This window comes from Thalassospira alkalitolerans (assembly GCF_002115745.1).
GTDB lineage: Bacteria > Pseudomonadota > Alphaproteobacteria > Rhodospirillales > Thalassospiraceae > Thalassospira > Thalassospira alkalitolerans.
The window spans coordinates 1-57,671 of sequence record NZ_JFKB01000003.1 but is presented as its reverse complement, the minus strand read 5'-3'; the positions used below and the strand labels follow the sequence as shown (position 1 = coordinate 57,671).

Annotated in this window: 56 protein-coding genes and 1 tRNA gene; 28 read left to right on the top strand and 29 right to left on the bottom strand. The window is 52.0% G+C overall.

Annotated features, from left to right (window positions below; all coding sequences use genetic code 11):
- Positions 1 to 57 precede the first annotated feature (57 nt).
- A complete protein-coding gene (locus TALK_RS05370) occupies positions 58 to 918 on the bottom strand; it encodes a prephenate dehydratase (RefSeq protein WP_085616675.1) in 861 nt (286 codons plus the stop codon).
- Between the two features lie 165 nt (positions 919 to 1,083).
- Positions 1,084 to 1,824 (bottom strand): 3-deoxy-manno-octulosonate cytidylyltransferase, encoded by a 741-nt coding sequence (locus tag TALK_RS05365; RefSeq protein WP_085616673.1) that lies wholly within the window; start codon positions 1,822 to 1,824, stop codon positions 1,084 to 1,086.
- A gap of 340 nt (positions 1,825 to 2,164) precedes the next feature.
- Here TALK_RS05365 and TALK_RS05360 point away from each other — a divergent pair, with 340 nt between their 5' ends.
- From TALK_RS05360 to TALK_RS05350, 3 genes are all read left to right on the top strand, one after another.
- On the top strand, positions 2,165 to 2,794 hold the full coding sequence (locus TALK_RS05360; RefSeq protein ID WP_085616671.1) for a c-type cytochrome: 630 nt from the start codon (positions 2,165 to 2,167) through the stop codon (positions 2,792 to 2,794).
- 151 nt (positions 2,795 to 2,945) lie between these two features.
- The gene (gene hisN, locus TALK_RS05355) at positions 2,946 to 3,731 is read left to right on the top strand and encodes a histidinol-phosphatase (protein WP_085616669.1); all 786 of its coding nucleotides are present in this window, start codon (positions 2,946 to 2,948) and stop codon (positions 3,729 to 3,731) included.
- 45 nt (positions 3,732 to 3,776) lie between these two features.
- Positions 3,777 to 5,063 carry a cation:proton antiporter gene (locus TALK_RS05350; protein ID WP_245829693.1) on the top strand — a complete coding sequence of 429 codons (1,287 nt, stop codon included), beginning with the start codon at positions 3,777 to 3,779 and terminating at the stop codon, positions 5,061 to 5,063.
- Positions 5,064 to 5,272: 209 nt separating this feature from the next.
- On the opposite strand, the gene TALK_RS05345 is transcribed toward TALK_RS05350, so the two are convergent.
- Genes TALK_RS05345 through TALK_RS05335 form a run of 3 tightly spaced genes read right to left on the bottom strand, consistent with a single transcriptional unit; the run spans position 5,273 to position 7,441 of the window.
- Entirely contained in the window at positions 5,273 to 5,938 is a 666-nt protein-coding gene (locus tag TALK_RS05345) for a LysE family translocator (protein WP_085616668.1), read from the bottom strand.
- Positions 5,938 to 6,438, bottom strand: coding sequence for a DinB family protein (locus tag TALK_RS05340; RefSeq protein WP_085616666.1), 501 nt, complete (start codon positions 6,436 to 6,438; stop codon positions 5,938 to 5,940). The genes TALK_RS05345 and TALK_RS05340 overlap by 1 nt, the downstream gene beginning before the upstream one ends.
- A 49-nt stretch (positions 6,439 to 6,487) precedes the next feature.
- The gene (locus TALK_RS05335; RefSeq protein WP_245829691.1) at positions 6,488 to 7,441 is read right to left on the bottom strand and encodes a DMT family transporter; all 954 of its coding nucleotides are present in this window, start codon (positions 7,439 to 7,441) and stop codon (positions 6,488 to 6,490) included.
- 120 nt (positions 7,442 to 7,561) lie between these two features.
- Here TALK_RS05335 and TALK_RS22070 point away from each other — a divergent pair, with 120 nt between their 5' ends.
- Positions 7,562 to 8,422 (top strand): ribosomal eL19 family protein, encoded by an 861-nt coding sequence (locus TALK_RS22070; RefSeq protein WP_169714953.1) that lies wholly within the window; start codon positions 7,562 to 7,564, stop codon positions 8,420 to 8,422.
- Between the two features lie 58 nt (positions 8,423 to 8,480).
- Here the strand turns inward: TALK_RS22070 and TALK_RS05325 are convergent, their stop codons facing one another.
- Positions 8,481 to 10,559: a potassium/proton antiporter gene (locus tag TALK_RS05325; RefSeq protein ID WP_085616664.1), complete on the bottom strand. Its 2,079-nt coding sequence runs from the start codon at positions 10,557 to 10,559 to the stop codon at positions 8,481 to 8,483.
- 392 nt (positions 10,560 to 10,951) lie between these two features.
- Positions 10,952 to 11,416 (bottom strand): Lrp/AsnC family transcriptional regulator, encoded by a 465-nt coding sequence (locus TALK_RS05320; protein ID WP_085616662.1) that lies wholly within the window; start codon positions 11,414 to 11,416, stop codon positions 10,952 to 10,954.
- A 159-nt stretch (positions 11,417 to 11,575) separates the two neighbouring features.
- Between TALK_RS05320 and TALK_RS05315 the strand changes: the two genes are divergently transcribed.
- The 5 genes from TALK_RS05315 (at position 11,576) to TALK_RS05295 (ending at position 16,616) form a co-directional block, all read left to right on the top strand.
- Positions 11,576 to 12,619 (top strand): DMT family transporter, encoded by a 1,044-nt coding sequence (locus tag TALK_RS05315; RefSeq protein ID WP_245829689.1) that lies wholly within the window; start codon positions 11,576 to 11,578, stop codon positions 12,617 to 12,619.
- Entirely contained in the window at positions 12,612 to 13,574 is a 963-nt protein-coding gene (locus TALK_RS05310; protein ID WP_085616658.1) for a DMT family transporter, read from the top strand. The genes TALK_RS05315 and TALK_RS05310 overlap by 8 nt, the downstream gene beginning before the upstream one ends.
- A gap of 18 nt (positions 13,575 to 13,592) precedes the next feature.
- Positions 13,593 to 14,588 (top strand): DMT family transporter, encoded by a 996-nt coding sequence (locus tag TALK_RS05305; RefSeq protein WP_085616656.1) that lies wholly within the window; start codon positions 13,593 to 13,595, stop codon positions 14,586 to 14,588.
- 62 nt (positions 14,589 to 14,650) lie between these two features.
- Positions 14,651 to 15,412 (top strand): SDR family NAD(P)-dependent oxidoreductase, encoded by a 762-nt coding sequence (locus TALK_RS05300; protein ID WP_085616655.1) that lies wholly within the window; start codon positions 14,651 to 14,653, stop codon positions 15,410 to 15,412.
- A gap of 256 nt (positions 15,413 to 15,668) precedes the next feature.
- Complete coding sequence (locus TALK_RS05295) at positions 15,669 to 16,616, top strand: type 2 periplasmic-binding domain-containing protein (RefSeq protein WP_085616653.1); 948 nt, start codon at positions 15,669 to 15,671, stop codon at positions 16,614 to 16,616.
- A gap of 2 nt (positions 16,617 to 16,618) precedes the next feature.
- Here the strand turns inward: TALK_RS05295 and TALK_RS05290 are convergent, their stop codons facing one another.
- From TALK_RS05290 to TALK_RS05280, 3 genes are all read right to left on the bottom strand, one after another.
- Positions 16,619 to 16,906, bottom strand: coding sequence for a 4a-hydroxytetrahydrobiopterin dehydratase (locus tag TALK_RS05290; RefSeq protein ID WP_085616651.1), 288 nt, complete (start codon positions 16,904 to 16,906; stop codon positions 16,619 to 16,621).
- A gap of 77 nt (positions 16,907 to 16,983) precedes the next feature.
- A complete protein-coding gene (locus TALK_RS05285; protein WP_085616649.1) occupies positions 16,984 to 17,622 on the bottom strand; it encodes a uracil-DNA glycosylase family protein in 639 nt (212 codons plus the stop codon).
- Between the two features lie 48 nt (positions 17,623 to 17,670).
- Positions 17,671 to 18,336, bottom strand: coding sequence for a glutathione S-transferase family protein (locus TALK_RS05280; protein WP_085616647.1), 666 nt, complete (start codon positions 18,334 to 18,336; stop codon positions 17,671 to 17,673).
- Between the two features lie 179 nt (positions 18,337 to 18,515).
- Here TALK_RS05280 and TALK_RS05275 point away from each other — a divergent pair, with 179 nt between their 5' ends.
- The 3 genes from TALK_RS05275 (at position 18,516) to TALK_RS05265 (ending at position 21,537) form a co-directional block, all read left to right on the top strand.
- Positions 18,516 to 19,460 carry an alpha/beta hydrolase gene (locus tag TALK_RS05275; protein WP_169714952.1) on the top strand — a complete coding sequence of 315 codons (945 nt, stop codon included), beginning with the start codon at positions 18,516 to 18,518 and terminating at the stop codon, positions 19,458 to 19,460.
- 234 nt (positions 19,461 to 19,694) lie between these two features.
- Positions 19,695 to 21,095, top strand: a complete 1,401-nt coding sequence (locus TALK_RS05270) for a leucyl aminopeptidase family protein (RefSeq protein ID WP_085617098.1) — start codon at positions 19,695 to 19,697, stop codon at positions 21,093 to 21,095.
- A 94-nt stretch (positions 21,096 to 21,189) separates the two neighbouring features.
- Positions 21,190 to 21,537 carry a MarR family transcriptional regulator gene (locus tag TALK_RS05265; RefSeq protein WP_085616645.1) on the top strand — a complete coding sequence of 116 codons (348 nt, stop codon included), beginning with the start codon at positions 21,190 to 21,192 and terminating at the stop codon, positions 21,535 to 21,537.
- A 289-nt stretch (positions 21,538 to 21,826) separates the two neighbouring features.
- Here the strand turns inward: TALK_RS05265 and TALK_RS05260 are convergent, their stop codons facing one another.
- The 7 genes from TALK_RS05260 to TALK_RS05225 all read right to left on the bottom strand — a co-directional run bounded on the left by TALK_RS05260 (position 21,827) and on the right by TALK_RS05225 (position 30,747).
- Positions 21,827 to 22,504 carry a LysE family translocator gene (locus TALK_RS05260; protein ID WP_085616643.1) on the bottom strand — a complete coding sequence of 226 codons (678 nt, stop codon included), beginning with the start codon at positions 22,502 to 22,504 and terminating at the stop codon, positions 21,827 to 21,829.
- A gap of 503 nt (positions 22,505 to 23,007) precedes the next feature.
- Positions 23,008 to 23,700, bottom strand: a complete 693-nt coding sequence (locus TALK_RS05250) for a hypothetical protein (protein WP_085617096.1) — start codon at positions 23,698 to 23,700, stop codon at positions 23,008 to 23,010.
- A gap of 82 nt (positions 23,701 to 23,782) precedes the next feature.
- Complete coding sequence (locus TALK_RS05245; protein ID WP_085616639.1) at positions 23,783 to 25,417, bottom strand: ABC transporter ATP-binding protein; 1,635 nt, start codon at positions 25,415 to 25,417, stop codon at positions 23,783 to 23,785.
- Between the two features lie 10 nt (positions 25,418 to 25,427).
- Positions 25,428 to 26,459, bottom strand: coding sequence for an ABC transporter permease (locus TALK_RS05240; RefSeq protein WP_085616637.1), 1,032 nt, complete (start codon positions 26,457 to 26,459; stop codon positions 25,428 to 25,430).
- Positions 26,460 to 26,461: 2 nt separating this feature from the next.
- Complete coding sequence (locus TALK_RS05235) at positions 26,462 to 27,580, bottom strand: microcin C ABC transporter permease YejB (RefSeq protein ID WP_085616635.1); 1,119 nt, start codon at positions 27,578 to 27,580, stop codon at positions 26,462 to 26,464.
- 3 nt (positions 27,581 to 27,583) lie between these two features.
- Positions 27,584 to 29,488, bottom strand: a complete 1,905-nt coding sequence (locus tag TALK_RS05230; RefSeq protein WP_245829687.1) for an extracellular solute-binding protein — start codon at positions 29,486 to 29,488, stop codon at positions 27,584 to 27,586.
- Positions 29,489 to 29,805: 317 nt separating this feature from the next.
- A complete protein-coding gene (locus TALK_RS05225) occupies positions 29,806 to 30,747 on the bottom strand; it encodes a LysR substrate-binding domain-containing protein (RefSeq protein ID WP_085616633.1) in 942 nt (313 codons plus the stop codon).
- A gap of 162 nt (positions 30,748 to 30,909) precedes the next feature.
- On the opposite strand from TALK_RS05225, the gene TALK_RS05220 reads away from it, so the two are divergent.
- On the top strand, positions 30,910 to 31,119 hold the full coding sequence (locus TALK_RS05220; RefSeq protein WP_085616631.1) for a DUF1127 domain-containing protein: 210 nt from the start codon (positions 30,910 to 30,912) through the stop codon (positions 31,117 to 31,119).
- A 292-nt stretch (positions 31,120 to 31,411) separates the two neighbouring features.
- On the opposite strand, the gene TALK_RS05215 is transcribed toward TALK_RS05220, so the two are convergent.
- The 3 genes from TALK_RS05215 to TALK_RS05200 all read right to left on the bottom strand — a co-directional run bounded on the left by TALK_RS05215 (position 31,412) and on the right by TALK_RS05200 (position 35,067).
- Positions 31,412 to 32,677 (bottom strand): class I SAM-dependent methyltransferase, encoded by a 1,266-nt coding sequence (locus TALK_RS05215; RefSeq protein ID WP_085616629.1) that lies wholly within the window; start codon positions 32,675 to 32,677, stop codon positions 31,412 to 31,414.
- A gap of 920 nt (positions 32,678 to 33,597) precedes the next feature.
- Positions 33,598 to 34,581: an NADPH:quinone oxidoreductase family protein gene (locus TALK_RS05205; protein WP_085616625.1), complete on the bottom strand. Its 984-nt coding sequence runs from the start codon at positions 34,579 to 34,581 to the stop codon at positions 33,598 to 33,600.
- Between the two features lie 180 nt (positions 34,582 to 34,761).
- Positions 34,762 to 35,067, bottom strand: coding sequence for a hypothetical protein (locus TALK_RS05200; RefSeq protein WP_085616623.1), 306 nt, complete (start codon positions 35,065 to 35,067; stop codon positions 34,762 to 34,764).
- 339 nt (positions 35,068 to 35,406) lie between these two features.
- Here TALK_RS05200 and TALK_RS05195 point away from each other — a divergent pair.
- From TALK_RS05195 to TALK_RS05185, 3 genes are all read left to right on the top strand, one after another.
- Positions 35,407 to 35,496, top strand: a tRNA-Ser gene (locus TALK_RS05195).
- A 527-nt stretch (positions 35,497 to 36,023) separates the two neighbouring features.
- Positions 36,024 to 37,130 (top strand): hypothetical protein, encoded by a 1,107-nt coding sequence (locus TALK_RS05190; protein WP_085616621.1) that lies wholly within the window; start codon positions 36,024 to 36,026, stop codon positions 37,128 to 37,130.
- 129 nt (positions 37,131 to 37,259) lie between these two features.
- Positions 37,260 to 38,333, top strand: a complete 1,074-nt coding sequence (locus TALK_RS05185) for a hypothetical protein (RefSeq protein WP_085616619.1) — start codon at positions 37,260 to 37,262, stop codon at positions 38,331 to 38,333.
- 80 nt (positions 38,334 to 38,413) lie between these two features.
- On the opposite strand, the gene TALK_RS05180 is transcribed toward TALK_RS05185, so the two are convergent.
- From TALK_RS05180 to hutI, 8 genes are all read right to left on the bottom strand, one after another.
- Complete coding sequence (locus TALK_RS05180; RefSeq protein WP_169714951.1) at positions 38,414 to 39,184, bottom strand: outer membrane protein; 771 nt, start codon at positions 39,182 to 39,184, stop codon at positions 38,414 to 38,416.
- Between the two features lie 128 nt (positions 39,185 to 39,312).
- Positions 39,313 to 40,860 (bottom strand): TRAP transporter large permease, encoded by a 1,548-nt coding sequence (locus tag TALK_RS05175; RefSeq protein WP_085616616.1) that lies wholly within the window; start codon positions 40,858 to 40,860, stop codon positions 39,313 to 39,315.
- Positions 40,860 to 41,363, bottom strand: a complete 504-nt coding sequence (locus TALK_RS05170) for a TRAP transporter small permease subunit (protein ID WP_085616614.1) — start codon at positions 41,361 to 41,363, stop codon at positions 40,860 to 40,862. The genes TALK_RS05175 and TALK_RS05170 overlap by 1 nt, the downstream gene beginning before the upstream one ends.
- Before the next feature lie 63 nt (positions 41,364 to 41,426).
- A complete protein-coding gene (locus TALK_RS05165) occupies positions 41,427 to 42,524 on the bottom strand; it encodes a TRAP transporter substrate-binding protein (RefSeq protein WP_085616612.1) in 1,098 nt (365 codons plus the stop codon).
- A 93-nt stretch (positions 42,525 to 42,617) separates the two neighbouring features.
- Positions 42,618 to 44,303, bottom strand: coding sequence for a urocanate hydratase (gene hutU / locus TALK_RS05160; RefSeq protein WP_085616610.1), 1,686 nt, complete (start codon positions 44,301 to 44,303; stop codon positions 42,618 to 42,620).
- Entirely contained in the window at positions 44,300 to 45,109 is an 810-nt protein-coding gene (gene hutG / locus TALK_RS05155) for an N-formylglutamate deformylase (RefSeq protein WP_085616608.1), read from the bottom strand. Before hutG ends, hutU begins: the two co-directional genes overlap by 4 nt.
- Positions 45,106 to 46,647, bottom strand: coding sequence for a histidine ammonia-lyase (gene hutH / locus TALK_RS05150; protein ID WP_085616606.1), 1,542 nt, complete (start codon positions 46,645 to 46,647; stop codon positions 45,106 to 45,108). Before hutH ends, hutG begins: the two co-directional genes overlap by 4 nt.
- Before the next feature lie 57 nt (positions 46,648 to 46,704).
- Positions 46,705 to 47,931: an imidazolonepropionase gene (gene hutI / locus TALK_RS05145; RefSeq protein ID WP_085616604.1), complete on the bottom strand. Its 1,227-nt coding sequence runs from the start codon at positions 47,929 to 47,931 to the stop codon at positions 46,705 to 46,707.
- A gap of 82 nt (positions 47,932 to 48,013) precedes the next feature.
- Here hutI and TALK_RS05140 point away from each other — a divergent pair, with 82 nt between their 5' ends.
- From TALK_RS05140 to TALK_RS05125, 5 genes are all read left to right on the top strand, one after another.
- Positions 48,014 to 49,378 (top strand): formimidoylglutamate deiminase, encoded by a 1,365-nt coding sequence (locus TALK_RS05140; RefSeq protein ID WP_085616602.1) that lies wholly within the window; start codon positions 48,014 to 48,016, stop codon positions 49,376 to 49,378.
- Positions 49,375 to 50,178, top strand: coding sequence for a histidine utilization transcriptional repressor HutC (locus TALK_RS05135; RefSeq protein WP_245829684.1), 804 nt, complete (start codon positions 49,375 to 49,377; stop codon positions 50,176 to 50,178). The genes TALK_RS05140 and TALK_RS05135 overlap by 4 nt, the downstream gene beginning before the upstream one ends.
- Before the next feature lie 884 nt (positions 50,179 to 51,062).
- Complete coding sequence (locus TALK_RS05130) at positions 51,063 to 51,500, top strand: hypothetical protein (protein ID WP_085616600.1); 438 nt, start codon at positions 51,063 to 51,065, stop codon at positions 51,498 to 51,500.
- A 333-nt stretch (positions 51,501 to 51,833) separates the two neighbouring features.
- Positions 51,834 to 52,067 (top strand): hypothetical protein, encoded by a 234-nt coding sequence (locus TALK_RS21995; protein WP_139833736.1) that lies wholly within the window; start codon positions 51,834 to 51,836, stop codon positions 52,065 to 52,067.
- Between the two features lie 126 nt (positions 52,068 to 52,193).
- On the top strand, positions 52,194 to 52,595 hold the full coding sequence (locus TALK_RS05125; RefSeq protein ID WP_085616598.1) for an Imm63 family immunity protein: 402 nt from the start codon (positions 52,194 to 52,196) through the stop codon (positions 52,593 to 52,595).
- A 34-nt stretch (positions 52,596 to 52,629) separates the two neighbouring features.
- On the opposite strand, the gene thpR is transcribed toward TALK_RS05125, so the two are convergent.
- On the bottom strand, positions 52,630 to 52,992 hold the full coding sequence (thpR, locus tag TALK_RS05120) for an RNA 2',3'-cyclic phosphodiesterase (protein ID WP_085616595.1): 363 nt from the start codon (positions 52,990 to 52,992) through the stop codon (positions 52,630 to 52,632).
- Between the two features lie 517 nt (positions 52,993 to 53,509).
- On the opposite strand from thpR, the gene TALK_RS05110 reads away from it, so the two are divergent.
- The 7 genes from TALK_RS05110 to TALK_RS05090 all read left to right on the top strand — a co-directional run bounded on the left by TALK_RS05110 (position 53,510) and on the right by TALK_RS05090 (position 57,632).
- Positions 53,510 to 53,932 carry a DUF7878 domain-containing protein gene (locus TALK_RS05110; RefSeq protein ID WP_085616591.1) on the top strand — a complete coding sequence of 141 codons (423 nt, stop codon included), beginning with the start codon at positions 53,510 to 53,512 and terminating at the stop codon, positions 53,930 to 53,932.
- 522 nt (positions 53,933 to 54,454) lie between these two features.
- On the top strand, positions 54,455 to 54,919 hold the full coding sequence (locus tag TALK_RS21990; RefSeq protein ID WP_139833734.1) for a hypothetical protein: 465 nt from the start codon (positions 54,455 to 54,457) through the stop codon (positions 54,917 to 54,919).
- A gap of 171 nt (positions 54,920 to 55,090) precedes the next feature.
- Complete coding sequence (locus TALK_RS05105) at positions 55,091 to 55,525, top strand: cyclin family protein (protein WP_085616589.1); 435 nt, start codon at positions 55,091 to 55,093, stop codon at positions 55,523 to 55,525.
- Between the two features lie 122 nt (positions 55,526 to 55,647).
- Positions 55,648 to 56,016, top strand: coding sequence for a hypothetical protein (locus tag TALK_RS05100; protein ID WP_085616588.1), 369 nt, complete (start codon positions 55,648 to 55,650; stop codon positions 56,014 to 56,016).
- Between the two features lie 86 nt (positions 56,017 to 56,102).
- Entirely contained in the window at positions 56,103 to 56,375 is a 273-nt protein-coding gene (locus TALK_RS21985) for a hypothetical protein (RefSeq protein ID WP_139833733.1), read from the top strand.
- A 155-nt stretch (positions 56,376 to 56,530) separates the two neighbouring features.
- Positions 56,531 to 56,860, top strand: coding sequence for a DUF6984 family protein (locus TALK_RS05095; protein ID WP_085616586.1), 330 nt, complete (start codon positions 56,531 to 56,533; stop codon positions 56,858 to 56,860).
- Between the two features lie 445 nt (positions 56,861 to 57,305).
- Positions 57,306 to 57,632, top strand: coding sequence for a hypothetical protein (locus TALK_RS05090; RefSeq protein WP_139833732.1), 327 nt, complete (start codon positions 57,306 to 57,308; stop codon positions 57,630 to 57,632).
- The last annotated feature ends 39 nt before the right edge of the window (positions 57,633 to 57,671 follow it).

The following is a 57,671-nucleotide window of genomic DNA, read 5'->3' as shown; positions in this document are numbered from 1 at the left end:
GTTTTAATTTGACGCATGTATTTACAGTGCACGCGATGTCTTGGTGGTCGGCCTGCCCTATTCAGCCGGAAGATCATTTTCCCGGCGGAAGGAATGCGACGGATAAACACCCAGAATGCGCACCTCGTGCGAGAAGAATTGAAGCTCTTCCAACGCATGACGCAGGCCAAGCTGTTCGGGATGGGCTTCGACCTCGGCGAAAAATTGCGTCGCGGTGAAATGGCCTTCGACCATATAGCTTTCAAGCTTGGTCATATTGATGCCATTGGTTGCAAACCCGCCCAGCGCCTTGTAAAGCGCGGCGGCAACGTTGCGCACCCGAAAGACAAAGCTGGTCACCACCGGGGCCCCGTCATTGGCGATATCAAGGGGGTCGCGCGCCAGAATGATGAACCGTGTGGTATTGTGGGCGGCGTCCTCAACTTCAGTCCGCAGGATATCAAGCCCGTAAATCTCGGCCGCCAGCACCGGCGCAATCGCGGCAATGCTTTTATCGCCCAAATCGGCAACTTCCTTGGCACACCCGGCGGTATCAAGCCCGACCACGGTGTTAACGCCAAGTTCCTGACGAATTTTACGACACTGGCCCAGCGCATGCACATGGCTTCTGATTTCCTTGATGTCGGAAATCTTGGTTCCCGGCACCCCGACAAGCGCATGATTAATGCGCAAGAATGTCTCGCCAACGATATGCACCCCGGAATCGGGCAAAATATGATGCACATCGGCCACACGACCGGCCAGGGTGTTATCAATCGGGATCACCGCCAGTTCGACATCGCCATCGCGCAACGCCCCAAATGCGCCCTCAAACGTCCGGCAAGGTACTGTTGTGGCACCCGGAAAGGCGCGACGTGCGGCCTGATCGGAATAGGCACCGTACATTCCCTGAAAAGCGATCCGTTGTTGAGCCGTCATCTGGTTATTTCCTGATCATTCAAAATGTTTTGTATTCCCTGTGCCATCATATCAAATCCGGCCCATCAGGAAGTGGCGAAATCCGGTTCAGGCCGCGGCAAAATAACTATTTCCTGCAACCCGGCATGACGCGAATATCGATACTTCCCAGATAGAAGACCCGAATTATGCGCCCAACACAAGTCGTGCGCGTTCAAGGTCTTCGGGGGTATCCACACCAAGCGGCACACCGTTAACCAGTGCGACGGCAATCACCATACCGTTTTCAAGGGCGCGCAATTGTTCAAGGCGCTCGCGCTTTTCCAATTCCGCCGGTGGCAGGCTGACGAAACGGTCAAGAGCGGCCCGGCGATAGGTATAAAGCCCGATATGATGATAAAGCGGCCCGTCGCCATATGGCGCTGTCGCGCGGGTAAAATAAAGGGCACGCGCAACACGCCCCCCCTTAAAGGCCGCAACGGCTTTAACCACATTGGGATTGTTACGTTCTTCGTCGCGGATGATTTCCGCCGCCAAGGTCGCAATATCGACATCCGGGTCCGCCAGCGGATCAAACACCGCGCGAATATCAGCGGCATCAATGGTCGGCAGATCACCCTGCACATTGACCACCGCGTCATATTTGCCTTCAGGATCAAAACTTTGCAATGCCTGATGCACCCGGTCCGATCCGCTGGGCAAATCAGGATCGGTCAAAACCGCAATTCCGCCTGCGGCCGTTATGGCATCGGCAATTTCCTGTTCGGCACAGGCAACGATCACCGGCCCGATCCCAGCCTCCATCGCGCGGCGCCAGACATGAACGATCATGGCCTCGCCGTGGATATCGGCCAATGGTTTGTTTGGCAGGCGCATCGATGCCATACGGGCAGGAATAACAACAACGGGATTACGCGGCGTAGACATATGGGCCTCTCCGGTCTGGCTCAAACTTCTGCATTGATCTTGCGCAAAGCATAAACGCGAAAACCCATGCAAGAAACAGCGTCTTGAATCGGCGGGACAATAGCCGGTTTTGGGGCTTCTGCGAAAGGCGGAAATGGATTTGACGAAGGTCTATCTCGCCTGATTTCGCCTTTCTGGTTAAGAAAGGTTGATGCAAATCTCTGAAACGTATAGTTTCCCTCCGACCGGTCTGACCTGCTGTCACATGCACGTTCTTGTGATTTTCAAAAGCGTTTTGGGGACGCATGGATCAGCGGATTATAAAGAAACCTGAGAGTGATTAGGCTGTAGGGATCCCGTCATGAAAACGATGGAAATCAACAAAATCGTCGCCGGTGTTATCTGTGCTGTGCTTTTGGTTATCGCTGTTGGCAAGATTGGCAGCATGCTTGTGCACCCCGAAGAACTGGAAAACCCCGTTTATCCGTTCTCCGAAGATATCATGGCGGGCAACGCCGAACCGGCCGCTGCGCCGGCGGAACCGGCAGGACCGGAACCGATTCTTGCCATGCTGGCATCAGTCGATCTGGCCGCTGGCGAAAAAGTATTTAAAAAATGCGCATCCTGCCATGATGCCGAAAAAGGCGGTCCGAACAAAACCGGTCCGAACCTTTACGGTATTGTCGGCAATCATTTCGCGCATAAAGACGACTTCTCCTATTCCAGCGGCATGGCCGAACATGGTGGCAGCTGGGGCTTCGAAGAACTGAACCACTTCCTGTACAAACCGCGCGACTATATTGATGGTACGAAAATGAGTTTCGGGGGCTTGAAAAAGGCGTCTGATCGTGCCGCTGTGATTGCGTGGCTGAACAGCAAATCCGACACGCCGCTGGCTCTGCCCGATCCGGCAGCCACCGCAACCGAAAATGCCGAAGTACCGGCTGACGGTAGCGACACCGCCGAAGGCGACGAAGCAACTGCACAATAAGTTGCGCACTAGCCGGTTTTAATCGGACAGAAGCGTTGATTTTTTACAGGGGACAGGTAACTGTCCCCTGTTTTCGTTTGTCGCCACTCTCGACCATCATCAGTCGTCGTCGGTCACTTGCCAGCCACCATTTCAAGCAGGGATGCAATTCATGGAAAATCTCGATCCGTTTCTGGAGATCGCCCACAAACTGGCCGATGCCGCCCGCCCGATCATTCGCCAGTATTACCGCACCCCTGTTGCCATTGACGTCAAAGCCGATGCCAGCCCGGTGACCATCGCAGACCGCGAAGTCGAAACCGCAATGCGCGCCATTCTAACAACCGAATTTCCCGATCACGGTATTCTGGGCGAGGAACATGGCCGCCACAATATCCATGCCGACTATGTTTGGGTGCTTGACCCAATTGACGGCACGAAATCCTTTATCGCAGGTAAGCCAAGCTTCGCATCCCTGATTGCCCTTTGCTACAAGGGCGCCCCTGTCCTTGGCATTATTGATCAGGCAATTACAGATGAACGCTGGGTCGGTGTTATGGGGCGACCGACAACAATGAATGGCGAAGAAATCAGTGCGCGCGACTGCGAAACACTTGATACCGCCACCTTCTTTACCACCGCCCCGGAACTGTTCCGGTCCGCGCAATCGATCAAGGCCTATCAGGCGATTGCGGATAAATGCCGCCAACCAATGTATGGCGTTGATGCCTATGCCTATGGCCTTGTCGCCCTTGGTTTTGCCGATACGGTGGTTGAATGCGGTCTTCAGGCCTATGATTTCTGTGCGCTGGTTCCGGTCGTCGAAGGGGCCGGGGGTGTCATGACCGACTGGCATGGCAAACCGTTGACAATCCATAGCACCGATGAAGTCATCGCCAGTGGCGACGCCCGTTGCCATCAGGATGTCCTGACCACAATCCGTGCGGCCATCGCCTGATCCCCTGGCGCGCATGTACCGACGATTTGCGGCCTTTGATATTTGGTGTTTGCTGCAAATTGCGGCAATATGGCGCGTTGTGCCAATCAGTTAGGTGATATGATGTTCGAATGGGTCATCATCCTGTTTTTGGGATCGGGGCTGCTTTACGGGCTGCAATCACGCAGGCTGCAACGACGCAACATTTCATCCCCGATGATGATGGTTCTGATCGGGGGCCTGATTGCACTGCCGCTTGGCATTTGGCACGAACCACCCTTGGCCCCGTTTGCCGACCGGCTGCATTTTGCCACCGGCTTTGCGGAAATGACGCTGGCAATCATCCTGTTTCTGGATGCCGCCGTTCTGGATTATCGCAAGGAACGCCCGGCGATGCGCCTTGCCAACCGCTTGCTGTTAATCGGCTTGCCGTTGACCATCGGGGTGACATGGGCGTTTATCATCGGCCTGCATCCGTCCATCGGGGTCCTTCCGGCACTGATCCTTGCCCTGATCGTCAGCCCGACCGATGCCGCCCTTGGCCGCCCTGTGCTGGAAAACAAATCTGTCCCCAATCCGGTGCGACAGGGCATCAATATCGAAAGCGGCCTGAATGACGGGCTGGTCCTGCCGGTTTTTACCGCGGCTGTCCTGCTCGAAGCCGATATTGTCGGTGAAAGCAACAATGGCTGGCTCACCGAAGCCATGCTTGAAATCTCTATCGGGATCGGCGTTGGGTTATTTACCGGGTATGTAATCGGCCAGATCGTCAATCACGCGGTAACCCACAACACTATCCTTGACCGGTTTGAACGGATTTTAGGTGTTTTGGCCGCGCTGTTTATTTTTGCCCTGTGTGAAAAGCTTGGCGGCAACGGGTTTGTTGCCGCCTTTGCCGGCGGCCTTGCGCTTAATATCTCGTCGCAAAAGGTCCGAGAAAGCATCGAAAGCTTTGGCGAGGCCGAGTCTGAATTACTGACCATGCTGACGTTTTTCATTTTCGGTCTGGTGGTCATCCCCGCAGTTTACCAGCTTTGGACGTGGGAGATGCTAATTTTCTCGGCCGTCAGCCTTGTGATCCTGCGTCCGCTTTGCGTCTGGATCTGCATGATCAAAAGCCCCTACAGCCTTGCCGAAAAACTCTATATCGGCTGGTTTGGGCCACGCGGCATTGCCTCAATCATCTACCTTCTGATCATGAGCACCATCATAAATCCCAAAAGCTATGAACCGTTGATCGCGACGGCGGTTATGATTGTCACCATCAGCGTTATCGTACATGGCCTTTCGGCAGCACCACTTTCGCATATGCTGGTCCGCCACCTTCGCCGGAAAAAGCCCCAACAATCCTGATAAAAAGGCACCCGGAACCGGGGCGTATCCCAGCCGGGCGCAAGTCAAGATTTGCAGTAAGAGAGCTCTGGATGGAGTGCTAAATCCAGAGGGTCCGGTTACAACGCCAGACCATGGGCCGTCGCACCTGAACGCGACAGCCCGGCATCATCGCCCTTTCCAACCGGTTGGAAACAAAGGACGACGAATTCCGTTATCAGTTCAATCCCCTATCGCTCGCTCAGCGCCAGCCGAACGCCCAAAGCAATAAAGACGCCGCCAAGTAACCGTTGAAGCCAGACACCAAACATCGGGCTTCCACGCAACCGTATCGCAGCAAACCCGATGGCAAACACCACCGTCGTCTCGACACAAAACCCGATCACGTTGACGAGCGTGCCCAGCACCAAAAACTGCAGCGCAGCATCCCCCGCCGCCGGGTCAACAAACTGCGGCAGGAACGCCATAAAGAAAATCGCCACCTTGGGATTAAGCACATCAATCATCGCACCCTGTCGCCAAGCCTGAAACGCTGTCATTTGGCGCGCTGGCGATAGTTTCTTGATATGCGGTTCGGATGGGCTGTCATCCTGCCTGTATTTGGCAAAACTGCCCCGCAAAGCCCCGATCCCCAGCCACACCAGATAGGCCACCCCAACCCATTTCACGATTGAAAATGCCACTGCCGATGTCGCAAGGATCGCTGACAAGCCAAGGGCCGCGGCGACCACATGCACAAACGCCCCCGAACACACGCCAAGGCTTGAAAACACGCCGATCTTGCGACCATGGATCGCGGTTTGTGCACTGACATAGGCCAAATCTGGCCCCGGCGAGATATTGAGCAAAAGTGCTGCAATCAGAAACGGTGCATAGGTGATCAAAAGATCGGCCATCACCCTTGGGCCTCCAGATAATAATACACCAAATCAATCGAAAGCGGTGCCGCCCCAGCTTCAACAAGCATAGAATGCAACTGTCCTCGGTGGTGCGTTTGATGATTGAATATATGCGCCAAGACAATTTCTTGCGGCAGGGTATAAGCCCCGGCCAGCATGGATTGATAGCTCAGGTCACCTGACAGTGTTTGGGCATCAAGTTGATCGGCAAAGACGATGACCTTGGCATCCTGCGCTTCGCGGGCAGCACGGAATTTGGTAAAATCGTCAAACAGGATAGTATCCAGCGCGATTTTTTCCGGCACCCCCACCAACCGGCCCAGCCAAAGCCGGTCCGCCACCAAAATATGGTTCAGAGTTTTAAGGATCGATGGAAAAAACGCCGCGCGTTTGGCATCCAATATGCGCGGTTCAAGCCCGGCACAGGCATCCAGAACATGCCCGTTCGCCCAGCTGTTATACCGCGCCATCCGTTGAAAATACGCCACGCCGTCCATCACATTCCATCCTTCATCAGGCGGCGAAACCACCGGTTTATTGCCTTGATTATTGGCCGTCGGCCTCGCCCGGATTAACGCCAGACGTCACGACCGAGGACGCAGCAACTGTCGCGGCCAGCACTGGTTTGGGCATTCGCTTCGTCAGGATCACGATATTCCCCAACAACGTCAGGCCAACACCCAGAACGATATTGCGATCCCAGACAAATCCTTCGAACCATGTCGACAGCAAAAGCGCGACCACCGGAAACATGACAGAGCTATACGCCGCACGATCCGGGCCGATTTTACCCAGCAGCGTCAAATAGAACCCAAACGCCAGAACCGAGCCAAACAGGGCCAAATAAATCAGCGCGGCAATGAAAGACGGACTGGTATCGAATGTAAATGGAATACCGGTCACAAGGATATATCCCAGCAACAGAACCGAGCCATACATCATGCCAAAGGCATTGGCCTGTAACACCGGAATACCGCGCGCCTGATTCCGCGCCGAGGCCATATTGCCAAGCGACGCGATATAACTGCCTGCCAGCGACGCCAACAAACCGATGCTGCCCCCCGCCGCAAAGTCGAACGCCACCAGATCGCGGGCAAAGACCAGCATGATCCCGCCAAGGCCAATCGCCGCCCCGATCAGGGTGCGGGTTTCCGGCCGACGCTTAAAGAAGATCGCACCATTAATCATGTTCATGATCACAATGGACGAAAACACCACGGCCAAAAGACCTGATGTCAGATGAATACTGGCGATGTAAATCAGCACGTAATTAAACGAGAACAGGCAAATGCCAAGTCCGGCCATAAACCCGTGATCACGCAGCGTATAACGCATTGGCAACCGGCGGATAAAACACCACACCATCAGGATTACTGCCGCCAAAACAAAGCGATAGGCCACCGCAAGTTCCGGCGCGACCGAAAGCTGAAACTTGATCGCGATCCAGGTGCTTCCCCAGATCAAAACCACAGCACTATATAATCCAAGCGGGCCCATCATGGCACTCCAACGTATTCAACCGCTGGAATTTAGGGCAATTTATCCGGCGCACACAAACCAGCAAAATTCATTCATTCATTAGATTTACTAATGTCTGTGATGATTGTTGATTAAGCTGATTTGATTCCTTCTGGATTTGGCCTGCTGCCTGCTGCCTGCTGCCTGCTGCCTGCTGCCTGCTGCCTGCTGCCTGCTGCCTGCTGCCTGCTGCCTGCTGCCTGCTGCCTGCTGCCTGCTGCCTGCTGCCTGCTGCCTGCTGCCTGCTGCCTGCTGCCTGCTGCCTGCTGCCTGCTGCCTGCTGCCTGCTGCCTGCTGCCTGCTGCCTGCTGCCTGCTGCCTGCTGCCTGCTGCCTGCTGCCTGCTGCCTGCTGCCTGCTGCCTGCTGCCTGCTGCCTGCTGCCTGCTGCCTGCTGCCTGCTGCCTGCTGCCTGCTGCCTGCTGCCTGCTGCCTGCTGCCTGCTGCCTGCTGCCTGCTGCCTGCTGCCTGCTGCCTGCTGCCTGCTGCCTGCTGCCTGCTGCCTGCTGCCTGCTGCCTGCTGCCTGCTGCCTGCTGCCTGCTGCCTGCTGCCTGCTGCCTGCTGCCTGCTGCCTGCTGCCTGCTGCCTGCTGCCTGCTGCCTGCTGCCTGCTGCCTGCTGCCTGCTGCCTGCTGCCTGCTGCCTGCTGCCTGCTGCCTGCTGCCTGCTGCCTGCTGCCTGCTGCCTGCTGCCTGCTGCCTGCTGCCTGCTGCCTGCTGCCTGCTGCCTGCTGCCTGCTGCCTGCTGCCTGCTGCCTGCTGCCTGCTGCCTGCTGCCTGCTGCCTGCTGCCTGCTGCCTGCTGCCTGCAAGGGTTTCAAATACAGGCCCGGTGCCTGCAACAACAATTTTCCGGCCCCGTCCCGAGCCGAGCCGACAACATCAACCACGCGAGATATGCCACCCCCGCCTTGCCCCGGCGGCCCTGACCGAACAGGACCTATCGGATAGAAATACGAACCAATGATGCTGCTATCACGCGATGCGTCCTGATCGTCAAGCGCTGCTGTGCGCCAGTGTCACGATCAGGTGACTTTTCCTGACTTGTCTGCCTTGCTGTCCACGTCATCGGCAGGTTTTTTATCTACGTTATGCTCGATGCTGTCGCCCGCCTCATTGGCTAGAGTATCAACACCATCATCATCTGCCGCGTCGGCCATAACCTCGTCCGAGGCCTCCGCCGCAACGAGGGTTTCGGTAACACCATCCCCGGCATCTTCCGATGCACTTCCCGCGATCAACAATACCGATTCATCCGCGTCATCGGATGCATCATCACCACGCGCTTTGCGCTTTTTCTCGCGCAGGCGACGACGCTGGCGCTCTTTCCAAATCGCCAGTAATTCGGCACGGGAATGGAACATTGGCAAGCGCCGCTTGGCCTTGGCCGGCTTTTGTTCGACGGCCATGCCGACTTCAACCACGCCATGCTCGTCATCAATCCGGCGCACAATCAGCTCAACCATGCCATAGGCAACCCGGTCCCCCGGCTCGATATCCCCCGAAAGGTCACGTTCAAGGATTTCGGCAACGGTGGATTCCGCGTCCTCTTCCTTAATCACGAAACCATACAACCGACCGATATCGGCAATCTTTGTATTGGGCGGGAAACTAAAATCACCGAACAGGTCAACGTCATTGGCCCCTTCGGCCGGGCCAGCAAACAACTGATCCAGCAATTCAATATGGCGCGGCGGGGTGATAATATAAACTTGATCCCCTCCCTGTATCCGCCCGGCACTGTGCGGACGCAATGATTTGCCATCCCGCAGGATCAGGTTTGGTCGCGCCCAGCGCGGAATGCGCTGTCCGGTGGCAACCGAACTTTCTTCGTGAACGCGGTATACGACAACTTCCTGATTGGCATTGCCCGGCAGTTCAAGATCAATACGGTCTACCGGCCCATGACGCGGCGGGATCATAATCCCCAGCCAGCGCGCCATCAGCCGGATCGTCCAGCCCTGAAGCAAAAGCGACGTGATCACGACGATAAAGGCGGTATTAAACAAAAGTTGACCGTATTCGACCCCTTCAACCATCGGCACAATCGCGAGCAGGATCGACACTGCTCCGCGCAAACCTACCCATGAAATAAACGCCGTATCATTGCGCGAAAAATTGAAAAACAGCAGGCAAAGCCATACCGCCAGCGGGCGCGCAACAAACACCAGAACAAGGGCAAGAACCACACCGGGTATGATTACCTCGCCAAATTGCGATGGTGTCGCCAACAGGCCAAGGGTGACAAACATCCCAATTTGCGCCAGCCAGGTCGTGACATGCTGAAAACGCCGCACGCCAACGCTCATGCGCATCTGGCTGTTCCCGGCATAAAGCCCGGCAACATAAACCGCCAAAAATCCACTGCCACCGACAATGCTGGTTGCGCCAAAAATACTCAGCGCGCAGGCCAACACAACAATCGGCACAAGGGCCGGTTCCAGTTTGATCCTATTGATCATCTGAACAATCGCCAACCCGCCGACAAGCCCCAGAACAGCACCAAGGCCAATCTGCAAAACAAACCGTTCCAGCAGTTGCAGGGCGATGTTGTCACCACCACCGCCCTGCATGATCAATTCGACCAGTGAAATCGTCAGGAACACGGCCATCGGATCGTTCGAACCCGATTCAACTTCAAGCGTGCTGCGCGTGCGTTCACGCAAATTGATCCCGCCAACACGTAACAGGAAAAACACCGCCGCCGCATCGGTTGAACTGACAATCGCCCCGAACAAAAGCGCCACCAGCCAGGGCACGTCAAGCACAAGCCATGTCACACCGCCCACCACCCCGGTGGTCAGCATCACACCAATCGTCGCCAGCACAAGCGATGGCGCGGCGGCAATCTTCAAGGTCCTAAGCTGTGTCTCAAAGCCACTATCAAACAGGATCATCGCAAGTGCGATTGACCCGATGAAATAGGCAAGCGGCGCATTGTCGAAATCAATCCCGCCAATCCCGTCTTCCCCGGCACCAAGCCCGACAAACAAGAACACCAGCAGCAAGGGCGCCCCAACCCGAAAACTGATCAGACTGGTAAAAACGGCAACGACAACAAGGACCGATGCAATCAGGATCACCAGATTCATCGAGTCAATCATGTTTGCGTCTCCGTCTCTAAAATAAGTGTTTTATGCAACGGGCGAAATCACCCGCCAATCTTGGCCCGCTTTGTCATGTCACGTGTACCGTACCAACAAAGCTTGGCACATGCGTTAAACCGCCAAAACGCGGCTTTCCTGCGGCAATATTTGCTGACATCCGGGCAAACATCAGGCAAAGAAACGACCCGGCCCCTGACCTGAACCCCGTCTTGGTTCGTCTCTGAACCCGGGCTTGCACCCCGTCTTGCCGCCCGATCACAATTCCAGCCGAAACCCGGCCCCTGGATCAATATTACCCTACATCAGACTGGAACCGAACAGACATCCATCCGTTACCAGCCAATATTAAACGGTTCTATTCCGTGAAACAGGAAAATTTATCGGAAACATCAAGCATCATTGTCTTCTGATGCCGGAACAAAGGCAGTTTCCTTTGCCGTAGACAGGGCAATTTCCGGCAAAACTTCAACCACACCCGGAAATTCCTTGATCGTGTCGGTGACAAAACTTTCAAGATGCGACGTATCGCGCAGCCGCAACTTCAGCAAGAAATCAAACCGGCCGGTCATGTGATGGCATTCAAGAACCTCGTTCGCCTTGATCAGCGATTTCACCAGTTTCTTGTTGCCCTTGGCCGGATCCGTCCGCAACCAGACCATCGCGGTTAACGCCCGCCCGATGGCATCGCCATCAACCTCAACGCGATAGGCCTTGATAACGCTCTGTTCGCGCAGTTTCCGCACGCGATCATTAACCGCCGAAACCGAAAGACCGACTTTTGCCCCCAGCGCGGCATAAGACAACGACGCGTCATTTTGCAAGATATCGATCAACTTGCGATCAATGGCATCCATTAAACATCCCCCTGAATGAGTTTTTATATGTATCAGACGATCTTACACGAAAACCGTGTCAACGCGAAGTCTTCGGCCTGCCGCCTTGCACAAATGGTATGACGAATTTGGTTATCAAGACTGGATTTTTTATAAAATCAGTCTTATTCGTTGATGGTCATGCACCTTTTTCGCGTCTCTCCGGATAATGATGCGCTTCGCGGCGCCCTGTTGATGACCGGTGCTGCAATTTGTTTTGCAGCAATGGCCGTGCTTATCCGCTATATCACACGCGATGTTCATCCGTTCGAAGCGGCATTTTTCCGAAATCTGTTCGGTCTGATCCCGATGATCCCCTGGATGCTGCGTCATCGGCTGTCCGGATTGCGCACATTGCGCCTGAAATTGCATTTCATCCGTGCTGTGATCGGGCTTGCGGGCATGCTGTGCCTGTTTTCCGCCCTTGCCATTGCCCCGGCGGCACAGGTGATTGCGATCAATTTCACCGTTCCGATCCTGACCACCATCCTGGCCGCTGTGGTCCTTGGCGAAGTCGTGCGTGCGCGCCGTTGGAGTGCCGTTGCCATTGGTTTTGTCGGGGCGATGATCATTGTCCGCCCGTTCGGCCAAACCTTTGAAACCGGTGCCATTCTGGCCCTGATGGCGACCCTGTTCATGGCGACCGCTGTGACCACGGTTAAAATGCTGTCGCGCACCGAAAGTGCCAATGCCATCGTCACATGGATGGGCATGATCATGACACCGCTGTCACTGGTGCCAGCCCTGATGTATTGGCAGCAACCCACATGGGAACAGCTTGGCGTGCTGTTGGTCATCGCCGTGCTGGCAACCGCCGGACAACAGCTTTTTGTCCGCGCCAACCGGGCGGCCGATCAATCCTATGTCATGGCGTTTGATTTCCTGCGCCTGCCGTTTGTTGCGACACTGGCCTTTATCATTTTTGGCGAAACGGTTGATTTCTGGACCTGGGCCGGGGCGTCACTAATTATTGGATCGACCCTTTATATCGCCCGCCGCGAAGCCGTATTGGCCAAACGCGAAAAACGTCGCCGCCGCATGCCAACCACCGGCGCCGCCGACGCACAGGTCATTCCGGCAACCAAGGCCAAAACCATCAATCCCCCCGAAAGCCCTGATCCAAGCCCACCAGAAACCTCAACCGATACCCCACCGCAAAACAACAGCGGATCGCGCGATGCGTAACTGGTTCAATGCCCTGCCGCCCTATTTACAGGCATCAATCTTTGGGGTGATTGCCGCAATCATGGCAGCAATCTTTTCAGTAATCGTGCGCATGGCAACCCATGAACTTGATCCGCTGCAGGTGGTGTTTTTCCGCAATTTTTTCGGTTTGATGTTTATCGCGCCGATTGCGCTCAGATCCGGGGTGACGCGGCTTAAAACCAAACGCCTGCCGATGTTTGTTTTTCGCGCCTTCTTGTCGATGGGCGCCATGAGCTGCTGGTTCTCCGCCCTTGCCTATCTACCACTGGCCGAGGCGACGACGCTTAACTTTACCGTGCCCTTGTTTGGCACAATTCTCGCCGCGATCTTTCTGGGTGAACAAATTCGAAAATACCGCGTTGCCGCCCTTTTGGCGGGGTTTGCCGGGGTGCTGATCATCATCCGCCCGGGTGCGGAAACCATGCAATTGGCAAGCTTGCTTCCGATCATAGCCGCCCTTTGCATGGCCAGTGCGGGGCTGACGATCAAATCACTATCCAAAACCGAAAACAGTACCACCATCGTGCTTTACATGATGGTGCTGATGACGCCGATGACCCTGATTCCGGCCCTGTTCGTCTGGCAGACACCAAGCCTTGAAACCCTTGGCCTGATGGCGCTTGGCGCGTTTGTCGCCAACATCACCCAGATTTGTAACACCAACGCCTTTCGCATCTACGATTACAGCTTTGTCGTCGGGTTCAACTATCTGCGCCTGCCATTTGTCGTATTAATCGCCTTTGTCATGTTTGGGGAAGTTCCCGAAATCTGGCTGTTGCCCGGTGCCGGGCTGATTGTCGGATCGGCCCTGTATATTGCCCGGCGCGAGGCAAAATTGGCCCGCGAAGCCAAACGCATCAATCGAAGCCCCCTTCCCACCGCAAGTGACCTTGACCCGCCGCCCGCACGTGACACCACACACACCACCACCTAACGCAACAGCAGGCATTGCATGAAACACTGGTTTTCTGCCCAATCGCCATCAACCCAAGCCAGTTTTTACGCCCTGTCGGCGGCCATCCTTGCCGCTTGCTTTACCCTGACCATCCGCTTTGCCACCCAAGAACTTCATCCCTATCAGGCCGTCTTTTTACGCTTCCTGTTTGGCCTGATCATGATTGCGCCGATGGTGATGCGGCGCGGGCTTGGTGAATTACGCACCAAGCGCCTGCCGCTTTTGGGCTTGCGCGGGGTGTTGTCTGCATCTGAAATGTGCCTGTGGTTCATGGCGGTTCTGTATCTGCCTCTGGCCGAGGCCACGACGCTTAACTTCACCGTACCGCTGTTTGGCACCATCCTTGCCGCTGTCATCCTGCGCGAAACTGTGCGGCTTCATCGCTGGCTGGCGGTTCTGATCGGCTTTGTCGGGGTCGGATTGATCATTCAACCCGGAACCTCTGCCATGCACCCGGCCAGTTTGCTGCCAATTGCCGCGGCGATCTGTATGGCCAGTGCGGGCCTGATCACCAAGCGCCTCGTCACAACCGAAAGCACCACAGCACTTTTATTCTATCTGATGCTGATTACCACCCCGGTATCCCTGATCCCGGCCCTGTTTGTCTGGCAAACACCCAGTTGGCATGTTCTTGGCCTGATGGCGCTGGCCGCGCTTATGATGAACATCATGCAAATCTGCAACGTCAAAGCCCTGCAACTGGCCGATTACAGCTTTTTCGTCGGCTTTTCGTACCTCCGCCTGCCGATTATCGCCATTCTGGCCCTGATCCTGTTTGGCGAAATCCCCGATTTCACGATTTTGCCCGGCGGGGCGCTGATTATCGCAGCCGCAGTCTTTGTTGCGCTTCGAGAACGCAGGTTTGCCAATAACGCGACCCTTTCCGTGCCAAATGTCGCCGCACAAGACCCGCTTGCGGCAACACCGCAAGGCATCGACAAAACCAATCCCCCCGATCATGCCCCGTCAAATAGCCTCTTGCCCGATAAATAGATAATTTGGTATAGAATTACCTATTATTTATTCACAAGCTCAATACAGGGGGATTTGACGCCATGCAGGTCAAGGGATCCATCGCCATTGTTACCGGTGCCGCATCGGGACTTGGGGCTGCGACAGCACGTGTTCTGGCGGATGCCGGGGCGACAATTGCCGCCTTTGACCTGAACGAAGACGGCGCCAAAGCCACGGCGGACGAACTTGGCGGTGTCGGATATGGCGTTGATGTATCGGATGCCAAAAGTGTTGAAACCGCCATTTCAAAGGTCGTTGAAACGCAGGGCTCCCCATCCATTCTGGTTAATTGCGCCGGAATTCTTCAGGGCGAACGCATCGTTGGCCGCGAAGGCCCGGCCGATCTGGATGCCTTTGCGCGTGTTATCAATGTCAATCTGATCGGCACATTCAACATGATGCGTGTTGCCGCCACCGCCATGAGCCGCAATGAACCCGGTCCATCGGGCGAACGCGGCGTGATCGTCAATACGGCATCGATTGCCGCCTTCGAAGGCCAGATCGGTCAAGCCGCCTATGCTGCGTCCAAAGGCGGAGTTGCCGCCATGACGCTTCCGGCAGCCCGCGAACTGGCCCGCCATGGTATCCGGGTGGTTTCCATTGCACCGGGCATGTTCGGCACCCCGATGGTTACCGCCCTGTCCGATGAAATGCAGGAAGCCCTTGCATCAAACATCCCGTTCCCCAAACGCCTTGGCGACCCGGCGGAATATGGCCGTCTCGCCCTGCATATCTGTGAAAATCAGATGATCAACGGCGAAACCATCCGCATCGATGGCGCGGTAAGGCTAGAGCCCAAATAATCCAGCCCCCGGAATCCGGAACCGCTGCCACGAAAGACGCCCTGCCATCCCCACAATGGCAGGGCGTTTTCTTTTCATACATCCCTGACATTCACCGTGGAACGGTCACAAGGTTTACGGCCCGCTTGTGCCCTGCCCGCACCTTGAAAGCATTTTGAAAAGAACAACATACAAAGCCCCAAGGGCATAAAATAACCGACAAAAAACAATACCTGTTGCTGCCCCGGGAACCCAAAATCGCAAAGGGCTCCAAAGCATGCGCGGACTGACAACCATCGTTATTGTGATGTCTTTTTTTGCAATATACGGACATGGAAAAACCGCCTGCGCCCAATCTGAACAGCCGTTAAATGTTATCTATCCGCTGCGTGTCGAGGCGGAAAAAGGCCCGCATGATTTTATACTCGCCACCCTTAAACTGGTGCTCGATAAATCGGAAATACCCTATAAAATGCGGCCAACAAGCATCCCGATGCAACAAACCCGTGCCATGGAACGGCTAAAAGACGGCAAGGACGTTACAATTTACTGGGCCGGGACCAGCCCGGAATTTGAAACCGAATTCCTGCCGATTAGAATCCCGATCATGCGCGGTTTGCTGGGCTACCGGTTGATGATTATTCGCAAAGACCGGCAAAAAATCTTTGACACGATCATGACGCTTTCACAACTGGCCCCCCTTCATGCCGGACAGGGTTTGGGCTGGGCCGATATCGAAATCCTTAAAAATGCAGGCCTGTCGGTCACCGCGGCACCCTATGAACATGTGTTCAAACTTATCAATGCCGGGCGGCTGGATTATTTCCCGCGCGGCATTACCGAAGCCTTTCCCGAAATACGCGAATTTGGCCCGGCAAATCCCGACATTACGGTCGAAGAAAACCTTGTGCTGGTCTATCCGTTTGCGATGTTCTTTTTTGTCAACAAAGACAACCCGGAGCTGGCAAATGCAGTAACGCTCGGGTTTCAAAAAGCCTATGAAGATGGCTCTTTTCTAGCACTATTTGCAAGGCACCCGCATATCCGCGCCATCATAGACCAAGCCCATCTATCCCAAAGAACCAGAATAGACATCGCCAATCCATTTTTGACCACTGCCACAAAAGAAATCCCCGCCCGATATTGGTATCAGGCAGACAAGATTTTTGAGGCACCCCAACCGCATTCCCCGGCACCCGGCAAAAAGGCCAACCTTACAGACTAGGATCAGGAAACAAGCATTTCCGCAAAGGCTGCCAGATCAATATCCTTTTGACTAACACCGCCCGCATCATGGGTCGTCAGTGTAATGCCAACCTTGCCGTAAACATTAAACCATTCCGGATGGTGGTTCATCTTTTCGGCCTGCATCGCGATGCGCGTCATAAAACCAAATGCCGCATTGAAATCGTCAAACAGATAAACCTTGCCGATAGACAATCCGTCTTCTGCCAATTTCCAGCCATCCAACCCTGCGATTGCGGTTGCGATGGTTGCTATGTCCAGTTTGCTCATTGTGACCTCGTTATTTTGTTTGGCCTTTTTTCACAATGGCATCGTTTTCTTGCCAAACTCTAAACGCCGTCAAGCCCCTAGCCCAACACCCCATACACGCGATCGCGCAGCACCGGCAAAAGATCCCGTTCAAACCACGGGTTCTTTTTCATCCACCCGGTACTACGCCAACTTGGATGGGGCATCGGCAACATCCCGTCCGCAAGGTAGTCCTCAAACCGACGCACCGTGTCGGTCATCGTCTTGGCTCGGCGCGGACCAAGATACCGATTTTGGGCATATTGCCCAATCAACAGGGTCAAACCGATATCTGGCAGGTGATTTAACAAGGCATCATGCCAGGTCGGGGCACATTCCGGGCGGGGCGGCAAATCCCCACCACGCGCAGACCGTCCGGGATAACAAAACCCCATCGGCATAATCGCCAGTTTGCCCGGATCATAAAAATCCATGACCGACAATTGCAACCAATCGCGCAACCGGTCACCCGATGCATCATTCCATGGCAGGCCGGTTTCATGCACTTTGGTTCCCGGTGCCTGTCCGATCACAAGAATTTTTGCCGTTACCGCCATTCGCACCACCGGGCGCGGGCCAAGCGGCAATTGATCAGCACAAATCTGGCAGGACCGCACATCACGCAACAAACGATCCAACCCGGCATCACCACCCGGTGGATCGATCTCAGGTAAATATGTGCCGTTCAATCCTGCCATTGTCCGCCGAATGACCTTTGGTACTGATGCTGGTGCGACTTCTCTTGCTTAAACCTCGGGCAACTCATCCTCGGTCACCACCCATTCCTCGGCCAGGGCATCACGATACCATTCAACCATCGCCGGAAGACCAAGGATGGCTTCCATATAGGCATTCCCAACCGGATCAAGCGTCACGTCATAGGTTTTAAACCGGGTAACAATCGGGGCGAACATCGCATCGGCAATCGAAAAATGCCCAAACAGGAAATCACCGCCCTGCCCGTATTGAACGCGACAGGTTTTGAAAATCTCGCCAATGCGGGCAATGTCTTTATCCACACCCTCGCCCCGGCCGCGACCGGGCATGCTTTTGCGCAAATTCATCGGCATATTATTGCGCACAGCGCCAAACCCGCCATGCATTTCAAGCGATACCGACCGCGCAATCGCCCGGATATCGATATCAAGCGGCCATAACATCGTATCGGGCTGGCTATCGGCGATATATTCCAAAATGCCAAGCGCCTCCCAGATGGTTTTCTTGCCATCAAACAGGGCGGGCACCTTGGCACTTGGGGAAAATACCGGTGCCTTGGCGCGCCATTCCTCGGTAAAAAGCGGCACCAGCTTTTCGTCAAAATCAACCCCCGCCACCCGCAGGCCAAGCCATGCGCGCAACGACCAGGATGAATAGTTTTTATTGCCGATATAAAGAACGGGCCGCGTTTCCATGGACAATATCCTTTATCAAATGGCGGATCATGGCCGTCACTATCGGAACTTTCAAAATCCGGTTCAAGTTCTTTACGTCCCGGATGCTCTATCCCCGAACCTGTTTACCGCTTCTGATTTCTCAAACGTCATCTTGCCATAGGACCACCCCATTCCCCTTCATAAACAGCAGGTCGCCAATGCGGTTTCCAATTTTCAAACTTGCCCTTTGTTCCATCGCGTTGTTTGGCTCTGTTCTGGCAAAGCCCGCACAGGCCACCGATCTGGCCCGCGATGTCATTGGGCAATATGTCCTGCATTCTGAAATTCTCGGGCGCGATATGCGTCTTTTGGTCTGGCAACCCGATCAAACCGCCCCCAAAAACGGATTTCCCGTGATCTATAGTTTCGATGGCGCCGAATCGATTGGTCTGTTTGCCGAACTGGCAACCGCCTTTGGCCCGCTTGGGGCGCGTTACAAACTAAGCCCGCCGGTAATCGTCGGCATTGCCGAAATGCCCGGCTTTGGCAGTAACGACCAGCGGACATATGATTTCACCCCGCCAGCCAAAGATTACAACCTGCCCGAACGGCCCAATCAACGGCCTTGGCCGAAACTGGGCGGTGGCGATATCTATCTGCGCGCTGTCATTGATGAAATCAAACCGTTTGTCACGGCCAACCTGCCTGTCGATACCACCCGCGAAACCCTGTTTGGGCATTCGCTTGGCGGGTTGATGACGCTGCACGCATTAGCAACCGATCCCGATGCCTTTGATGGTTATGTCGCGGGCAGCCCGTCGCTTTGGATGAATACCCCGCAACGATTTTCGGAAATCGACGCCTTGCTTGATAATCCGGATTTTAACCCCGCCCATCCCATCGCGCTTACGATTGGGGTCGGCAGCGAAGAAGCCCGTCTTGGCACATGGGAAAAAGACACATCCCCGGAAAGTCGCGCCCGTCGCCTTGCCTGGAAACAAAACAACAACATGGTCGAATACGCCAAAGACATGGCCGACCTGATCAAGGACAAAGCCGGTAATCGTATTACCCTGCAATTTACGGTTTTTGATGGCGAAGATCACCTTACCGCCAAGGCAATTGCCATGAACCGTGCGGTAAAGCAGGCCATGACACCCTGATCCATCGGTATCGAACACCCTCATTCAGTATCACGATCTGCAACATTATTACCCCGCATGTTATTTCCGCATGCGGGGATTTCTTTTGGGCGATTGCCGATTGGCGATGGCATCCTTAATATTGATTTCAGATCTTGCCATTTTGCGACAGGGCACAAACGATCCGACGTGCCTCGCCCCGGCAAAACCATCACGGCGCCGCGCCACCACGCCACCACAAAGGGAAGTGTCAAATTGTTCGACCACATCATCGCGTCTGAAAAATCCACCAACCCGGTCCGCATCACCGCCATTGCCGAAACCGGATTCAAAGACTGGCTGGGCAAACAATCTGACGCCCATCAGGCATGGATCGCGGCCAACGGCTATGACGGCAAACGCGGCACCCATCTGGCACTTCCCGGCGAAAATGGCACCTGCCAGGCCATTGTGCTTGGCTATGTCGATGATGCCAAAACCCTGTGGGATTTCGCCGGTCTGCCGACCGCATTGTCGGCGGGTGATTATGCCCTGGCCGATGATGTCACCAGCAATGACGCCCTGTGTGAAAAGGCCGTTCTGGGTCTTTATCTCGGCGGCTATCATTTTGACCGTTACCGCAAATCAGACGCCAGCACCGCCAAACGTGTGCTTTTTGCCGTTCCGACCAATGACGCGGCCAAACGCGCAGAAAACATTGCACGCGGCATCGGCCTTGCGCGCGATCTGATCAATGTCCCGGCCAATGACATGGGCCCTGCAGAACTTGAAGCGGCGGCGCGCCGCCTTGGCGAAGAATTCGGCGCCAAAGTTACCAGCATCATCGGTGACGACCTGACCAAGCGCAACTTCCCCGCCATCTATGCCGTCGGCAAAGGCAGCGACCGCGATCCGCGCCTGATTGATATGCACTGGGGCGATGAAGATGCCCCGAAAATCACACTGGTTGGCAAGGGTGTGTGTTTTGATACCGGTGGCTATGATCTAAAACCATCCAGCAACATGTTGCTGATGAAAAAGGACATGGGCGGTTCGGCACAGGTTCTGGGACTGGCCCGTATGATCATGACAGCCGAAATTCCGGTGCGCCTGCGCGTTCTGATCCCGGCAGTTGAAAACATGGTATCGGGCAAGGCATACCGCCCCAGCGATATCCTTCAGACCCGCAAGGGCATCACGGTTGAAGTCGGCAATACCGATGCCGAAGGTCGCCTTGTTCTGGCCGATGCCCTGACCGAGGCCGCCACCGAGAACCCGGAAATGCTGCTTGATTTCGCAACTCTGACCGGGGCGGCACGTGTTGCCCTTGGATTGGGCCTGCCAGCCCTGTTTTCCAATGATGATGATCTGGCCAATGGGCTGATGGAAAATGGCATGGCGTTGCATGATCCGATGTGGCGGTTGCCACTGTGGGATGACTATCGCCCGATGCTTGATAGCAAGGCCGCCGATATGAACAATATTTCCGGTTCCCCCTATGGCGGGGCGATCATTGCCGCCCTGTTCCTTGACCGTTTTGCCGAGGGGGCAAAATCCTGGGCCCATATCGATCTGATGGCATGGAATCCCACTGCCCGCCCCGGGCGCCCCGAAGGCGGCGAAGCCCAAGGCATTCGGGCGGCGTTTAAGCTGATTGCGGATCGTTACGGGAAGTAAACAGTTTAATTTTCCCAATTAGGCCTTTGACATCCGCACAGGGGTCAGGTAGACAGGTTACGTATTCGTAACAAATTAATTGTTGGGCACAGGCATGTCGATCGAGATCAAACCGTCTCAGGCGCTTGACCTTTGGCGTATCGCGATTGTGGAAAGTGTGCGTCGGGATTCTCCTGACCTATCCGCCCGCCAGATGGCCCTATTACTTACTGTTTATCTGATCCCGGCACCCCATACGGTGCGCGGTCTTTCTGATGCGTTGAACATCTCCAAACCGGCAATTACCCGTGCGCTTGATCGCCTCAGTTCGCTGGGCATGGTCAAACGCAAGGTCGACGAAGACGATCGTCGCTCGGTTCTGATCCAGCGTACGGTTAAGGGCTCTGTCTTCCTGCGTGAATTTGGCGATATCATCAGCTCGGCCGGTAAAGAAACCCAATAGGCGGCATTTCCCGACGCGATTTTTATCCGCAAAATCAGGTAAATCACCACCTGAAATCGGGACCCCGGCAAATAGGACAGAAAACCTGTCCTACTGACACAGCAAAATCTTATCATACGTAAAGATAGACCATAAACCGACCAGTTGGTTTGTTTGTCGGCTTTCTACATCCTGTGAAAAACTTGCGATAACTCTTTTTATTTCAGATACTTACCTGATGCTTCGTGCATGAGTCGCACCTATCACAGCCCCGATAACGCGAAAACTCTCGCTTGCCCCAACTTACGGCTTAGCGGGGCTTGGTCATGCTTTCGGGCATATCAATCAGCGACAATAACAGGGCTGCGGCAATCAAAACGCCGCCACTGACCCGGCCAATAACGTTTTTGCCACCCCGTCGCTGCAACCATAGCATCAATCGCGCAGCCCCCATCGCATAAATCATTACGAATGTGTAATCAAATACAACAAATGTCGCCCCCAGAACAACAAGCTGCGGCGCCAGATCAATTGTCGGATCAATAAACTGCGGGAATAGCGCCCCAAAGAATGCGATGGCTTTGGGGTTACCGGCGGCGACAAGGAAACCCTCGCTGAACAGGCGGCGCTTGCGCGCGCGTTCAAATACAGGCGACTTCTTTGTTTCGATATCGTTATTATCATCAAAACCCGCAGAACCCTTGGCCTTGCGCAGGATCGCCATCAGGCCAATGACGAATAAAAATCCCACCCCACACCATTTAACCACGCCAAATGCCGTGGCTGATGTCGCCAGTAACGCGCCCAATCCGACGGCGGCAATTACCATCTGGATCATATTGGCACTAACATCACCAAGGGCGGTGATCATCGTCGGTCGCGGCCCGTAACGCAACGAATGCGACATGCCGATTAAAACACTTGGTCCAGGTGTCGCCACCATAAGCGATACCAATGCGCAAAAACTAAGCCATGTCTCAATCGCCATTCCGGGCCCCTTTCAAAATTTCCCCGGATGGATCTAGCAGGTTGTCACCAAGACACAAGCGGACTCTGCGCACGTCTGGCATCCAGCCCCCGGCACGCACCAACAACAAAACAAAAAAGGCGGTGCAAGGCCCAATACTGGCGCCATCCCCCGCACCCGCAACCATCCCAAAAAACCAGCCACAAAAGGGCGATGGCGGCAGCATTAAAGACAGCCCCGCATACAACACACATTGCAAGGGCGCCCGTGAAAGTCAGGGGGGCGGGGCCAAGAGAAGAGGGAGATGGAAAGAACAGGAGATCCGTTTCTGGATCAGGATCAGAACCCGTTGGACTGGTCCAAAGGATCACGACCGGAAAACAAGAACCCTGCCACCAAAGTTAGGTTCCAAAGCTGACTTCGAAATCAAAACGCATGAGCCAAAGAAGAAAGGCCGGAGCCGCAAAACGGCCACCGGCACCCGCCAAACCAAAGAGCTTAAAAGCCCAATGGTCGTACCTGGCCTATCGGCGGCCCGGCTTTTTGTCGCCCGGCCAGTTGTCATAGAACTGACGCACCTGAACCGACCGGATAGCTTCGGGCGGAACAATGCCGCGTGCAATCGCCAAAAGCCGATTTTGAAGGGCTGTGAAATAACGATTATTGGTCGGCTGGAACGGTGAAAATGGCGGCTCGGCTTTAATTTCCTCACCATTTTCCTCGGCGGCTTCCGCCGCTTCCTTTTCGGCCTCCAGCTCTTCCTCGGTTTTGGGTGGCGGCGGCATCAACAATTCCGGCCCGTAATATTTGTAATTGCGCTTGCCCTCTTCGAGCTTGTCAAAGCGGTTCTGGGTATCGCGATACATCAACCGCTGCAACTCACGCAAAAACGCATTCAGCAATTTTGGCTCAAATTGTTCAAGCGTTTTGCGCTCGGCAACGCTTGATGCCTCAAGCCAGATATAGAAAACCATCTGGCGAATGGTACCGGTCTTGCGCAACACCACCGTCAATGCAATTGAATCGGGCATCAAAACCGTTTCCGGAATAACCGGTTCGGGCGGGGTTTCAGGCGTTTCGGTTTCGGCCTCATCGCCCCCGCCCGATGCATGGGCATCGGGCATGCCCAATACCAAAAAACCGCCAAACAACGTCACTGCCAATAATTGGATCAGACAGTTCCTGAACACTTTCGGGGATCGTCCCTGATCGGTCATGAACATATTCTCTTCCAGCCTATTTTCATTCAATTCACGTTGGCTGCCAAAGACAACATGGCGCAGATTGATCCGGTCAAGCCTAGCTTTGGGTGACCTCCGAACCGGCAGCACGCAGGTCAAGCGCTGCAGCCAACAGTGCTTTTGTATAAGATTCTTTCGGATTTTCAAAGACTTCGCTGGAACTTCCACTTTCGACAAGTCGCCCCTCCTGCATGACCATCACCCGGTGCGAAAGCGCACGCACCACACGAAGATCGTGACTGATAAACAGATAGGCCATTTTGTGGCGCACCTGCAAATCACGCAGAAGCTCGACAATCTGTGCCTGTACTGACATATCGAGTGCCGAGGTCGGTTCATCAAGGACCATGAAGCGCGGTTTTAAAACAAGCGCCCGGGCAATCGAAATGCGCTGGCGCTGTCCGCCGGAAAATTCATGCGGATATCGGTCCATCGCATCATGGGGCAAATCCACCTCGGCAAGGGCCTCGGCAATGCGTTTAACCCGATCCAGTCGCGACATTTCCGGCGCATGAATTTCAAGCCCCTCGCCGACAATCTGGCTGATCGACATCCGCGGGCTAAGCGATCCAAACGGGTCCTGAAACACCACCTGCATATCCCGACGAAGGCTGCGCAAATCCGCACCGGAATATTGCCGGATATCTTTGCCATCAAACATGATTTCGCCGCTTGATGATAACAACCGCAGGATCGCCATCGCCAATGTCGTCTTGCCCGACCCGCTTTCGCCGACAATGCCAAGGGTCTCGCCCTGTTTAAGCGTCAGCGAAATATGATCAACCGCATTAAGGATATATTCCGGCCGCCCCAGCCAACCTTTTTTACCAATCGGAAATTGCACCAAAATGTCATTGGTGCGGATCAGTTCCTTGGCATTATCGGGCAATGGCGGGGCATCGCCACTGGGCACAGCGGCCAGAAGTTTTTGGGTATAGGGATGCTGTGGATTATCAAAAAGCCCCCGCCCGGTGCCGCGTTCAACAATCACGCCGTCCTTCATAACGCAAACGCTGTCGGCCATTTTGCGAACGATCTGAAGATCATGGGTAATCAGTAACAACGCCATGCCCATCTTGGCCTGCAAATCCTTCAAAAGCTCAAGAATCTGGGCCTGGATCGTCACATCAAGGGCGGTTGTCGGCTCGTCCGCAATCAGCAATTCCGGCTCGTTCGCAAGCGCCATCGCAATCATCACCCGCTGGCGCTGCCCGCCTGATAATTCATGAGGCAAAGCACCAAGCCGCGATGCCGGATCAGGAATTCCGACCAGATCAAGCAGCTCCAAAATACGTTCGCGCGCTTTGGTGCCGCGCAATCCTTTGTGAAGCAACAACACCTCGCCGATCTGCTTTTCGATGTTATGCAGCGGGTTTAGCGATGTCATCGGTTCCTGAAAAATCATCGCAATCCGATTGCCACGGATTTTGCGCAGGATTTTCGCCTCCGTGCCGACCATTTCCTGACCATCAAAAACGATCGATCCGGTTGGATGACTGGCACGTGGATACGGCAGCAATTGCAGGATCGAAAGCGCGGTTACCGATTTACCCGATCCGCTTTCCCCAACAATCGCCAGCGTCTCGCCACGCCCCAGGGTAAATGAAACGCCTTTGACCGCCGGAACATCGGCAAAGCTGGCCGACAGGTCTTTGACTTCCAGAAGCGGCTGTGTCGATTGATTGCTCGTCATATCCGTTTCCCTAGAAGGTTTTGCGGGGGTCAAAGGCATCGCGCACGGCTTCGCCGATAAAGATCAGCAGGCTCAGCATCAGTGCAATCGCAAAGAACGCCGTCATGCCAAGCCAGGGTGCCTGAAGGTTGTTCTTGCCCTGTGCCAGCAATTCACCAAGCGATGGCGATCCGGGCGGCATGCCAAGCCCCAGAAAATCAAGCGATGTCAGCGCCACAATCGACCCGTTCAACACAAACGGCAGGAAGGTAATCGTTGCCACCATCGCATTGGGCAATACATGGCGATACATAATGCGATAATCGGTCATGCCCAATGCGCGGGCGGCCCGGACATATTCGAAATTACGTGCGCGCAGGAATTCGGCCCGCACAAGCCCGGTCAAACTCATCCAGCTAAACAGCACAAGAATGAACAAAAGCGTGCCAAACCCCGGTGCAAACAAACTGGCCAGAATGATCAGGATGAAAAGCTGTGGCAACCCGGACCAGATTTCGATCACCCGCTGAAAACCAAGGTCAAGCCAACCACCGAAATACCCCTGCACTGCACCGGCCGCAATCCCGATCACCGAGCTGATAATCGTCAAGGCCAGACCAAACAAAATGGAAATGCGGAACCCGTAAATCAGCCGCGCCAAAACATCCCGCCCAAGGTCATCGGTGCCAAGCCAATGGCGCGATGATGGCGGGGCAGGCTGGGCTTCGCGCATTTGGAAATCAATGGTCTCGTATGAAAACGGGATCGGTGGCCAAATGGCAAACCCATGTTCCTCGATCTTGCCAAGGATATAGGGATCATAGAAATCGGTCTGAACATCAAAATCCCCGCCATAAGCGGTTTCAGGATGATCTGACAGGATCGGGATGTACCAGTTATCGTCAAATCTCACGAAAATCGGTTTGTCATTGGCGACCAGTTCAGCCACCAGACAAATCACAAACATCACGCTAAACAGCATCAACGACCAATAACCGCGCTTGTTGGCGCGGAAATTTGCCATACGGCGTTTGTTTAACGGCGACAGGATGATATTTGCCATGATCAATTCTCCCGCGCGTCAAAATCAATCCGCGGATCGATGAAGTGATAGCTAAGATCACTGATCAGGTTCAGCACAAGGCCAAACAGCGTGAACAAATAAAGGGTGGCAAACATCACCGGATAATCGCGCTTCATCACCGCCTCAAAGCCCAAAAGCCCAAGTCCGTCGAGCGAGAAGATCACCTCGATCAAAACCGATCCGGTAAACAACAACCCGATCAGCGCACTGGGGAAACCGGCAATCACCAGTAACATCGCATTGCGAAAGACATGCCCGTATAAAACCCGCTTTTCCGTCAGGCCCTTGGCCCTTGCGGTCACAACATATTGCTTGTTGATTTCATCCAGAAACGAGTTCTTGGTCAACATCGTCAGGGTGGTAAACCCGCCAATCGTCAAGGCCGTAATCGGCAAGGCCAAATGCCAGAAATAATCGCCAATTTTGCCCAAAAGCGACAATTCATCAAAATTCGATGATGTCAGCCCCCTTAACGGGAACAGATCGAAATATGTCCCCCCGGCAAACACCACAATCAACATCACGGCAAACAAAAAGCCCGGTATCGCATAACCGATAATGATCGCCGCCGATGACCAGACGTCAAAGTTTGATCCATCACGCACCGCCTTGGCAACCCCAAGCGGCACCGACACAATATAGATGATCAAGGTTGACCACAGACCCAGTGATATCGACACCGGCATCTTGTCGATCACGATATCAACCACATCGCGATCCTGAAAATAGCTTTGGCCAAAATCGAACGTCAGATAATTTTTCATCATCATCCAGAACCGTTCATAGGCTGGCTTATCAAAGCCAAACTGCTTTTCAAGCTGGGTGATGATTTCCGGGTCAAGCCCCTGTGCGCCGCGATAGGTCGAGGTCGATGAAAAATTATTCCCCGCACCTGCCCCGCCGCCAGAACCACCGCCGCCGCTTTCAGCGCCCTGATTGCTGATACGCGCGGTCGCCGAAACGTCGGCCCCCTGTAACTGGGCAACAATCTGTTCAACCGGGCCACCCGGCGCAAACTGGATAATGGCAAAGTTCAACACCATGATGCCAAACAACGTCACCGGGATCAGCAAAAGACGACGCAGGATATAATTCAGCATGGCCTAGTACCCGCCCTTCTTAAGCTGTCGTGATTTTTCCGGGTCAATCCACCATGTCATGATCGATGTTCCCTTTAACGGCACGGTATCAGGTCGGCCAAACACATCCCAATAGGCCATCCGTTCCCCGCCCAGATAATATTGCGGGATCACATAAAAACCCCATTGCAACACACGGTCCAGCGCGCGCACCCGCTGCACAAGGCTTTCACGGTTATCGGCATCAACAACCAGATCAATCAGTTCATCAATAACCGGGCTACGAACCCCGGCAAAGTTCCGGCTGCCCGGTTGATCGGCGGCCGCCGAAGACCAGAAAATGCGTTGTTCATTGCCCGGCGACAGGCTTTGCTGCCACCAGAATGTCGTCATATCAAAATCATAGGCCTGAATACGGTTAACCCATTGCCCGGTATCAATCAGGCGGATTTCAAGCGTCACGCCAAGCTGACGCAGGCGCGCTTTCAGAACCAGTGCGATTTTTTCCAACCCCGGCTGGCGAATAATCAATTCAAATACAAACGGTTCGCCCGTCTTGCTGTTGACCAATTGCTGATCGCGCAATTCCCATCCGGCTTCCTGCAACAGCTTTATCGAATGCCGTAACGCTTCGCGTCGGCCATTTGGCGCGTCAAAATTGGGTAATTGCGGTGGCTGGGTAAACAGTTCCGGCGGAAGTTGGCTTTTAAACCCTTGCAGGATGCCAAGCTCCTCACCCTCGGGAAGGCCGGTTGCGGCCAATTCGGAATTGGCGAAATAGCTGACATTGCGCTTATACGCACCATAAAACATCGCCCGGTTCAGCCATTCAAAATCAAACGCATATTGCAATGCTTCACGAACGCGAATATCGGCAAACTTGGCCTTGCGTGTATTAAACACATAGGCCTGCATACCGTTCGGCAAGTAATCGGCCAGAAATTCCTTTTTGATCTCGCCGCTTTGAATAGCGGGTGTGTTATAGGCGGTATTCCATTCGCGCGATGAATGTTCACTGCGTGTCAGGTACTCACCCGCAAAAAACGCCTGTCGCTGCACATCAAGATCAAGATAGGTGTCATACCGGATGGCATCATAATTATTGCTGCCGCGATTAACCGGCAAATCCGCCGCCCAGTAATCCTTGACCCGCGCATAAGTAATGCGTCGTCCGGCCTCGAAACTTTCAATCTTGTACGCACCGCTGCCAACCGGGGCATCAAAGGTGGTCTTGGAAAAATCCCGCCCGTCCCAATAATGTTTGGGCATAATCGCCAGTTCGGCAATGATCATCGGCATTTCACGATTATTGCCCGGCTTGAAATCAAACCGAACTGTCAGATCGTCAATCGCCTCAACCTTATCGACCTGGGCGTAATATTGTCGATAATACGGACTGCCTTTTTCGATCAGGATATTGAACGAAAACACCACATCTTCGGCGGTGATATCGGTGCCATCATGAAAACGTGCGCGTGGATCAAGATGGAAAATAACAAACGACCGATCATCGGGGTATTCAATGCTGCGTGCAATCAACCCGTAAAGCGAGCTCGGCTCATCCGCACTTGATACCATCAGACTGTCATAAATCAGGCCAAGCCCTGCCGCCGCCGTCCCCTTAAGGGTAAAGGGATTAAGCGTATCAAACGCCACGATGGAACTTTGTACCAATGTGCCGCCCTTGGGCGCATCGGGATTGACGTAATCAAAATGGTGGAAATCCGGCCCGTATTTCAAATCGCCATATAACGATATGCCATGCGACACCGTGGTCAGCGGGCTAAGCTGTTCTTCGGTCACCGAAATGGTCGGGGCCGCTATGATAACGGGTTTATCGGCATTTTGCGCCCGAACCGTCACCGGGGATGCCATCGACACCCCAATCGCAAGCACCAAAACAGTGCCGCCAACAAAGCGGGAAATCATCCCCCGGCTCCCCTTTTTCCGTACAGCTTTCTGTGCCACCGTCCGAGCCGCACAGGTTTTACCTGTATGTCCCGTCATCGTCATGAACGTCTTTATGATCGTTTTTTTCCTGAAACCTGCTCGCCCAAGGCCCGAACCCCGGCAAGGCCAACTTGTATCACGCAATCAACTGCCATCAATACGGACGCAGCACCGACACCCTTCCGGACATTTCTAAACCGGACGCATCACCATTGCATCTGCCCCTGATTGACCCAAACAACATATTCATAATGCGAAATAAAATGGTGCGATTTCAAGGCATCATCGCGAAACTGTTATTTTTGCGGCGTTTCCGGGACCCCGGATTTCAACTGTGCGATATTGCGCTTGTCACTTTCAAGCTTGATCTCGGCCATCAGCCAGTCGCGAAACGCCCGCACCTTGCGCCGTTCAAGCCGCCCTTCGGGGTAACACAGCGAATAGGCATAGGGACTGTCGATCGGCAAATCGAACGGAACCATTAAACGTTTGGTCAAAACATATTCTCCGATCATCGCCGGATCGGAAATCACCACGCCAAATCCGCTGGCTGCGGCCTCCATCGCCATATCAAGGGTCGCAAAAACCGGCCCGCGATCCGGGTCAACGCCTTTGATCCCCGTGCCGCTTAACCAGATCCGCCAATCCTCGCGCTGGGCCGAACAATGCAACAATGCAACCTTGGCCAGATCCTCTGGCTTGTCCAATTCCTTTGCCAGATTGGGGTGGCACACCGGCAACAATCGCTCGCCGGTCAGGAATTCATGCACCAATTGATCGCCGGGCACATCGGCAAACCGGATGGCAATATCGGTTTCGTTGAAATCAACCGGGGCCGCATCGTCGCTATAGGTACCCAGTTGAACCTGAAGATCGGGATGTTCCATCTGAAACCGGCCCAGTCGCGGCACGATCCAGCGCATGGCGAATGTCAAAGGCGACAAGACCTTTAACTGCGTATCATCGGGCCGGTTTTCGATCCGCGACACCGCCAGTTCAATCGAATCGAATGCCGCCGTCAATGACACCAGCAAATTCCGCCCCGGACGGGTCAGCTTCAACCGGCGATGCTGACGTTCAAATAATTGCCGCCCCAGAACATCTTCAAGGTGCTGAACCTGTCGACTGACAGCCCCTTGTGTCACGTTAAGCTCATGTGACGCTTTGGTGAAACTTTCAAGTCTACCGGCAACTTCAAAGGAACGAAGTGCGTTTAACGGCAATGGGCGGCGCTTCATGAGGGTTACTTTGCATGATAAAAACTCATGACATGATGACAAAAGATGGTTTGAACGCAAGCATTATTCGGCGTAACTCTGGGTTTAACAGAACGCAACACTCAAAATTACCCAGGCCGCATACGAACTGAGAGCCGGCCGATAGATTAAAGGAATACGATCATGGTCGCGATCACCAAAGATGCCGGTGCTTTTGTCACCACCCGCCGTCACCACAACACCGTCAGTGTCATGGACCTGCCGCGTCAGTGGGCAAAACGTTATGTTCTGCGCCAAAAGCTTGCGACGATGGATAGCCATCTGCTGCGCGACATTGGCTGGGACGTTTACGAAGCGCACCAGGAATCAGTCAAACCGTTCTGGAAAGCCTAAGCTTTTCACTTGGTGTCAGGGCCATCAAATTGATCCGCCCTGTCACCGCCAATGCCCCTTAAGGGCACCCAAACCAAGAGTTTTCATTATGTTTCCCCGTCTGTTTTCCTTGCAAGGCCCGCTTTCTTTCCCCTTGCAAGTTCTTGAAGCGCTAACCAGCGTTTTCAACCTCCCAAAACACAGAACCGACACCCGTCCCAACTACTGACGGTTCTGCCTCCTGATTGCCGGTCATCGCCTTGATGACCGGCATTTTTTTGCCTGATATAATGCAGACGCACGCCGCACCAAATTAATTCGCGGGATGCAGATACATCAGGTTCGCGGCATTCAGCACCGCAAACATCACGGCAAACTGGGCATCAAATTCATATTTTTCGGGTTTGGGATCAAACAGGTCATAAATCTCGCCGACCGTGCGCTTGCCATCAATCCGCGTCAGGATCGCCGGACTTGCCGGGGGTAAATTGCGTGTTACGGACAAACCGGTAAAAGTGATCTTGATATGGCCGGTTTTAGCAACTGATCGCGCCAATGACACCCCGTCCACCCGAACGAAGAATGGCACGGCATCACGATCGGGCATCGGCGGCTTAACCTTGTTCCCGGCCTTGGTCACATAAAAGGTATGTTTGGTAATATTGCCCGCCATTAATTCGGCAAGGGCAGCACGCTGGCGAAACGGCACATGCACCGCCTTTTCCAGCACATCATGGCGCGAACAATAGGTCGTCGGATCATAGCGCATCGGCTCGATAAATTGCAAAAGCCGCAAACCGGCCTTTTCAACAAAATCAAAAACCTCATCAACGCGATAGGCGCGGTCCTGCTGATGCAGCAACAAATCATAAAACCCGGCATCGCCGCCATGAACATGATCGCCAACAAACGGATTGCGCCGCAACCAATTGGTGCCCGGCAGCGCATCATACAGCGCCTTGCCAAGTGCCAGCCGCTTTGACCCGCCCGCCTCGGCCGACAGGCGCTCCATCATTTCCTGCATATGGTAAACGCCGGTCCGGCCCAGCTCACCGTAAACCATCAACCCCATACCGCCCTTGGGCTTTAAGGCATCGGCCAAGGCCTTTAACCCGGCATCCGGGTCTGGCAGGTGATGCAGCACCCCACAGCAATCAATATAATCAAACGGGCCATATTCCCCGGCCAGATCAACAAATGATCCAGTGACAAAACTGACATTCTTTTCAAGGCCGCGCCGTTTGATCCGTGCCTCGGCAATCTCGCGTGACGCCGTGGACAGATCGATATAAACGATCTCGGCCTTGACCTTGCGATCGCGCGCCTGCTGCGCCAGCATAACCAACCCGTCGCCGGTGCCACCACCTGCGACCAATATCCTGATCTTTTTGTTTTTCGCCGATGGATCACGCCCGCCAAAGACGAAATGAACCACCTCGTCCCAATTCCCCGGCGATCCAACGACAAGGCGCTTGTCCTCGTCCTTCGCATCACGCGCCGGATAGGGAAAGCTTTCATATTGGGCCCGCGTCTTGTCGGACGTTTCGGGATCGTCTGCTTTATCGATCTTCTCAGACATCAACGGGCATTCCAATGGGTCAACAGATACAGGGACAAAAAGGACGTTCGCCGCAACATCCTATAAAATTTCAAGCACTTGATTAATAGAAGAATTGCCCAACCGCAAAATCAATCACACAACAATCACCAACACGCCTCAAACCGCCCCGGATAAATCCCCCGAACAAGGCACCAAACAAACCCTGCCCGGCAATCCCCCACACCATGCCCCGCCCCCGGTTTAAGCCCGGAACACCCCGCCAACCAAGACAAATGCATGCCCCAAACCAAGCAACACCAATCTCAACCAATCCCCCATCAACTGCCCAACACTTCGCATTCCCCCCTCGACACATACCACCGCATCCATGTGCCCCCACAAACTGCGCTCCCAAGCTAAAAATGCTGCCCTAGCCCCCCATTTACCCGGCATCGTTAAACAGAAACTAACGCCAGCCACCCGCACCAAGCGCCACGCCAAGCACAAGACACAAATCCCAACCACCCGCTGCCCGACGCACGGCATCACGCGGCACTTGGCCTGCTGCCTACGGGCACTAAATGATGACACCTCAACCGATCGCAGCGCAAAGACAGCACATCTGCTGCCGCACACCGATTTGGGCTCAGAACGCCTCGTCCCCCAAGCTCACCGCATACCTCGAACCCACACACCCCAAGCCCGCATAATGCCAATCCGAACCATTTACCCCCAGCGCACGGCATCTTGCGCGGCGAACCCCATCTATTACCCGGCCCCCGCCATCTGCACCAATGCCGCCAACCCAACAAAAATACTCCCCAAAGCAGGAGCTCAGATACAGAGTGCTGCATGTTGAGGCGGGAACGGGAACGGGAACGGGGCGTTAATCGCTGAATATGAACGCCAAATGCCCGATGCATCTCACACCGGGCATTCCGGCGCATAGCCGCTAGCGGCTATGCGCCGCAGCGGATAACCAGCTTGCCGGTCGCCGTCCGGTCGCGGATGGCGCTCAGGGCCTCCATCGCATCGGCAAGTTCATATGTCGCAGAAATCATCGGTGATATTGCGCCTGATGACAGCAGGTCCAAAAGCTCTGTCATGCCCGCACGGGCGATTTCCGGGTTTTGTTCCAGATAGGCCCCGAAATAGAACCCAAGTGCGGCAACATTCTTGACCAGCAAGATATTGGCCGGGATTTGCGGCACGGAACCACTGGCAAAACCAATCAGCAATATTCGCGCACCGGGCGCCACACAACGTAAACTTTGATCAAACACATCACCGCCAACCGGGTCATAAACCACATCGGCCCCCGTTCGCCCGATCCCGGCACAGATTTCCTTTACCCGGTCGCGAATACTTTGCGTTTTGTAATCGATAACAAAATCCGCGCCATGTGATTGTGCGATGGCGCATTTTTCGGTCCCTCCGGCGGTGGCAATCACCGTTGCGCCCAGAAATTTGGCACATTCAACCGCCGTCAGGCCAACACCCCCGGCCGCCCCATGCACCAAAACAACTTCTCCCGGCTGCACATTGGCGCGATATTTCAATCCAAACCATGAGGTACCATAGGCAATTTGGAATGCAGCCGCCGCATTGAAATCAACCACATCCGGAAGTCGGGTTACAAGCGCGGCATCCACCGCAATCTTTTCGCCGTATCCGCCCCAATCAGGAAGCGCCATCACCCGGTCGCCAACCGCAAAACCGGCAACATCGCCGCCAATCGCACGGATTGTGCCGGAAATTTCAAATCCGGGGGCAAACGGGCCGGTCGGGCGTTTTTGGTATTTGCCCTGCAAAATCAGGGTATCGGCGAAATTCACCCCGCAGGCCGCAATATCGATCACCACCTGACCGGATGCGGCGATAGGATCGTCGCAATCGATCAGCACCGGCTCTTCACCGAATGCCTTGCATATCCATGATTTCACGGCGGTCTTCCTGTCCTGCGTCTTGGCCTGCCCGGCGGGTCGCGTGTTTAACGCTGTTCACCAGAATGCCTGATCCTGCCCGATCACACGCATTGCAGCACAAAAACCGTGCCGATTGCAAACCGATCCGTTATGGCAGAACAAAAAGAAAATCACGTCATCGCGTCTTGGGCTCAGGACCTAAAAGAACTTCTGGCGCTTGCGCTTGCGCGTTACCAAAAGCAACAAGATGCCCGGCACCAACAAAACAACAAACGCCGGTGCCAGCAATGCCGGGACAAAACCATTATCCCAAAGCCAGACCGAGACATAACGCTGAATGAGGGCCTGCAACAGGTTCAGGCTTCCGGCATCAAGACGATACCAAAGCTCACCCGCGGCAACAAATCGGAACGAACCGATTTGAAGCGCCGAAATGCCGTCACCGACCAACACAGCAAGACTGGCGAACAGCAATATCCACCCCAGCCCTCTGAAAAGCCACATACCCTTCTCCGAATTCCCATTAGAACTTTTTTATGTTCATTATATCTGCGGCCACCGTAACGTCTTTGACCCGCAAACGTAAAGGTTTCTGCGAATCTTTGCGCATTTTTGGTTCATATCTGGCGCCACGGCCTAAAACCTTAGGTCCCATAGATCAACAATAGGTAAACATTGGGCAATCCACCACAACTCTGACTGTCAAACGATTGAAACAATGTTGCTTGTTCGGCGCGCCAACCTTCTGAAAAACAAACATGAAAAACGGCCGGATTTTACCTTGTCATCGGGCATCGGGTCGGCTAATGTCCGCCCGCTTTCGCGATATACAAGATCGCATGTGGAGAGGTGGCCGAGTGGTTTAAGGCGCACGCCTGGAAAGCGTGTTGGGGTGTAAGCCCCTCAGGGGTTCGAATCCCCTCCTCTCTGCCACTCTATGGCCTTTGGACTTCAAGTGGCCATTCCAAAAAGCGCAAAAAATAAGATACCTCCATAATCATTTGCGCTGGGAAACTGCTTCCCTAATGTGGCAGATCTCTTTTCATCATGATGTTTGCACCACCAGATCACGTAACAATCTGGACCATCAATTTAAGCCCATAGGCGATAAAATCGCTGGTGCCTTGATGATTTTCACCACCCAGATCTGACTAAGCCGCAAAATTGACGAGGCCACTTTGCACAGGGCCATCCCTTCCAAGAAAAATCAACTTTAAGATTAACAGCACACTCACGCCACCCTCAAGTATATACCCCCTACCCTTAAACGACACCACACACACCATTTGAAGTAATTGTCACCCGGTAAAGTATTGTTATTCTAATTCATAATATTCAAACAAAAGTTCCTAGAATTCCGCTCTGAATAGCAGCATGTAACAGCCTTTTTGGCTGCGCTGAATTTATCAGGCTGCCATTCCGACTGGAAAATACAATCGCAATGGCAAGGACACACTTCCATGCATCATTTAAAAACCATGCAAACCGCCGATTGTCAAAAATTCGGCATGGGGCTTATCGACTATCTCGAAAATACTTTTGAGGTTGACCTGAAAAGCATTCTATTCGCCGAAAACAGCAACATCGAGACGATCCGGTCCAATGCGACCAAAACGCTCACCGAAGCTGTTCGCAAATACCACACAGCACGGGGCAATTCAGACTGGCTATCCACCGAAACGGCCTCGAACAATCCCGGTGCATTCGAGGTTACCAGCAACTGGTTCATGACCGAAGACAACGCGCTTGATTATGCAGACCTTGAAGGTGACGAAATCATCAAGCAAATGCAGTATATCAGCAGCAATATGAGCAAAATGCTCGAATCAAAAGACTATGGCCTGGCAAGTTTCTATATGTTTGCATCGGGTTTTCTTGCCACCACGACTGGCGGTGCCATAGCCTTTATTGGCTCTGTTCTGGCAGGTATGACGGAAGCAGAAGCAATTGCAGCCGGACTTTCCACTCTAAAAGGCGGCGCAATCGGCACCATCGTCATCCTGGTCATCAGTATGATTATCTTTTTTGTCTTTTTGCGACCGGCCAAAGCTTTGGGCTTTGTGGTAAACAATACCGACAAAAACCTGATTGTAGATGATTTCAAAAGCTCATCAGGCGATCTTTTCATGAATACGGGAAAGATGGAATCGTTCATGCAGGACAAGGAAGACCCCAGCAGAGTCAAATCCCCCTGGATTCAAATTCATGGCAAAATGCCGTGGCTTATCGATGGTAAATTGCGGACTGGCGTCTTTGCCGGCTTTTACTTTGCCGAAAAACGTGACTGGGCGCTTTATGGAACAGACGGCGCGATGATTTTCTCCTCTACTGACGGAAACCTGAAATTCGCACACGAATTCGCCGTTCCATATTCTGCATCAAATGGCACAAACATAAAACTCCTTGAAAACGACTATTCCGGTAACGCTAAAAAAGTTTTTTCCGATCTGCGTCAAAACCAGAAAAAACGTGTTGTGGTTTCCACGGATGATTATGAACTCACGTCGAGCATAAACGACACAAGCGGACAGGAATGCGGAATTATAGCAACCATCCATCAAAAATGATTCAGGCAGAGAGCGGATTATAACTCTCTTCCTCAACAATGATGGGATCAGATCGCAGGCTGTGTTGCCCACATCGTAGCACACAGCCTGCCATTTATTCCTGCCAACCAAACCGAACACGGAGACACCATGAGACTCTTTCCAGCTCTGGATAAACTGTCACCCTTGGAATTTGCGCAACAACTGAATAATTCGATCAAGGAAAACCTTGACGTTGATATCGCCGGAATTTTCGCATCGGAAACGGATTCCGCCCAAGAAAAAGCGGTTACACGACTACGTGATGCCGCATTAAAACGAAAAAACCTGACCGATGCGAACTTCTATAAAGCCGACATCCCCGGTGATTTTACACACGTCTCCAATTTTCTGATGACGCAACAAAATGCAGACGACTACGCAACCTTGCGCGGGCATGAAATAAAGCGGCAAATGCAATATGTCGGCAGTTGCCTAACGAAAATGCTCGAAGCCCAGTCATTTGATGAAGCCAGCTACTATCTATACGCTTCCGGCTTTCTTGCCATCGGAAACACAAGCGCACTTGTCTACATCACTGAACGTCAATCAAGCAAATCTCAGTTTGCTGCTATTTCCAGTGGCTTGCGATGGGCACCGAAATCAGCATTCACCACTGCAGCCAAAGTGATCATTTATATCATTAGGGGATATCTGACACTCATCAATGATGCATCCATGTTTGGCATGGTTCTGAACAACACGGATAACGACCTATTGGCTGGCAAGAACGATCAGAAGCTGGACATCTTTGTCAACACAGGCAAAATGACCCTGTTCATGTTTGACCAAAATGATGCAGGCAATCCCGTCGCTATTAACGGGCGCAAAATCTGGACCACCGAAAACAAGAAAGAATCAGCTGTCTTTGCCGGGTTTTATCTCTCTGAAAAACGTGAAGGCGGGCTATATGGCACCGATGGGGCGATGATCTTTAGCAATCACAACCAAACCCGGCGCATCGCCGTGGAATATGCGGTTCCCTATTCTGGTAAAAATGGCTGCTATATTGCGGCTGCAACCGACAAGAATCTTGCAACTGCAAAGCTTGCTTTCGAAACCCTGCGCCCCCAGCAGGTAGGCTCGATGACCAATCCTCCCCTAAGCTGCGCCATCAGCACCCCGGATACCGAATACGCCTTTCTGATTGCATCCATCGGCGAAACGGATAATTCGAAAATATAAACAATGCCGGTCGCATTGCGATAAACCGGCATTGCCATAACACGCCCCCGGCAAGACCAGAATGCAGATATCAATGCGGATCAGAACCGCTTGATCAGGCCGATACGAATATTATGTGATTGAAAATCGGCATCATGGGTAAACACATCAGTCCGGGGAGCTGGTGCAGAAAGCAAATGGCTGCCATCAACAATATCCGGGTAATAGGTGAAAACGTAATCACCGCGCAATGACCAACCATCGCCGATCTGATGACTTACCCCAATGGTTGATGAAACGCCAAACGCGGTTTTTTCGTCACTAAAGGACGCCGCAGCAGAGGCACCCGTGCTATCCAAGAAGCTAAACTTGTACTTAAACCGGCTGACTGTCGGCCCCGCCGCCACATGAACCATGGTATCGCCAAAGCTATAACCAATCTTTGGCCGGATACTAAACGCAAACTTGCTTTCGACCTTTGTGCTGACGCCGAAGGAAATCGTTGAATCACTTGGATAAATGATGGCACCGCTATTTTCCGTTTCGGAATAATTCATTCCGGTCAGGTCGGCTTCAATACCGTAAACCAGATTGCCGTCCTGCACATCATATCCCAAAAGGCCGGAACCACTCAGCGCAGTACCCTCAATATCTTCCTGAAACGTACTGTTCAGTTTATCGATATTAGCCGTGTCAAAATACGACCCGTCACTAACCGTCGTATCCGGGCTGGATGTGCCATAAACGCCGCCAATGGCAAATCCGCCATAAAACCCCTGCCATTTCTGGCTGGTCGCCGCATCACCGGCATAGGCCGCAGTCCCCGAAATCATCCCGCCGACCATCCCGGCAACGACTAAAACTCTGCGCATGATCATCCGCCCCTCAAACATATCAGTATAACCTGTACAAACGATATAGCGGCAACCTTGACGTGGAATCAAGCAGGTAAATCCAACCAAACCAAAACGCCCGGCAAAACCGGGACGCTTGATCGAGGTTAAAACACCACACTCGGCAACCAGTTTGCCAATGACGGCCACAGCCAGATCACGAAAATACCCACCAGTTGAAGCGCGATGAACGGCACCACACCGGCATAAATATGCCCGGTTGTGATTTCCGGCGGGGCAGCACTGCGCAGGTAAAACAGCGAAAAGCCAAACGGCGGCGTTAAGAATGATGTTTGAAGGTTGATCGCAATCAGGATCGCCAACCAAACCGGGTCATGCCCCATCATAATCAGGCCCGGCGCAATCAGCGGCAGCAAAATCACGGTGATCTCTACGAAATCAAGGAAGAAACCCAGAACGAAAATAAGTGCCATACAAAACAACAGCGCACCCATCGGCCCGCCCGGCATGGATTCCAAAATTTCCGCCACATGGTCCTCGCCGCCCAACCCGATAAACACCAGCGAAAACATGCTGGCCGTCAGGATAGTGGCAAAAATCATTGCACTGACCGTCATCGTCGATGTCAGCGCGGATTTAAGCACATCGGCTTTCCATGCCTGTTTTAAACAGGCCCCTATGGCAAGGACACCGGCTATCGCCAACACGACATAGCCCGCCCCCAGAACATAATCAAACCCGGTCAGATCACTGCGCTGGAACCGCACCGGGGCAACCCCGGCCATAATCGCCAGCACCAGCAAAGCAGCCGTTCCCGCCAGCACAAGGTTCCGATTGGCCCCCTGACGCACCCCCGCCATCAGGATTGCGCCAATTGCGCCAACCGATGCCGCCTCGGTCGGGGTGGCAACCCCGCCAAGGATCGCACCCAAAACCGCAATGATTAGCAAAACCGGCGGCAAAACCGCCCGGAAAACCTCGCCCATCCCCGGACGGCCATCGTCGTTTTGGGCTGGGGGCATGTCATCTGGTCGGAAATAACCCCGGATCAGGATATAAAGAATATAGATCGCCACCAACGTCAGACCCGGTATCAACGCACCGGCAAAAATCTGTCCGACCGAAATGGTTTCAATCGTGAATTTGCCCTGTTCATACTGCGCCTGCTGATAGGCCGATGACATCACATCCGACAAGATGATCAAAAGCGTCGAAGGCGGGATAATCTGGCCCAGCGTCCCCGCCGTACACACAAGCCCCGATGCCAATTTCGGACTGTATCCCGTGCGCAACATGGTCGGCAGGGCAATCATCCCCATGGCAATCACGGTTGCACCGACAATCCCGGTCGATGCCGCCAATAATGCGCCAACCAAAACCACCGAAATGCCAAGCCCGCCGCGCAATTGGCCAAACAACCGGCCCATGGTATGCAATAAATCCTCGGCGATGCGCGATCGTTCAAGGACCACACCCATCAGAACAAATAGCGGAATCGCAATCAGGACGTCATTTGTCAGCGTCCCAAATACCCGCTGGCCAAACGCGCCCAGCAACCCGATATTCATCATATCGGTCGCCCAGCCGATATAAGCGAAAATTACCGCCACCCCGGCGATGGAAAACGACACCGGGAACCCCAAAAGAATGCAGCCCATCAGGGCGACAAACATCAAAAGATCAAGATATTCCATCAGCTTGCCTGACCTCGCAACGTGATGATTTGCCGAAGCAGACAGGCAACCGACTGAATAATCAAAAGAATACAAAACGCCGGGATCAATGATTTAAGCAACCAGACCGCCGGAATACCGCCAACCGAAATCGCCCCTTCCATCATGGCAACTGAATTCACCACCGACGGCCAGGACCAATATAGCAACGCCGCCATCGACGGAATCGCCAGCACGACATAGCCAAAGGCATCAATTCGCGCCTTGGTCGTATCGCGTGCAGCGGCATAGAAAATATCCACCCGCACATGCCGATCAACCAAAAGCGTATAGCCCGCACCAAGCATGAAAAGCCCAGCATGCAGGTAAAGCACGCTTTCATTCAGCGCAATTAAGCTGAACCCGAAAACATAGCGCAGCAAAACCACGGCGAACTGCAAAAGAACCATGGCAAGCGCAAACCAGCGCACCGTCATTCCGGTCCAATGATTGATCCGGTCAAGCCCATCAGCAAGGCGCCCCATCTCATCCCCCAAAACGAACAAACCGGCGCAAAGGATAATCCCTTGCGCCGGTTTTCATTTTTATCAGAAGCCAAGAACCTTGGCGCGTGCATTCATCTGACCATTATCGGCATAGGTCATGTAACCGCCAATAAGATCACGATACGCCACAAAGCTTTCGGTGATTTTACGGGTCAGCGCATCGTCGCTTTCACGCAATTCGCCAATCACTTCGGCTGCGGCTTCGCCCATGGCGGTAATCACTTCTTCTGGCAACATACGGACTTGAACGTCCTGTTCTGCCACCAGTTTCTGCAATGCCATCGCATGCTTGGTCTCGTACTCGGTCCAGACCTCGTTATAAAGACTGTCACAGGCAAATTTGACCACGGCCTTCAAATCATCCGGAAGGTCGTTATAAGCCTTGGCATTCACCGCACATTCCTCGGCCGAAGACGGTTCGCCAACACCCGGCCAGTAATAGTTTTTGGCAACCTGATAGAAACCAAGCGCACTATCAGACCAAGGACCGATAAATTCACCGGCATCAAGCGCACCTGACTGCAAAGCCTGGAACATGTCACGCCCGCCCATGGCCTGCACTGCCATACCAAGTTTGGAACACATTTCCGATGCCAAACCGGTGGTGCGGAATTTAAGCCCCTTCAAATCATCAACCGATTTGATTTCATTGCGGAACCACCCCGCCCACTGCGGGCCAGAGTTCCCGCAAAGGAACGGTTTCAGGCCAAACTGACCATACATTTCGTCATAAAGGTCCTGACCGCCACCATGCGCCAGCCAACCGGCCTGTTCATCGGCACGCAGGCCAAAGGGCTGCGACCCGAACAAAAGAATCCCCTTGGATTTCGATCCCCAATAGGCGGGAACCGCATGATAAATCTCGGCTGTACCTTCGGCAACCGCGTCAAAAACGCCGTTCCCCGGTACCAATTCACCGGCCGCATGAAGCTTAACCTCGATCCGACCGCCCGAAAGGGTGGTGATACGATCGGCAAGCTTCTGTGCCGCAACCCCCGGCCCAGGAAGGTTTTTCGGCCATGCGGTCACCATATTCCACTGGCGCTTGTCCTGTGCAATGGCAGGGGTTGCAAATGTTGCTGCCGCTGCTACGGCCCCCATACCGGCCACACCGGTTGTCAAAAACTGACGTCTTTTCATGCTATAAAGCCTCCTTGATGAAACCCTGAAAAGGTTTGAAATAGGGGCATTTGCCCCCGTTTTTATTGCCTCGGATTGACCTGCTTCCCGATCTCAGGAACCAAGAATCCCCGGCAGGTTAAGCCCGTGTTCCTTTGCGCAATCGATTGCGATGTCGTATCCGGCATCGGCATGGCGCATCACACCGGTTGCCGGATCATTCCAAAGCACGCGCCCGATCCGGCGGGCAGCATCGTCGCTACCGTCACAACAGATCACCATGCCGGAATGCTGCGAAAAGCCCATTCCGACCCCGCCACCATGATGCAACGAGACCCAGGTCGCCCCCGATGCCGTATTGAGCAGCGCATTCAAAAGCGGCCAGTCACTAACCGCGTCCGAGCCATCTTTCATGGCTTCGGTTTCACGGTTCGGGCTTGCCACCGAACCGCTATCAAGATGGTCGCGGCCAATCACCACCGGGGCTTTCAGCTCGCCATTTTTGACCATTTCATTAAACGCCAGCCCCAAACGATGGCGCTGCCCCAACCCGACCCAGCAAATCCGCGCCGGCAATCCCTGAAACGCGATGCGATCCCGCGCCATATCAAGCCAGTTATGCAGATGCGCATCATCGGGGATAAGTTCTTTAACCTTCTGATCGGTCTTGTAAATATCTTCGGGATCCCCCGAAAGAGCCGCCCAGCGGAACGGGCCGATCCCCTTGCAAAACAGCGGCCGGATATAAGCCGGAACAAACCCCGGAAACGCGAATGCATTTTCCAAACCCTCTTCCAATGCCATCTGACGGATATTATTGCCGTAATCAACCGTCGGAATACCTGCATCATGGAAGGCCACCATGGCCTCGACCTGAACCCGCATCGATGCCCGGGCGGCTTTTTCAACCGCTTTGGGATCAGATTCCTGCTTTGCACGCCATTCGGCCACGGTCCAGTTTTGTGGCAAATAACCATGTACCGGGTCATGGGCCGATGTCTGATCGGTCACAATATCCGGGCGGACACCGCGTTTGACCAGTTCGGGGAACACATCGGCCGCATTGCCAATCAGGGCCACCGATTTGGCTTCGCCCGCCTTGGTCCAGCGGTCAATCATCGCCAAGACTTCGTCAAGCGAATGGGTTTTTTCATCAACATAACGGGTCCGAAGGCGGAAATCGGCGCGCGTTTCATCACATTCCACCGCCAAACAACACGCCCCGGCCATCACGGCGGCCAAGGGCTGCGCCCCGCCCATGCCGCCAAGGCCTGCGGTCAAAATCCATTTGCCGGTCAGACTGCCGTTATAATGCTGGCGTCCGGCCTCGACAAAGGTTTCATAGGTGCCCTGAACGATACCCTGCGACCCGATATAAATCCACGATCCCGCCGTCATCTGGCCATACATCGCCAGACCTTTTTTATCGAGCTCGTTAAAATGGTCCCAATTGGCCCAATGCGGCACAAGGTTGGAATTGGCAATCAAAACACGCGGCGCATCCTTATGGGTTTGAAACACCCCGACCGGCTTGCCCGACTGCACCAGCAACGTCTGATCATCTTCCAGCTCTTTCAGGCTGGCAACAATCAGATCAAAATCTTTCCAGGTCCGGGCCGCCCGGCCAATACCGCCATAAACCACCAATTCATGCGGGTTTTCGGCGACATCAGGATGAAGATTATTCATCAACATGCGCATCGGCGCTTCAGTCAGCCAGCTTTTGGCGGTGATTTCCGTCCCCGTCGCCGGGTAAACATCGCGCTGATTATGACGTGGGTTGTTGCTCTGATTGCTCATGATGTGCCTCTTAGCGTCGGGGCCAGTTCGGCCAATTTTTCAAGAATAGAAGTCAAATGCAGGCGCAATTTCGCGGAACGTGCCGCGTCATATGTCCAAGGTGCGGCCTCGGCCGACAAATACGCCGACTGGGCCAGTTCCATCTGAATCGCATGTTGATTAATCTCCGGGCGGCCATAATGGCGCGTGGTCCAGCCCCCCTTGAAACGACCATTCAGGATGGATGAATAACCATCGGCCGCCTCGCAAACCGCGCGCGTTGCCGCCTCGATCACCGGATCGCATGTCGTGCCCATATTAGTACCGATGTTGAAATCCGGCAGCACCCCGTCAAACAGGAACGGAATATGTGATCGGATCGAATGGCAATCATACAGGATCGCCACTCCGTGCTTGGCACGCACCCGATCAAGTTCTGCCGCCAGTGCCGCGTGATAAGGCGCATGGAAGTTATCAGCGCGAAACGCGATATCATCGGCATCCGGTGCCTGATCCCAGATATTTTTACCGTCGAAATCGGTCAGCGGCACCAATGTTGTCGTATTCTCACCGGGATACAAACTAACCCCCGCCGGATCACGGTTGGCATCGATCACATACCGATGAAACGTTGCGCGCACCGTGGTGACATTATCCAAAAGCCCATCATAAAGCGTATGGATATGCCAATCGGTATCGGCCAATTCCCGCCCGCGATCATTGAGTTTCGCGGCAATGTCATCGGGCACATGGGTGCCGGTATGGGGCAGGCCCAAAACAATCGGCCCATCACCATGCTTGATATCAACCGGATCAATCACGCTCATACCGCCCCGCCAACGACAAAGCCCGAAAGTTTCGCTGCCGCAACAAGGCTGCCGTTGGTAACAAGCTCGGCAGCTTTGGCCAGATCCGGCGCCAGATAACGATCCTGTTCGACAGTTGCGATATCCTTGCGCAGCATCACCATCACATCCTGCAACCCGGCACTGGTGTTAAGCGGGCGTCTAAATTCAACACCCTGCGCGCCACAAATCAGCTCGACCCCCAGAATATAGGAAAGATTGGCATTCATCCGCGCCAGTCGCCGCGCCCCATGGGCCGCCATCGATACATGATCTTCCTGATTGGCACTTGTTGGCGTGCTGTCGGTCGAACACGGATTGGCCAGATGCTTGTTCTCGCTCATCAAGGCCGCTGTTGTGACCTCGGCAATCATCAGGCCGGAATTAAGCCCCGGATCAGGGGTCAGGAACGGTGGCAAATCATGGGATAATGTTGGATCGACCATCAAGGCCACCCGGCGTTGCGCAATCGCCCCGATTTCGGCCACCGCCAACGCGATTTGATCGGCGGCAAAGGCCACCGGCTCGGCATGGAAATTCCCACCCGAAACAATCCGGCCGTCTTCCTTAAGCACCAGCGGATTATCGGTCACTGCATTGGCCTCGATTTCCAATGTCTGCCCGGCAAAGCGCAACAAATCCATTGCCGCCCCGGTGACTTGCGGCTGACAGCGGATGCAATACGGGTCTTGAACCCGCGTATCGCCTTCACGGTGGCTTTCGCGGATTTCCGATCCCTCCATCAAATCACGCATCGCGCGCGCCACATTGATCTGGCCCGGATGACCGCGAAGGGTATGGATTTCATCAACCAATGGTGCGGTTGATCCCATGATCGCATCGGTCGATAACGACGCGGTAACAATCGAACTTGCCGCGTTGCGCCATGCTGAAAACAGCCCGACCAGCGCACAGGCGGTTGAAAACTGCGTTCCGTTAATCAGGGCCAGGCCCTCTTTCGGACCCAGCACCACCGGCTTTAAGTTCGCCTTGGCCAAGGCATCCGCGCCCGACATGGTTTCACCACGATAGACCGCCTCGCCCGCGCCAATCATCACAGCGGCCATATGCGCCAGCGGTGCCAAATCGCCCGATGCACCAACCGACCCTTGCGATGGCACCACCGGGGTGACGCCATATTCCAGCATGCCTTCGATCAGGTCGATAATATCCCAACGAACCCCGGATGCCCCGCGCCCCAGCGATAACAATTTCAACGCCATCATCAACCGCGTGGTCGCGATATCAAGCGTATCGCCCACGCCGCAACAATGGCTCAGGATCAGGTTGCGTTGCAGGGTTTCGGTATCTTCGGGCGCAATCTTGACCGATGCCAATTTGCCAAAACCTGTATTGACCCCGTAAACCGCCTCTCCGCCATCGGCGGCGGCGCGCACCATGGCATGTGCCGCTTCAACCCCGGCCTTGGCCGACGGATCAAGCTTTACCGCCGCTTGGCTGCGCCAGATATGTTCAAGATCGGCCAGTTTTGCCGATGCCGGGATCAGGGTGACGGTCATGGGGCATCCTTATCGAATACAGAAAGTTGTGGGGCGCATAGCAGGGCTTTGGCGCGCCTATTGCGCGACCGAAACACCGCCAAAAATACGTTCAGATAACGGGTTAAAGCCAATGCGATAGGAAAGCTCGGCCGGGTGCTGTGCGTTCCAGATTACCAGATCGGCGCGCATTCCGGCCTTGATCTGCCCGGTATCGGCAAGACCCAGCGCACGGGCGGCGTTTGCCGTCGCGCCGACCAGCGCCTCCTCCGGTGTCAGGCGAAACAGCGTGCAGGCCATATTCATCGTCAACAGCATTGACGTCATCGGCGATGTGCCCGGATTGCAATCGGTCGCCACGGCCATCGGCACGCCATGTTTGCGAAACGCTTCAATCGGCGGCAATTGCGTTTCATGCAGGGTATAAAATGCACCGGGCAACAGAACCGCAACCGATCCGGATTTTGCCATCGCACGCGCGTCATCTTCATTGGCATATTCAACGTGATCGACCGACAGCGCACCATAACTGGCGGCAAGTTTGGTGCCGCCGATATTTGAAAGCTGCTCTGCATGCAGTTTGACCGGAATGTCTAATTCATGGGCCACATCAAACACCCGGCCAATCTGGGCGGTGTCAAAGGCAATGCCTTCGCAAAAACCATCCACCGCATCAACCAACCCTTCGGCATGCGCCGCACGCAATGTCGGGATGCAAACTTCGTCAATATAACGGTCCGGCGCGCCTTTATATTCTGCCGGTGTGGCATGGGCGCCCAAAAACGTCGTCTTGATCCGCACCGCACGATATTTCTCAATCGCCCGTGCGGCCCGCAACATATTCAATTCGGTCTCGCGGTCCAGCCCGTAACCGGACTTGACCTCGATCACGCAAACGCCTTCGGCCAACAAGGCATCCACTCGCGGCAAGGCACTTGCCAGCAATACCTCAACACTGGCGTCACGCGTCGCCGTAACCGTCGACACAATGCCGCCCCCCGCACGGGCGATTTCTTCGTAGCCCGCCCCGTTAAGGCGCATCTCAAACTCAACCGCACGGTTGCCACCATGCACAACATGGGTATGGCAATCGATCAATGCCGGGGTGATCAACCGACCTTCAAGGTCGCGATAGGGGAATTTTTCAGGGTCTTTATATTCTTCGGGGATCGCATCAGCATCACCGACCCAGACGATGTTTCCGCCCTTGATCGCGATCGCACCGTCATTCCTCATACAATAAGAAAAACGGGCCTCGCCGCTTGCGTGATCGATGGTTGCGATTTTCGCATTTCCCAGCAACATGACGCTGCATCACCTCTTGATAAGTCTGTTATTAAATATAATATGTACGTACATAATAACACTGTCAAGACAGGGATAGGCAATGACGGTTCTGTGGGCACATCAGGCACTTACCACCAAAGGCTGGGAAAAAAACGTCCGGGTCGAGATTGATGAAACCGGCAGAATATCTAGGGTTCAGGCCGATTCCCCGGCCAACGGCACCCAAATCGGTACGCTTTTGCCCGCAATTGCCAATTTACACAGCCACGCCTTCCAACGTTCGATGGCTGGATTGACCGAAAAACGCGGCCCCGACCCGCGCGATACGTTCTGGACATGGCGGCAATTGATGTTCCGTTTTCTGGATCAACTGACCCCGGATCACGTGCAAGCCATTGCTTCCTTTGTACAAATGGAAATGCTCGAAGCCGGTTACGCCAATAATACCGAGTTCCATTACCTGCATCACCAACCCGGCGGCGCGCCCTATGACAACATCGCCGAAATGGCCGAACGCATTGCAGCGGCCGCCGAAATCACCGGCATCGGCCTGTCGCTTTTACCCGTCCACTATCAATTTGGCGGCTGTGACAAACGCCCGCTCGGCCCTGGTCAAATCCGGTTTGGCAACGACCCGGAACGCTTTGCCATATTGTATGAGGAAAGCAAAAAAGCGTTGAAATCCCTGCCATCTGACACACAAATGGGGGTCGCGCCGCATTCGCTCCGCGCCGTTGGCCGCGAGGATTTGATCGCCACCACCCGCCTGTCCAAAGACGGTCCGATCCATATGCATCTGGCAGAACAAGTTGCCGAGGTCGAGGAAGTCAGCGCATCATGGGGCAAACGCCCGGTCGAATGGCTGCTGGAAAATGCCGATATTGATGAAAACTGGTGCCTGATCCATTGCACGCAGATGGATGAACATGAAACCGTCAATCTTGCCAAAACCGGCGCTGTTGCGGGGCTTTGCCCAATCACCGAAAGTAGCCTTGGCGATGGAATCTTTGATGGCGTACGCTATCTTGGCGCGGGCGGCACCATTGGTATTGGATCGGATTCCAACATCCGGATTTCCCTTTCCGAAGAACTCCGCACCCTGGATTACAGCCAGCGCCTGCGCGATAAATCCCGTGCGGCTTTGGCAACACCCGAACAATCCACCGGACGCCGCTTGTTCGAAGCCGCGGCCAAAGGCGGCGCCCAAGCCGCAGGCCGCAATTCCGGCCGGATCGAGGTCGGGGCACTGGCTGATCTTATGGCGCTTGATGGCACAGCAGTTGACCTGATCGGCCGGACAGGCGATACGATCCTTGATACCTATATCTTTGCTGGCGATGATCGCATGGTGCGTGATGTCTGGTCGGCCGGTCGCCATGTTGTGACCGAAGGCCGCCATATCGCCCATGACGCTATTGCCGGCCGGTATCGCAAGGTGATGGAACAACTTAAGGCATCGGCGTGAGCACCACGACCCCAACAACGACCTCAACTGCGGGCTCAAAAGCAGTTTCAACCACGGCCTCGGTCCCACTGACGGCCAAAACCAGGGCTGCGGCCCCATCCGCCGCAACCACGCAAACAAACTGGCAAAGCGTGCGCGACGAGGTCCTGCGCCGCATTCATACCCGCGAATGGAAACCGGGCGACCAGATCCCCAAAGAGGTCGAACTGGCCGAAGAGCTTGGCTGCGCACGTGCGACGGTAAACCGGGCGCTGCGCGAGCTTGCCGCCGAAGGATTTCTGGATCGCCGCCGCAAGGCCGGAACCCGGGTTGCCACCCATCCAGTCCGCCGGGCCAAGCTTGATATTCCGGTAATACGGCTTGAGATCGAGGGACGCGGCCAGAAATATGCCTATGGCCTGCTCTATAGCGAACGCCGCACACCCCCGCCGGAAATTTGCACCAATCTTGGCGTCACGCCCGATAATGATATGCTTCATATCACGTCGCTGCATCTGGCTGATGGCAAACCCTATATGTTTGAAGAGCGCTGGGTCTCGGTCGCGGCCACCCCGCAAATCGCCGATGCGGATTTATCGAAAATCAGCGCCAATGAATGGCTGGTCCTACATGCGCCTTATACCAAGGGTGACATCTCATTTTCGGCCGTGCTGGCATCGGATACCGAAGCCAGAATTTTGCGCACCCATAAGGATGCCCCGCTTTTCCTGATCGAACGCACGACTTGGGAAGGTGAAAACGGCATCACATCCGCCCGGCTTTTATTTGCGCCGGGGTATCGAATGCATTCGGCGATCTGAACCAGCCGCCCCAAACATGCCTTCGATAATCCCCCGTCTGAACCATCGGAATAATCAACTCGACCAAATAACAGCAACTTAGAACGAGCCAATATTCTATTTTAACCTGAAAAATAGTAACGTAGTATATACCCATGTACCTGATGACTGCTTGAATAAAACGCGCAACAGCAATCAGCCGTAGAAACACCCAAGCAGGAAGGCATATCCAAATATGTTCTTTTTCTCAGAATTCCTGCGCATCACCGGCCATACGATATTCCGTTTGCAGGCTCAGATTGATCGCATTGCATAAGCCGCGCTCGTAAGACTGCAAGCGTTACATTTACGATCTCGTTTTTTCATGATCGCCGATCTGTCCTATAGCAGAGATTATGTCGGCGAAGCAGGATGGTATATTGCCTTCCTAATAATGATCACAAATGGAATTGCGTGGTCTATTCTATTTGGAAAGATTATCAACGATCTCCGAGAATTAAAAACATTTAAAGATAATGTAGGCGCCTCTCGCAGAGGCCAGAACCCATAACTTACATTTTCAAAGTACTCACAGCGATTATTTTTATTTGATACTTTTCAATATACCAGCATCTGGTTCAGTATAAATTATACTTTTTATTGCGTTCTGGACCTTCTATTTTTGTCGAGTCATTAACCGGGCTGGCAAAATGCAATAAAGATGAAACAGGGAAAGAAAAAAAGGGGACTGTGCAAAACCGCTGATACTTTTGAGATTGAAAAATAAATCTGTCCCCTTTTTATGTCCCCTTTTTAACTGTATGTCCCCTTTTTAACTGTATTTTTCAGAGAGATGAAGCAATTGAGGGATACGGGATATTGTCTTGAAGATGACTATATGCTGCAGCCGAGTTAGGGGAACGTGGATGGAAAAGATTGAGAACGTACGAAATATTGCAAGCAACTTTAAGTTTAGAAAGGGAGATTATCTAGATGCAGAAAGGCAGCTTTTTCAGTTTGCAAAGTGCTATGCTGAACTCAAGCCGGAAGAAGCAGACATTCTAAGAAGTGAGTTTGATGCAAAAGATCGACTAGGATGGTTTCGTATTGCTTCAACTCTGTTTTCCAAAGAATTTCCAGATGCTGATTTTTCGCGTAAAGATCGACTCTGTATGATTTTTTTTTCCATGTACAGTTTTGATAACCTAGATTTTGGATATGATGGTCTCATGGATACAATTTATATTTCACATCAAATGAAGTGTAATTTGTGTCTTGCTCGAAAACACTGGGATCAATTCAGCAGGCTCACCGGTAGCAACGCAGCAAGGAGAAACATCGAAAGCAAGATATTTTTCAACTAGAGACACTCAACAAAGAGACGATTCACAAATATACAAAAATGGGAGTGCTAAAAAAAACTCCTCAACAAGATTTTAACGACATATTCATTAACCGCTATGGAGCAGAGGGTGCTAAAAAAATAAATGGTGAGCGCATATCAGATAACACAACTATTTACCTGAAGTGAAATCATTAGAAAAAGGTAAATGAAATAAAATATTGAAGGGTTAAAATCCAGGAATGTTAACAGCTTCCCAACAATAGAGAGATCACTTAGATCACTTAGATCACTTAATAGCTATGGACCTAGATCATACGCAATACTTACAAAAGACAACGGTGACTTTATTCAAGTGGCAGGCGGAGGCGTCACATGCATTGTTGAGATGAAAACAAAAAATACAGAAATATTAAGATCATATTTATATAAAAAGAAAGTTCCATTTGAAGGATATCAAATAATTTCTTGTGGAGCTGGAGAAATAAACACGAAACCAGAAGAAATATTATTCATTGATGATGCTATAAAAATATTTAAAAACTTCTTTAATAATCACAAAATGTCAAATGAAGTAAAATGGAAATAGAAATCAATATTAGAAAACATGGTATGGCCACGCCTTACTTCATTAAAATTATAATGGAATAAATGCGAAAAAAAATCAAAAAAAAGACAGACCAACTTTTCGATTATTTGAAAAAGGTAAACTAAAATGGAAACTTCACTAAAAGAAATACAATTATTGGTTTTTCATCTGGGGGATAAGATCGACGCCCCTTACGCTTCGACTATAATATTTGCCTCATCACCACAAAATGGAAGATCTCACTTAGAGATCAAAGGTGACGAATTTCACTATATTTGTGAAGAGAGAGGTTTAATTATATATGACAATAAAACAAATAATATAGATGAATTACTATATTGGATATTTCAAAACATTTCATTCGAAATGGCACTTGACTATGAATTCAAAAATAGAAAAAAAGGACAAGATTCGCGTAAGATATTGTTCTCAAATCAATTAGAAATATTGCAAAAGATATCAGAAAAATGGAAATTCAAAAGACAGGAGGAAATAAATGGTATATTAAAATTTAATCCATTCAAATGAATATTTAGAAATAAAAGGGGGACAGATTTATTTTCTAATGCGGGCGGAAATTTACGCCCCTCCTCTCATTACCCATCCCATCATATGCCGCCACCACCGGAAATTCCGGACCGTCTGTTGTTGAATGGCTTTCATACAGACAGAACCGATCAACGGTAAACGCCCTGCTTGTCAGGTCGAGGCGATCGGCAATGGTTTGTTCGACGGTGGCGCGAGCGGCGTTGCGATTACGGCCCAATGTGATATGCGGGGTGAAGTAGCGCATGTCCATGTTTGGGCATTCTTCCATTGCCAGTAATGAATCTTCCACCCGATGCGCAAGTGCGTGTAATTCGGGTTGCTTTGCGACACCGACCCAGAGAATGCAGGTTTTACGCGCTGAGGCGAAGACGCCCAGACCAGCAACTTAGAAAAAGCAGTAAAAAGGGGACTGTCCCCTTTGTTGTTTACTGAAATTCCATATTGAGGCTCCATAATGGTGGATAAGCCGTACTCTAAGTTTGGAAAAACTTACTATCCTAAACCTCAGGCATCACAGACGGCTGACAGTGAGATTAAAGGCGCTGCTTGGCGAGCATGGGTTGAGAATGGACAATGCTACTATGAATACGACGAGGGCCACTTCGCAATGAAACTTAAGACGGCGATAATATCGAAAGAAGACTTTCAGGGAAGGAAAAATTTCGGATATCGAACTAAACCGAAAATATGGCTAACCATCAATAAAAAAGGAGACTGTGCAAAACCGTTAAGACTTTTAAGATTTAAAAATAAATCTACCCCATTTTATCCTATTTAGATACAGAGTAAGTGTTATAGATACATTAATCTCTTAACTGTAAACTTATAAGTATTTAAAAGGGAGCAGCCCCACTTTTAAAACCAATTATAAATTAATTTTCGGTTCATATTCAATGATGCACATAAATTATAAAATACAGATGTTACCTATAAGAAAAGAAAGATACCGATTGATCTCAGACACTGAAGGTTGGTTGAGCATTGAAATTGATGATGTAAATATTTTCTTTTGCGATGGTGTATTATTAATTGAATTTGCAAGGGTTCTTGCCAATTGGATAAACAACTTAGGGGAAAGACAAGAAGATTTTGTATATAATTCAATGGACTTCGAAGATTCTCCTTTAATTATAATTCGAAAAAATAGCGAATATTTTTTAGAGAGCGCCATTACCGGAATAGAAAAGAAATACGAAATTTCATTGAATGAATTTATCGATTCAGCAAAGGTATTTTTGATAAAAATAAAAAATGAATTGATTCAATCAGGAATTGATTTTTCAAAATACGACAGTTTTGAACCAATAAATTTTTAAGAATCTTATTTCTCATTTTTTTCATTCGAGCTAAAAAAAATTGGCCAGAGTTTGGGGCCCTCACCAGTAATGCTACAGCGAGAAACAACCTAGAAAACAAGATTTTTACATGTGAATGCATCTAAGAACCTAAAGAAAAAAAGGGGACTGTCCCCCTTTTTGCGATTGATCCACAGGACAGGTGTTATATTTGCGAAATCCAAGGAAAAGCCCGCTGATCGGGTCGACATCCCGAACAAGGGATTTGACGCCGGAGTTCGCAAATATAACACCTGCCATTCCAATCAAATTAATGGGTCCTGACCCTAGCAACTGATCCTAATGTCTTTTGGGACAATTATAACAAGCCGTTCTTGGACACCGCGATTCAGCGGGGCGATAACATTGCTATCGCGACCAAACCATCAAGCAGTGTTCTCTATCGCCCAGATGGCGACCCTCTCTGGATTTGAAAGGGAACTTGAGTATTTATCTTCAAATGGATATGTATACAATCCAATATCATCCATGATGGTTAAATAAATGAATAGAAAATCATCCTTTTTAGAAAATATACCTGACCTATTACATTCAACCAGATGGTTAATAGATGATGGATACGAACCATCACTAGATGGGGAATGTTTTATCAACTTCAAAAAAGGAAAAATAAATATACAAATATACTATGGACATAACGCTGACCCTTCTGATGTTGGAATCATAATCGATACATCAGAGTCTCACCGTCATGAGAATGGATATCCAGTAACCTACAGTGTATTTGAAAGCATTTGCGCAAAGAAGAATGGCTTTATTAGAATTGACTATAATGATAAAATATCTCACATAAAAAGAGGATTAAATATACTTAAAGATAACCCTTCTTTATTTGAAATTGGAGAATTAGTAAAAATAAGAAATAAATACAATGAAATAATAAAAAACAAAATGCCATTGCACATAAGAAAATATCTGGAAAATTCTAAGCCTTCAAAAATACGATAAGACGAAGCAGAACCAGCAAAAAGGGGACAGTCCCCTTTTTGATTGCGACAAGACCAACCCCTGAAAATCTCTACAGAGATCGGAGTTTGATCTGGATTTGGACGTGAAATCGAATACCTTACTTCTCACGGTCATAGCTATGATCCCTCGACTCCACGCATGGTGAAATGAATGACTTCTCAATCCAATATTCAAGCAGATGTTTCAAAGATTTTGATCGATGCGAAATGGTTGATTGAAGCAGGTTTCGAGTATCGCCTTGAAAATGAATACACACTTCAATTCGCAAAAGATGAGATTGTGATTCGAGTGTATTACGGGCGATACTCGGACTCCACTGATGTACTAATTGAAATTGACGCTCCCAAGTCAGAACGCTACCTGAACGGAAATCCTACGCAATATAGTGTATTTGAAGGTCTCGCGGATGATCAAGGCGCGTATAATTTTTCAACCCTCGACGGTTACGACAAGGCAAAGGCCGGCTTGAACATTCTGCGTGAAGATAAAAATCTATTCGATATTAATTACTTGCGCAAAACTAGACTTAATTATCAAAAAAACGTTCGCAGTAAACTTCCTAAACAACTGCGTGACTTAATTTAAATACATAAACAATATTTATAGATACAACAATTACATGACATTATCCGCACTGAATTTTGCAAAAAAATCAGAAATAAAGGGGACTGTACCCTTTATTGCATTACTTCAATTATGAGGAAGCCATGATCCCAGAGTATGAAAATATACTAAGCAGCATCAAGCCTCCGCTAGCAGATGTAGGGTTTTGCTTGATCGATAATTCGGACTTTTTGGCCGAATTTGAAACGACAGATGGATGGAAAATAAAATTTGAAGGTGAGAGGTATTACCGACCACTTATCGAAATTAGTATTACGCCCCCGGAAGAAGACGACGGCTACTCTGTTCGCATACTGATGGAATGTTTTTGGGAAGTAAAAGGAGGTAAATCAACTCCACCCACAGCAGTCAATCAGGCAAATTTTATCAATGAACGCTTGAGAGGCTGGATATCAAAAAAAGAAAATTACGAAATATATTACAAAAAAAAGAACGAAGTTATTGGAGGATAGTAACTTATATCGCGACCGAAGAACACAGGAAAAATCAGTATAAAGGGGACTGCCAACTTTATTGAAAACAATTGGATAATTATTTAATGGAAAATAGACTTCCACTTGGATACTGGTTTAAAGAATCCAAATCAAACCTTCTTCGCATAGGTTTCCAGTATGGCGGCCATATGGGAGGTGAATGCGAAATTTTCCTTCCGAAAGATAAGTTAGATAAATTTTGCTCAGATTCAAATTGGAGAAGAGAAACAGTAAACAAATTTTCAAAAATAGTTTTCCTTTCAGACTTAGAACTAAATGTGAAAATATGTGAAGAAGAAAAAAATAAAAATGGCATAGTTCCAGATAACTGGGAATAAATTCATACAGAATTATCCGCATATAAAATTATACCCAACAAAAAAGGGGACAGGACGAATAAAAGGGGACAGATTTATTTTTTAATGCGGGTGGAAATTTTAAGCAGTAAAAAGGGGACTGTCCCCTTTATTAGTGGTAAATATCGGGAGGATTCATGCGGCAAATTAAAGAAAGCGAAAAGAGAATTATTGAAGCCTTATCTAAAGTAGCCAATATCAGCATCGATATTATAACAGGACAAAAAGTTTGGGAAATTAATCCTGAAATGGGTTCAATACGCTCTAAATCCTGTCGCAAAGAGCAACCTGTAAAAGCTATATCAACATGTGAGTACACAGATACAGACGGTACGCCTGTAGTTGTCACGCTTTTACTGACTGAGGATGGTTTCTTTGGAGAATTAGATTTCTGGAAAGTCACAGATGAGCCTATAATTGGCGACCATCCATCTATATCTTCACTGAAGAATTTTATCAAAATATAGAAAGAAAAAGGTGTTAGATTTCCTAAAAAAGTTCTTGATTTGTTCTTTTGGCTATGTCATAAGAGAAAAATCAACGGGAGAAATGCACCCGGACCGAAACCCGCAAGGCCTTGTGCCTCGCGGGTTTTTGCGTCTGAACGAAGAAAAGGGGACAGAAGGGACACAGGAAAAGAGGAAAAGGGGACAGATTTATTTATTAAGTGGGTTATGAAAGCGTCCGATATTGATGGACTAACACCACAGCAAATTGCAGATAAATTTGCGCTGCCGGAAGTTCCTACGGGAATAACCTCAGTCACTCCGCCAGCCGGAACTCGCATTCGTACCGGAGAGGTGAACCCGAATTTTGGAAGTTCTGGAGGCGGAACTCAATTCCAATTACTTGATCACGTGAATAATGGATGGGCCGATGTTACACCTCTCGAATGACCTAAAGAATGCGCTTATGAGCGCGAAACCCAAGGCTTCGGTTCCATTCAAAGGTAAGACACTTTGTTTATACCTTGGGGAAATGAGTAGGCAGCTACGAGAAAGCGGCTTGCTCAATATTATCTTATGGGACAGTGACCGCGCTTCTGGGCTTGGCGTGACAGAGTTGGAGAGCAGTCCTGTAACGGTGAAATTTCAGGAGCAAATGACGAAGCTAAATTCAAGTGAAATAGTCAGCCTGTCTCTAGATGATGGAAGAATATATCTTCAACATTGGGATGGCTTCAGAACCGAAATGGACATTCGCAACATGGACATTGTAAGTCAGAAATTTACTAAATAAATCAAGACGAAGAAAAGGGGACAGATTTATTTTTTAATG

What these genes read in the sequence shown, in the direction of transcription:
- TALK_RS05370 (WP_085616675.1), bottom strand. Translation starts at nt 918, where the DNA reads ATGACGGCTCAACAACGGATCGCTTTTCAGGGAATGTACGGTGCCTAT.
- TALK_RS05365 (WP_085616673.1), bottom strand. Translation starts at nt 1,824, where the DNA reads ATGTCTACGCCGCGTAATCCCGTTGTTGTTATTCCTGCCCGTATGGCA.
- TALK_RS05360 (WP_085616671.1), top strand. Translation starts at nt 2,165, where the DNA reads ATGAAAACGATGGAAATCAACAAAATCGTCGCCGGTGTTATCTGTGCT.
- hisN (WP_085616669.1), top strand. Translation starts at nt 2,946, where the DNA reads ATGGAAAATCTCGATCCGTTTCTGGAGATCGCCCACAAACTGGCCGAT.
- TALK_RS05345 (WP_085616668.1), bottom strand. Translation starts at nt 5,938, where the DNA reads ATGGCCGATCTTTTGATCACCTATGCACCGTTTCTGATTGCAGCACTT.
- TALK_RS05340 (WP_085616666.1), bottom strand. Translation starts at nt 6,438, where the DNA reads ATGGACGGCGTGGCGTATTTTCAACGGATGGCGCGGTATAACAGCTGG.
- TALK_RS05335 (WP_245829691.1), bottom strand. Translation starts at nt 7,441, where the DNA reads ATGATGGGCCCGCTTGGATTATATAGTGCTGTGGTTTTGATCTGGGGA.
- TALK_RS05325 (WP_085616664.1), bottom strand. Translation starts at nt 10,559, where the DNA reads ATGATTGACTCGATGAATCTGGTGATCCTGATTGCATCGGTCCTTGTT.
- TALK_RS05320 (WP_085616662.1), bottom strand. Translation starts at nt 11,416, where the DNA reads ATGGATGCCATTGATCGCAAGTTGATCGATATCTTGCAAAATGACGCG.
- TALK_RS05315 (WP_245829689.1), top strand. Translation starts at nt 11,576, where the DNA reads ATGCACCTTTTTCGCGTCTCTCCGGATAATGATGCGCTTCGCGGCGCC.
- TALK_RS05310 (WP_085616658.1), top strand. Translation starts at nt 12,612, where the DNA reads ATGCGTAACTGGTTCAATGCCCTGCCGCCCTATTTACAGGCATCAATC.
- TALK_RS05305 (WP_085616656.1), top strand. Translation starts at nt 13,593, where the DNA reads ATGAAACACTGGTTTTCTGCCCAATCGCCATCAACCCAAGCCAGTTTT.
- TALK_RS05300 (WP_085616655.1), top strand. Translation starts at nt 14,651, where the DNA reads ATGCAGGTCAAGGGATCCATCGCCATTGTTACCGGTGCCGCATCGGGA.
- TALK_RS05295 (WP_085616653.1), top strand. Translation starts at nt 15,669, where the DNA reads ATGCGCGGACTGACAACCATCGTTATTGTGATGTCTTTTTTTGCAATA.
- TALK_RS05290 (WP_085616651.1), bottom strand. Translation starts at nt 16,906, where the DNA reads ATGAGCAAACTGGACATAGCAACCATCGCAACCGCAATCGCAGGGTTG.
- TALK_RS05285 (WP_085616649.1), bottom strand. Translation starts at nt 17,622, where the DNA reads ATGGCAGGATTGAACGGCACATATTTACCTGAGATCGATCCACCGGGT.
- TALK_RS05280 (WP_085616647.1), bottom strand. Translation starts at nt 18,336, where the DNA reads ATGGAAACGCGGCCCGTTCTTTATATCGGCAATAAAAACTATTCATCC.
- TALK_RS05275 (WP_169714952.1), top strand. Translation starts at nt 18,516, where the DNA reads ATGCGGTTTCCAATTTTCAAACTTGCCCTTTGTTCCATCGCGTTGTTT.
- TALK_RS05265 (WP_085616645.1), top strand. Translation starts at nt 21,190, where the DNA reads ATGTCGATCGAGATCAAACCGTCTCAGGCGCTTGACCTTTGGCGTATC.
- TALK_RS05260 (WP_085616643.1), bottom strand. Translation starts at nt 22,504, where the DNA reads ATGGCGATTGAGACATGGCTTAGTTTTTGCGCATTGGTATCGCTTATG.
- TALK_RS05250 (WP_085617096.1), bottom strand. Translation starts at nt 23,700, where the DNA reads ATGACCGATCAGGGACGATCCCCGAAAGTGTTCAGGAACTGTCTGATC.
- TALK_RS05245 (WP_085616639.1), bottom strand. Translation starts at nt 25,417, where the DNA reads ATGACGAGCAATCAATCGACACAGCCGCTTCTGGAAGTCAAAGACCTG.
- TALK_RS05240 (WP_085616637.1), bottom strand. Translation starts at nt 26,459, where the DNA reads ATGGCAAATATCATCCTGTCGCCGTTAAACAAACGCCGTATGGCAAAT.
- TALK_RS05235 (WP_085616635.1), bottom strand. Translation starts at nt 27,580, where the DNA reads ATGCTGAATTATATCCTGCGTCGTCTTTTGCTGATCCCGGTGACGTTG.
- TALK_RS05230 (WP_245829687.1), bottom strand. Translation starts at nt 29,488, where the DNA reads ATGATTTCCCGCTTTGTTGGCGGCACTGTTTTGGTGCTTGCGATTGGG.
- TALK_RS05225 (WP_085616633.1), bottom strand. Translation starts at nt 30,747, where the DNA reads ATGAAGCGCCGCCCATTGCCGTTAAACGCACTTCGTTCCTTTGAAGTT.
- TALK_RS05220 (WP_085616631.1), top strand. Translation starts at nt 30,910, where the DNA reads ATGGTCGCGATCACCAAAGATGCCGGTGCTTTTGTCACCACCCGCCGT.
- TALK_RS05215 (WP_085616629.1), bottom strand. Translation starts at nt 32,677, where the DNA reads ATGTCTGAGAAGATCGATAAAGCAGACGATCCCGAAACGTCCGACAAG.
- TALK_RS05200 (WP_085616623.1), bottom strand. Translation starts at nt 35,067, where the DNA reads ATGTGGCTTTTCAGAGGGCTGGGGTGGATATTGCTGTTCGCCAGTCTT.
- TALK_RS05190 (WP_085616621.1), top strand. Translation starts at nt 36,024, where the DNA reads ATGCATCATTTAAAAACCATGCAAACCGCCGATTGTCAAAAATTCGGC.
- TALK_RS05185 (WP_085616619.1), top strand. Translation starts at nt 37,260, where the DNA reads ATGAGACTCTTTCCAGCTCTGGATAAACTGTCACCCTTGGAATTTGCG.
- TALK_RS05180 (WP_169714951.1), bottom strand. Translation starts at nt 39,184, where the DNA reads ATGCGCAGAGTTTTAGTCGTTGCCGGGATGGTCGGCGGGATGATTTCG.
- TALK_RS05175 (WP_085616616.1), bottom strand. Translation starts at nt 40,860, where the DNA reads ATGGAATATCTTGATCTTTTGATGTTTGTCGCCCTGATGGGCTGCATT.
- TALK_RS05170 (WP_085616614.1), bottom strand. Translation starts at nt 41,363, where the DNA reads ATGGGGCGCCTTGCTGATGGGCTTGACCGGATCAATCATTGGACCGGA.
- TALK_RS05165 (WP_085616612.1), bottom strand. Translation starts at nt 42,524, where the DNA reads ATGAAAAGACGTCAGTTTTTGACAACCGGTGTGGCCGGTATGGGGGCC.
- hutU (WP_085616610.1), bottom strand. Translation starts at nt 44,303, where the DNA reads ATGAGCAATCAGAGCAACAACCCACGTCATAATCAGCGCGATGTTTAC.
- hutG (WP_085616608.1), bottom strand. Translation starts at nt 45,109, where the DNA reads ATGAGCGTGATTGATCCGGTTGATATCAAGCATGGTGATGGGCCGATT.
- hutH (WP_085616606.1), bottom strand. Translation starts at nt 46,647, where the DNA reads ATGACCGTCACCCTGATCCCGGCATCGGCAAAACTGGCCGATCTTGAA.
- hutI (WP_085616604.1), bottom strand. Translation starts at nt 47,931, where the DNA reads ATGTTGCTGGGAAATGCGAAAATCGCAACCATCGATCACGCAAGCGGC.
- TALK_RS05140 (WP_085616602.1), top strand. Translation starts at nt 48,014, where the DNA reads ATGACGGTTCTGTGGGCACATCAGGCACTTACCACCAAAGGCTGGGAA.
- TALK_RS05130 (WP_085616600.1), top strand. Translation starts at nt 51,063, where the DNA reads ATGGAAAAGATTGAGAACGTACGAAATATTGCAAGCAACTTTAAGTTT.
- TALK_RS05125 (WP_085616598.1), top strand. Translation starts at nt 52,194, where the DNA reads ATGGAAACTTCACTAAAAGAAATACAATTATTGGTTTTTCATCTGGGG.
- TALK_RS05110 (WP_085616591.1), top strand. Translation starts at nt 53,510, where the DNA reads ATGATGCACATAAATTATAAAATACAGATGTTACCTATAAGAAAAGAA.
- TALK_RS21990 (WP_139833734.1), top strand. Translation starts at nt 54,455, where the DNA reads ATGAATAGAAAATCATCCTTTTTAGAAAATATACCTGACCTATTACAT.
- TALK_RS05105 (WP_085616589.1), top strand. Translation starts at nt 55,091, where the DNA reads ATGACTTCTCAATCCAATATTCAAGCAGATGTTTCAAAGATTTTGATC.
- TALK_RS05100 (WP_085616588.1), top strand. Translation starts at nt 55,648, where the DNA reads ATGATCCCAGAGTATGAAAATATACTAAGCAGCATCAAGCCTCCGCTA.
- TALK_RS21985 (WP_139833733.1), top strand. Translation starts at nt 56,103, where the DNA reads ATGGAAAATAGACTTCCACTTGGATACTGGTTTAAAGAATCCAAATCA.
- TALK_RS05095 (WP_085616586.1), top strand. Translation starts at nt 56,531, where the DNA reads ATGCGGCAAATTAAAGAAAGCGAAAAGAGAATTATTGAAGCCTTATCT.
- TALK_RS05090 (WP_139833732.1), top strand. Translation starts at nt 57,306, where the DNA reads ATGAGCGCGAAACCCAAGGCTTCGGTTCCATTCAAAGGTAAGACACTT.